This window comes from Streptomyces sp. D2-8, from assembly GCF_023184515.1.
Taxonomy (GTDB): Bacteria; Actinomycetota; Actinomycetes; order Streptomycetales; family Streptomycetaceae; genus Streptomyces.
Genome location: NZ_JAAHBP010000022.1, coordinates 112187 through 168281 on the forward strand (window position 1 = coordinate 112187; position 56095 = coordinate 168281).

55 protein-coding genes (2 of these 55 cut by a window edge) are annotated in these 56095 nt (G+C 72.4%); 27 read left to right on the forward strand and 28 right to left on the reverse strand.

Annotation, left to right across the window (positions count from 1 at the left end):
* The 4 genes from G3I77_RS31925 to G3I77_RS31940 form a co-directional block, all read right to left on the reverse strand.
* On the reverse strand, positions 1-1007 hold the start of the coding sequence (locus G3I77_RS31925; RefSeq protein WP_248509176.1) for an excinuclease ABC subunit UvrA. The gene continues 1396 nt to the left of window position 1, outside the view; the window shows 1007 of its 2403 coding nt (coding positions 1-1007); the start codon lies at positions 1005-1007; its stop codon lies beyond the left edge, outside the window.
* 101 nt (positions 1008-1108) lie between these two features.
* Positions 1109-1525 (reverse strand): VOC family protein, encoded by a 417-nt coding sequence (locus tag G3I77_RS31930; protein WP_248509184.1) that lies wholly within the window; start codon positions 1523-1525, stop codon positions 1109-1111.
* A 10-nt stretch (positions 1526-1535) separates the two neighbouring features.
* The gene (locus G3I77_RS31935; protein ID WP_248509186.1) at positions 1536-1979 is read right to left on the reverse strand and encodes a helix-turn-helix transcriptional regulator; all 444 of its coding nucleotides are present in this window, start codon (positions 1977-1979) and stop codon (positions 1536-1538) included.
* 161 nt (positions 1980-2140) lie between these two features.
* Positions 2141-3091 (reverse strand): ROK family protein, encoded by a 951-nt coding sequence (locus tag G3I77_RS31940; protein ID WP_248509187.1) that lies wholly within the window; start codon positions 3089-3091, stop codon positions 2141-2143.
* Between the two features lie 195 nt (positions 3092-3286).
* Here G3I77_RS31940 and G3I77_RS31945 point away from each other — a divergent pair, with 195 nt between their 5' ends.
* On the forward strand, positions 3287-4351 hold the full coding sequence (locus tag G3I77_RS31945; protein ID WP_248509188.1) for a LacI family DNA-binding transcriptional regulator: 1065 nt from the start codon (positions 3287-3289) through the stop codon (positions 4349-4351).
* 7 nt (positions 4352-4358) lie between these two features.
* Positions 4359-5174, forward strand: coding sequence for a hypothetical protein (locus tag G3I77_RS31950; protein WP_248509189.1), 816 nt, complete (start codon positions 4359-4361; stop codon positions 5172-5174).
* Here G3I77_RS31950 and G3I77_RS31955 read toward each other — a convergent pair.
* Together G3I77_RS31955 and G3I77_RS31960 are read right to left on the reverse strand one after the other, a co-directional pair.
* Positions 5120-7159: a serine/threonine-protein kinase gene (locus G3I77_RS31955; protein ID WP_248509195.1), complete on the reverse strand. Its 2040-nt coding sequence runs from the start codon at positions 7157-7159 to the stop codon at positions 5120-5122. The genes G3I77_RS31950 and G3I77_RS31955 overlap by 55 nt on opposite strands.
* Before the next feature lie 154 nt (positions 7160-7313).
* On the reverse strand, positions 7314-8615 hold the full coding sequence (locus tag G3I77_RS31960) for an aldolase/citrate lyase family protein (protein WP_248509197.1): 1302 nt from the start codon (positions 8613-8615) through the stop codon (positions 7314-7316).
* A 194-nt stretch (positions 8616-8809) separates the two neighbouring features.
* Here G3I77_RS31960 and G3I77_RS31965 point away from each other — a divergent pair, with 194 nt between their 5' ends.
* Positions 8810-9715: an endonuclease/exonuclease/phosphatase family protein gene (locus tag G3I77_RS31965; RefSeq protein ID WP_248509199.1), complete on the forward strand. Its 906-nt coding sequence runs from the start codon at positions 8810-8812 to the stop codon at positions 9713-9715.
* 57 nt (positions 9716-9772) lie between these two features.
* Here G3I77_RS31965 and G3I77_RS31970 read toward each other — a convergent pair whose 3' ends face one another.
* The 4 genes from G3I77_RS31970 to G3I77_RS31985 all read right to left on the reverse strand — a co-directional run bounded on the left by G3I77_RS31970 (position 9773) and on the right by G3I77_RS31985 (position 12787).
* Positions 9773-10735 carry an electron transfer flavoprotein subunit alpha/FixB family protein gene (locus tag G3I77_RS31970; RefSeq protein WP_248509201.1) on the reverse strand — a complete coding sequence of 321 codons (963 nt, stop codon included), beginning with the start codon at positions 10733-10735 and terminating at the stop codon, positions 9773-9775.
* Between the two features lie 55 nt (positions 10736-10790).
* Positions 10791-11579: an electron transfer flavoprotein subunit beta/FixA family protein gene (locus G3I77_RS31975; protein WP_248509203.1), complete on the reverse strand. Its 789-nt coding sequence runs from the start codon at positions 11577-11579 to the stop codon at positions 10791-10793.
* Positions 11580-11798: 219 nt separating this feature from the next.
* Positions 11799-12290 (reverse strand): flavin reductase family protein, encoded by a 492-nt coding sequence (locus G3I77_RS31980; RefSeq protein WP_248509205.1) that lies wholly within the window; start codon positions 12288-12290, stop codon positions 11799-11801.
* Between the two features lie 83 nt (positions 12291-12373).
* Positions 12374-12787, reverse strand: a complete 414-nt coding sequence (locus tag G3I77_RS31985) for a thioredoxin family protein (protein WP_248509331.1) — start codon at positions 12785-12787, stop codon at positions 12374-12376.
* A gap of 77 nt (positions 12788-12864) precedes the next feature.
* On the opposite strand from G3I77_RS31985, the gene G3I77_RS31990 reads away from it, so the two are divergent.
* The gene (locus tag G3I77_RS31990) at positions 12865-13281 is read left to right on the forward strand and encodes a DUF4395 domain-containing protein (RefSeq protein ID WP_248509207.1); all 417 of its coding nucleotides are present in this window, start codon (positions 12865-12867) and stop codon (positions 13279-13281) included.
* A gap of 186 nt (positions 13282-13467) precedes the next feature.
* A complete protein-coding gene (locus G3I77_RS31995) occupies positions 13468-14196 on the forward strand; it encodes a 1-acyl-sn-glycerol-3-phosphate acyltransferase (RefSeq protein ID WP_248509209.1) in 729 nt (242 codons plus the stop codon).
* 18 nt (positions 14197-14214) lie between these two features.
* Here G3I77_RS31995 and G3I77_RS32000 read toward each other — a convergent pair whose 3' ends face one another.
* From G3I77_RS32000 to G3I77_RS32020, 5 genes are all read right to left on the reverse strand, one after another.
* Positions 14215-14916 carry a B3/4 domain-containing protein gene (locus G3I77_RS32000; protein ID WP_248509211.1) on the reverse strand — a complete coding sequence of 234 codons (702 nt, stop codon included), beginning with the start codon at positions 14914-14916 and terminating at the stop codon, positions 14215-14217.
* A 12-nt stretch (positions 14917-14928) separates the two neighbouring features.
* Positions 14929-15501: a transglutaminase domain-containing protein gene (locus tag G3I77_RS32005; RefSeq protein WP_248509212.1), complete on the reverse strand. Its 573-nt coding sequence runs from the start codon at positions 15499-15501 to the stop codon at positions 14929-14931.
* A 209-nt stretch (positions 15502-15710) separates the two neighbouring features.
* On the reverse strand, positions 15711-16781 hold the full coding sequence (locus G3I77_RS32010) for a low specificity L-threonine aldolase (protein ID WP_248509213.1): 1071 nt from the start codon (positions 16779-16781) through the stop codon (positions 15711-15713).
* Positions 16778-17524: an SDR family NAD(P)-dependent oxidoreductase gene (locus G3I77_RS32015; RefSeq protein WP_248509216.1), complete on the reverse strand. Its 747-nt coding sequence runs from the start codon at positions 17522-17524 to the stop codon at positions 16778-16780. Before G3I77_RS32015 ends, G3I77_RS32010 begins: the two co-directional genes overlap by 4 nt.
* Before the next feature lie 41 nt (positions 17525-17565).
* Positions 17566-18963: a DUF6421 family protein gene (locus G3I77_RS32020; protein WP_248509226.1), complete on the reverse strand. Its 1398-nt coding sequence runs from the start codon at positions 18961-18963 to the stop codon at positions 17566-17568.
* A 250-nt stretch (positions 18964-19213) separates the two neighbouring features.
* Here G3I77_RS32020 and G3I77_RS32025 point away from each other — a divergent pair, with 250 nt between their 5' ends.
* The gene (locus G3I77_RS32025; protein WP_248509230.1) at positions 19214-19897 is read left to right on the forward strand and encodes a glycerophosphodiester phosphodiesterase family protein; all 684 of its coding nucleotides are present in this window, start codon (positions 19214-19216) and stop codon (positions 19895-19897) included.
* Here G3I77_RS32025 and G3I77_RS32030 read toward each other — a convergent pair.
* Positions 19894-20430, reverse strand: coding sequence for a GNAT family N-acetyltransferase (locus G3I77_RS32030; RefSeq protein WP_248509231.1), 537 nt, complete (start codon positions 20428-20430; stop codon positions 19894-19896). The genes G3I77_RS32025 and G3I77_RS32030 overlap by 4 nt on opposite strands.
* A gap of 71 nt (positions 20431-20501) precedes the next feature.
* Here G3I77_RS32030 and G3I77_RS32035 point away from each other — a divergent pair, with 71 nt between their 5' ends.
* Complete coding sequence (locus G3I77_RS32035) at positions 20502-20894, forward strand: VOC family protein (protein WP_248509237.1); 393 nt, start codon at positions 20502-20504, stop codon at positions 20892-20894.
* Positions 20895-20896: 2 nt separating this feature from the next.
* On the opposite strand, the gene G3I77_RS32040 is transcribed toward G3I77_RS32035, so the two are convergent.
* Positions 20897-21811 carry an N-acetyltransferase gene (locus G3I77_RS32040; protein ID WP_248509238.1) on the reverse strand — a complete coding sequence of 305 codons (915 nt, stop codon included), beginning with the start codon at positions 21809-21811 and terminating at the stop codon, positions 20897-20899.
* Positions 21812-21995: 184 nt separating this feature from the next.
* On the opposite strand from G3I77_RS32040, the gene G3I77_RS32045 reads away from it, so the two are divergent.
* On the forward strand, positions 21996-22757 hold the full coding sequence (locus tag G3I77_RS32045) for a VOC family protein (RefSeq protein ID WP_248509239.1): 762 nt from the start codon (positions 21996-21998) through the stop codon (positions 22755-22757).
* Positions 22758-23087: 330 nt separating this feature from the next.
* Here the strand turns inward: G3I77_RS32045 and G3I77_RS32055 are convergent, their stop codons facing one another.
* On the reverse strand, positions 23088-23579 hold the full coding sequence (locus G3I77_RS32055; protein WP_248509240.1) for a MarR family transcriptional regulator: 492 nt from the start codon (positions 23577-23579) through the stop codon (positions 23088-23090).
* A 455-nt stretch (positions 23580-24034) separates the two neighbouring features.
* Complete coding sequence (locus G3I77_RS32060) at positions 24035-25699, reverse strand: FUSC family protein (protein WP_248509242.1); 1665 nt, start codon at positions 25697-25699, stop codon at positions 24035-24037.
* Positions 25700-25860: 161 nt separating this feature from the next.
* Between G3I77_RS32060 and G3I77_RS32065 the strand changes: the two genes are divergently transcribed.
* The 5 genes from G3I77_RS32065 to G3I77_RS32085 all read left to right on the forward strand — a co-directional run bounded on the left by G3I77_RS32065 (position 25861) and on the right by G3I77_RS32085 (position 29912).
* Positions 25861-26409 (forward strand): DUF5134 domain-containing protein, encoded by a 549-nt coding sequence (locus G3I77_RS32065; RefSeq protein ID WP_248509244.1) that lies wholly within the window; start codon positions 25861-25863, stop codon positions 26407-26409.
* Between the two features lie 98 nt (positions 26410-26507).
* Positions 26508-27443 carry a M56 family metallopeptidase gene (locus tag G3I77_RS32070; protein ID WP_248509247.1) on the forward strand — a complete coding sequence of 312 codons (936 nt, stop codon included), beginning with the start codon at positions 26508-26510 and terminating at the stop codon, positions 27441-27443.
* A 166-nt stretch (positions 27444-27609) separates the two neighbouring features.
* Positions 27610-28329 carry a phosphatase PAP2 family protein gene (locus G3I77_RS32075; RefSeq protein ID WP_248509253.1) on the forward strand — a complete coding sequence of 240 codons (720 nt, stop codon included), beginning with the start codon at positions 27610-27612 and terminating at the stop codon, positions 28327-28329.
* 9 nt (positions 28330-28338) lie between these two features.
* Positions 28339-29028: an HAD family hydrolase gene (locus tag G3I77_RS32080; protein WP_248509254.1), complete on the forward strand. Its 690-nt coding sequence runs from the start codon at positions 28339-28341 to the stop codon at positions 29026-29028.
* 197 nt (positions 29029-29225) lie between these two features.
* Complete coding sequence (locus tag G3I77_RS32085) at positions 29226-29912, forward strand: TetR/AcrR family transcriptional regulator (protein WP_248509255.1); 687 nt, start codon at positions 29226-29228, stop codon at positions 29910-29912.
* Here G3I77_RS32085 and G3I77_RS32090 read toward each other — a convergent pair.
* On the reverse strand, positions 29900-31402 hold the full coding sequence (locus G3I77_RS32090; protein WP_248509256.1) for a hypothetical protein: 1503 nt from the start codon (positions 31400-31402) through the stop codon (positions 29900-29902). The genes G3I77_RS32085 and G3I77_RS32090 overlap by 13 nt on opposite strands.
* A 190-nt stretch (positions 31403-31592) precedes the next feature.
* On the opposite strand from G3I77_RS32090, the gene G3I77_RS32095 reads away from it, so the two are divergent.
* The gene (locus G3I77_RS32095) at positions 31593-32246 is read left to right on the forward strand and encodes a DUF305 domain-containing protein (RefSeq protein ID WP_248509257.1); all 654 of its coding nucleotides are present in this window, start codon (positions 31593-31595) and stop codon (positions 32244-32246) included.
* Positions 32247-32276: 30 nt separating this feature from the next.
* Here the strand turns inward: G3I77_RS32095 and G3I77_RS32100 are convergent, their stop codons facing one another.
* Complete coding sequence (locus tag G3I77_RS32100; RefSeq protein ID WP_248509261.1) at positions 32277-32735, reverse strand: DUF6214 family protein; 459 nt, start codon at positions 32733-32735, stop codon at positions 32277-32279.
* A 209-nt stretch (positions 32736-32944) separates the two neighbouring features.
* Here G3I77_RS32100 and G3I77_RS32105 point away from each other — a divergent pair, with 209 nt between their 5' ends.
* Positions 32945-34288 (forward strand): FAD-dependent oxidoreductase, encoded by a 1344-nt coding sequence (locus G3I77_RS32105; RefSeq protein WP_248509263.1) that lies wholly within the window; start codon positions 32945-32947, stop codon positions 34286-34288.
* Between the two features lie 77 nt (positions 34289-34365).
* On the opposite strand, the gene G3I77_RS32110 is transcribed toward G3I77_RS32105, so the two are convergent.
* The gene (locus G3I77_RS32110; protein WP_248509265.1) at positions 34366-34716 is read right to left on the reverse strand and encodes a helix-turn-helix transcriptional regulator; all 351 of its coding nucleotides are present in this window, start codon (positions 34714-34716) and stop codon (positions 34366-34368) included.
* 117 nt (positions 34717-34833) lie between these two features.
* Here G3I77_RS32110 and G3I77_RS32115 point away from each other — a divergent pair, with 117 nt between their 5' ends.
* A complete protein-coding gene (locus tag G3I77_RS32115; protein ID WP_248509266.1) occupies positions 34834-35913 on the forward strand; it encodes an NADH:flavin oxidoreductase/NADH oxidase in 1080 nt (359 codons plus the stop codon).
* Positions 35914-35969: 56 nt separating this feature from the next.
* On the opposite strand, the gene G3I77_RS32120 is transcribed toward G3I77_RS32115, so the two are convergent.
* On the reverse strand, positions 35970-37298 hold the full coding sequence (locus tag G3I77_RS32120; RefSeq protein WP_248509267.1) for a PHB depolymerase family esterase: 1329 nt from the start codon (positions 37296-37298) through the stop codon (positions 35970-35972).
* A gap of 53 nt (positions 37299-37351) precedes the next feature.
* Positions 37352-37600, reverse strand: coding sequence for a hypothetical protein (locus G3I77_RS32125; protein WP_248509268.1), 249 nt, complete (start codon positions 37598-37600; stop codon positions 37352-37354).
* 416 nt (positions 37601-38016) lie between these two features.
* On the opposite strand from G3I77_RS32125, the gene G3I77_RS32130 reads away from it, so the two are divergent.
* Entirely contained in the window at positions 38017-38805 is a 789-nt protein-coding gene (locus tag G3I77_RS32130; protein WP_248509269.1) for a pectate lyase, read from the forward strand.
* A gap of 80 nt (positions 38806-38885) precedes the next feature.
* Here the strand turns inward: G3I77_RS32130 and G3I77_RS32135 are convergent, their stop codons facing one another.
* The gene (locus G3I77_RS32135; protein WP_248509270.1) at positions 38886-39644 is read right to left on the reverse strand and encodes a PaaX family transcriptional regulator C-terminal domain-containing protein; all 759 of its coding nucleotides are present in this window, start codon (positions 39642-39644) and stop codon (positions 38886-38888) included.
* A gap of 75 nt (positions 39645-39719) precedes the next feature.
* On the opposite strand from G3I77_RS32135, the gene G3I77_RS32140 reads away from it, so the two are divergent.
* Together G3I77_RS32140 and G3I77_RS32145 are read left to right on the forward strand one after the other, a co-directional pair.
* Positions 39720-41414 (forward strand): acyl-CoA dehydrogenase family protein, encoded by a 1695-nt coding sequence (locus G3I77_RS32140; RefSeq protein WP_248509271.1) that lies wholly within the window; start codon positions 39720-39722, stop codon positions 41412-41414.
* A 173-nt stretch (positions 41415-41587) separates the two neighbouring features.
* Positions 41588-43603, forward strand: coding sequence for a HEAT repeat domain-containing protein (locus tag G3I77_RS32145; RefSeq protein ID WP_248509273.1), 2016 nt, complete (start codon positions 41588-41590; stop codon positions 43601-43603).
* A gap of 4 nt (positions 43604-43607) precedes the next feature.
* On the opposite strand, the gene G3I77_RS32150 is transcribed toward G3I77_RS32145, so the two are convergent.
* Positions 43608-44192, reverse strand: coding sequence for a hypothetical protein (locus G3I77_RS32150; protein ID WP_248509275.1), 585 nt, complete (start codon positions 44190-44192; stop codon positions 43608-43610).
* A gap of 213 nt (positions 44193-44405) precedes the next feature.
* Between G3I77_RS32150 and G3I77_RS32155 the strand changes: the two genes are divergently transcribed.
* The 4 genes from G3I77_RS32155 to G3I77_RS32170 all read left to right on the forward strand — a co-directional run bounded on the left by G3I77_RS32155 (position 44406) and on the right by G3I77_RS32170 (position 48345).
* Complete coding sequence (locus tag G3I77_RS32155) at positions 44406-45563, forward strand: sialidase family protein (RefSeq protein ID WP_248509284.1); 1158 nt, start codon at positions 44406-44408, stop codon at positions 45561-45563.
* 87 nt (positions 45564-45650) lie between these two features.
* Complete coding sequence (locus G3I77_RS32160) at positions 45651-46328, forward strand: uracil-DNA glycosylase (protein WP_248509285.1); 678 nt, start codon at positions 45651-45653, stop codon at positions 46326-46328.
* Entirely contained in the window at positions 46325-47311 is a 987-nt protein-coding gene (locus G3I77_RS32165; protein WP_248509286.1) for a BadF/BadG/BcrA/BcrD ATPase family protein, read from the forward strand. The genes G3I77_RS32160 and G3I77_RS32165 overlap by 4 nt, the downstream gene beginning before the upstream one ends.
* A gap of 110 nt (positions 47312-47421) precedes the next feature.
* Positions 47422-48345 (forward strand): sirohydrochlorin chelatase, encoded by a 924-nt coding sequence (locus G3I77_RS32170; protein WP_248509287.1) that lies wholly within the window; start codon positions 47422-47424, stop codon positions 48343-48345.
* 128 nt (positions 48346-48473) lie between these two features.
* Here G3I77_RS32170 and G3I77_RS32175 read toward each other — a convergent pair whose 3' ends face one another.
* Together G3I77_RS32175 and G3I77_RS32180 are read right to left on the reverse strand one after the other, a co-directional pair.
* A complete protein-coding gene (locus G3I77_RS32175) occupies positions 48474-49499 on the reverse strand; it encodes a lactonase family protein (protein ID WP_248509288.1) in 1026 nt (341 codons plus the stop codon).
* 246 nt (positions 49500-49745) lie between these two features.
* Positions 49746-51236, reverse strand: a complete 1491-nt coding sequence (locus tag G3I77_RS32180; protein WP_248509289.1) for an FUSC family protein — start codon at positions 51234-51236, stop codon at positions 49746-49748.
* Between the two features lie 198 nt (positions 51237-51434).
* Between G3I77_RS32180 and G3I77_RS32185 the strand changes: the two genes are divergently transcribed.
* The 4 genes from G3I77_RS32185 to G3I77_RS32200 form a co-directional block, all read left to right on the forward strand.
* Positions 51435-51911, forward strand: a complete 477-nt coding sequence (locus G3I77_RS32185) for an Lrp/AsnC family transcriptional regulator (RefSeq protein WP_248509290.1) — start codon at positions 51435-51437, stop codon at positions 51909-51911.
* Between the two features lie 19 nt (positions 51912-51930).
* Positions 51931-52626 carry an HAD family phosphatase gene (locus tag G3I77_RS32190; protein ID WP_248509292.1) on the forward strand — a complete coding sequence of 232 codons (696 nt, stop codon included), beginning with the start codon at positions 51931-51933 and terminating at the stop codon, positions 52624-52626.
* 129 nt (positions 52627-52755) lie between these two features.
* Positions 52756-55572, forward strand: coding sequence for a beta-L-arabinofuranosidase domain-containing protein (locus G3I77_RS32195; protein ID WP_248509302.1), 2817 nt, complete (start codon positions 52756-52758; stop codon positions 55570-55572).
* 137 nt (positions 55573-55709) lie between these two features.
* Positions 55710-56095, forward strand: partial view of a DUF4142 domain-containing protein gene (locus G3I77_RS32200; RefSeq protein ID WP_248509304.1) — the 5' portion only. Its footprint extends 379 nt past the window's final position; the window shows 386 of its 765 coding nt (coding positions 1-386); the start codon lies at positions 55710-55712; its stop codon lies off the right edge, out of view.

Consider the following 56095-nt stretch of genomic DNA (forward strand, 5'->3'; position numbering starts at 1 on the left):
TCCGCCAGGTCGCGGATCTCCATCGCGCAGGCGTCGGCGATGTTGACCTTGCCGATCTTCGAGGAGCGGGCGAGCTCGCTGAGCCGGGTGCCGTCGCAGTCCGGGCACCGGGTGAAGGTGACCGCCCGGTCCACGAAGGCCCGGATGTGCGGCTGCATCGACTCGCGGTCCTTGGACAGGAAGGTCTTCTGGATCTTCGGGATCAGCCCCTCGTAGGTGAGGTTGATGCCGTTGATCTTCACCTTGGTCGGCGCGCGGTACAGGAAGTCGTGCCGCTCCTTCTTGGTGTACTCGCGGATCGGCTTCTCCTTGTCGAAGAAGCCCGACTCGGCGATGACCCGCACCACCCAGCCGCCCCCGGTGTAGGTGGGGATGGTGAACGGATCCTCCGAGAGCGACTTGGAGTCGTCGTAGAGCTGGGTCAGGTCGATGTCGGAGACCGTGCCCCGGCCCTCGCAGTGCGTGCACATGCCGCCGGTGCGGCTGAAGGTCACCTTCTCCGTCCTGCTCTTGTCGGCGCCGCGGTCGACCGTCATGCCACCGCTCGCCGAGACCGACGCGGTGTTGAAGGAGAACGCGCCGGGCGGTCCGATGTGCGGCGTGCCGAGCCGGCTGAAGAGGATCCGCAGCATCGCGTTGGCGTCGGTGGCGGTGCCGACCGTGGAGCGGGGGTCGGAACCCATGCGCTGCTGGTCGACGGCGATCGCGGTCGTCAGCCCGTCCAGCACGTCGACCTCGGGCCGGGCCAGGTTCGGCATGAAGCCCTGCAGGAAGGCGCTGTAGGTCTCGTTGATCAGCCGCTGCGACTCCGCCGCGATGGTGTCGAACACCAGCGAGCTCTTGCCCGAGCCGGAGACGCCTGTGAACACCGTGAGCCGACGCTTCGGGATCTCGATGCTGACGTCCCTGAGGTTGTTCTCGCGCGCGCCGTGCACGCGGATCACGTCATGGCTGTCGGCAACGTGCGGCCCGGGCGACTGTCTGTCCGTCGTCGTGGCCTTGCTCATGGTGGCTCCATCTGTCGGGCGGGGCTGCCGCGCTCGGACGATCTCGTTCCCCCGCACCGGTCCCGGGGGGGGGCGGCGCGGGGGATGCGGTGCGGGGGGGGCTACTGCGCCTTCAGCTGCTGGATGCGGACCATGTTGCCCGCGGGGTCGCGGAAGGCGCAGTCGCGAACGCCGTAGGGCTGGTCCACCGGCTCCTGGACCACCTCGGCGTCGCCCGCCTGCACCCGCTCGAAGGTGCCGTCGACGTCGGTGGTGGCCAGGACGATGCCGGCGTAGGTGCCCTTGGCCATCATCTCGGCGATGGTGCGGCGCTCGTCCTCGGTGACCCCGGGGTCGGCGGCCGGCGGGTGCAGCACGATGTTCGTGCCGGGCTGACCGACGGGGCCGACCGTGATCCAGCGCATGCCCTCGTATCCGACGTCGTTTCTGACTTCGAAACCGAGGGTGTCGCGGTAGAACGCCAGGGCGGCGTCCGGGTCGTCGTGCGGAAGGAAACTGGCGTGAATCTGAAGGTCCATGGCCATCACGCTAGTTTCGGCTCGGGGCGGGCGCTTCTCGATTCCTGATCGGTCTGGTCACCTGCTTCGCCACGCACGACGGAATGCCCGCCGTCGCGCGCGCCGCCTCGCGCCGGTAGGCACTGGGCGGCATGCCCACCAGCTCGGTGAAACGGGTGCTGAAGGTGCCCAGCGACGCGCAGCCGACCTCGAAGCACACCTCGGTGACGCTGAGGTCGCCCCGGCGCAGCAGCGCCATCGCGCGCTCGATGCGCCGCGTCATGAGATAGCTGTACGGCGACTCGCCGTACGCCTGCCGGAACTCACGGCTGAGGTGCCCGGCCGACATGTGCACACCCCGGGCGAGCGCCTCGACGTCCAGAGGCTTCGCGTACTCCCGGTCGATCCGGTCCTTGACGCGGCGCAGTCGAGCGAGGTCGCGCAGGTGCTGCGCCGAGGCGGGTCTGCTGCTCACAAGCGCGATCGTGCCACATCGCACGCACGTGCGGTTGATTTCCGGCTATACGGACCGAACCGGTCCGTATAGCCCCGGGTCACCGTCAGCCACCGCACCGGCCCGGGTCCGCCTTACGTCACCGCAGGCTGAACGTTCCTGCCCGATCAGCCGACCCGGTCTCACACCCCGGCCGCCGCGTCCGTCCGCTTCGCCAGGGCTGCCGCCGCCGCGCCCACCAGCCCGGCGTCGGTGCCCATCTGCGCCGGCGCCACGGTCAGGTTCCGGACGAAGGACAGCGTCGCGTAGGTGCTCAGGGCCTTGCGCAGGGGGTCGAACAGGACATCGCCCGCTTTGCCCACTCCCCCGCCGATCACGGCGATGTCGATCTCCACGAGGGTCGCGGTTGCGGCGATCCCGGCGGCCAGGGCCTGGGCAGCGCGTTCGAAGGAGGCGACGGCGACCGGGTCGCCGGACCGGGCGGCGGCGGCCACCGCGGCGGCGGACGTGTCACCGTCGGGGCCGGGCCGCCAGCCGTTCTCCAGGGCGCGCCGGGCGATGTTGGGGCCGCTCGCGATGCGTTCCACGCAGCCGTGCGAGCCGCACGGGCACAGATCGCCGTCGAGGTCCACGCTGATGTGGCCGATGTGACCCGCGTTGCCGGTGGGCCCGGGATGCAGCCGGCCGCCGAGCACCAGACCGCCGCCGACGCCCGTGGAGACGACCATGCACAGCGCGTTGTCGTGGCCGCGGGCGGCGCCCTGCCAGTGTTCGGCCGCCGTGATCGCCACCCCGTCACCGATCAGCTCGACCGGCAGATTCCCGGCGGCGGCCCGGACCCGGGCGACGAGCGGGTAGTCGCGCCAGCCGGGCACGTTCACCGGGCTCACCGTGCCCGCCGAGGCGTCCACGGGCCCGGCGCTGCCGATCGCCACCGCCGTGGCACGCTCCCACAGCGGCGACGCGGTGAGCTCGCCGAGCACCTCCTCCACGGCCCGCATCACGGTGTCGCCGGCCTCCCGGGCGGGCGTCGGCCGCTGGGCGCGGACCAAGATCCGGCCATGGCCGTCCACCAGAGCGCCGGCGATCTTGGTACCGCCGATGTCGAGCGCGGCCACGAGGTCGGTGTGCATCAGAGTCGGATCTCCCCGTCGGGCATGAGAAAAACGCCGAGAATGGCCATCAAGCAGGGCAAGCAGCAGACCGGTCCCGCGGAGGTGCACGGGGCCGGAGATTGCGGTGGACAGTCTCCCCCGAGTCTGACAACGTTGTCCAGGCTCTATGCTCGACGCCACATCCTCATACAAACCCAGGAGCGACGCACCCCCGTGGACGACAGGACAGGACGCCGCACCGTGCCCCAGACCCCCCTCCGATCCGCCACGCGCTACGGCACCCGGCCGACCATGAAGGACGTCGCGGCCCGCGCCGGAGTCGGGCTCAAGACGGTCTCCCGTGTCGTGAACGGCGAGCCGGGGGTCACCCCGGAGACGGAGCGGCGGGTCCAGGAGGCGATCGACGCCCTCGGCTTCCGCCGCAACGACAGCGCGCGGGTGCTGCGCAAGGGCCGCACGGCGAGCATCGGCCTGGTCCTGGAGGACCTCGCGGACCCCTTCTACGGGCCGCTGAGCCGGTCGGTCGAGGAGGTGGCCCGCGCGCACGGCGCCCTGCTCATCAACGGCTCCAGCGCGGAGGATCCCGAGCGCGAGCAGGAGCTGGTGCTGGCCCTGTGCGCGCGGCGGGTGGACGGGCTGGTGGTGATCCCGGCCGGGGACGACCACCGGTATCTGGAGCCGGAGCTCAAGGCGGGTGTCGCCACGGTGTTCGTGGACCGGCCGGCCGGGCACATCGACGCCGACGTGGTCCTGTCGGACAACTTCGGCGGCGCCCGCGACGGCGTCGCCCACCTCATCGCGCACGGGCACCGCCGGATCGGCTTCATCGGCGACATGCCCCGCATCCACACCGCCGCCGAGCGGCTGCGCGGCTACCGCGCCGCGATGGGGGACGCGGGCATACCGGTGGCGGGCTCCTGGATGTCCCTCGGCGTCACCGACCCCGAGCGGGTGCGCAGGGCGGCCGAGGAGATGCTCACCGGCCCGGACCCGGTCACGGCGATCTTCGCCGGCAACAACCGGGTGACGGTCACCGTGATCCGCGTGCTCGCCGAGCAGGCCCGCCGTGTCGCCCTGGTCGGCTTCGACGACATCGAGCTCGCCGACCTGCTCCAGCCGGGCGTCACGGTCGTCGCCCAGGACGCGTCGGACATCGGCCGCACCGCGGCGGACCGCCTCTTCCGGCAGCTGGACGGCACCCTTGTCACCCCCGAGCGCATCGAGCTGCCGACCCGGCTGATCACCCGCGGCTCGGGCGAGATCCCCCCGGCGGACTGAGCGGCCGATGGACGACGCCACCGATCGCACGCTGCGGGCACTCGGCACGGCCGAGGCGCCGCGCGAGCATCCCCTGCTGTATCCGGGCGCGTGGCCCGCCGATTCCGGGCTTCTCGACGGGGACTGCTTCCTGCCGCTGGAGCAACTGGTCCACGAGGACCGCACGCCGGTCATCGCCATCGGCTCCAACGGCTGCCCCGGCCAGCTGCGGCACAAGATGACGGAGTTCGGGATCACGTCGCCGCTGCCGATGGTGAAGGCACGGGTGACCGGTGTCGACGCCGGCGTCTCCGCACATGTGAGCCGCATGGGGTACGTGTCGGCCTCGCCGGTCGGCGCCCCGGACACCGTGCGGGAGTTGTTCGTCCTGTGGCTCGACGCCCAGCAGCTCGCGGTGATCGACGCGAGCGAGGGCGTGCCGGTGCCGGGCGGCAACTTCGACCGGGCCTGGCTGCCGTCGCCCGACGTCCGGATCGAGTTCGCGGACGGCACGCGCCTGCCCGGGGCGTACGCCTACGTCAACCGGCACGGCGTCCTCCACGACGGCACGGGCACTCCGCGCACGCACCCGGGTGAGCGGGAACTGCTGACCGAGCTCCTCGTCGGGCTGCCGCGTCTGCGGGAGCTGTTCGGTGTCGTGCCCGAGGAGTTCTGCGCGCGGGCCCGCGGGGACCGGCGGCTGTGCGAGCGGGGCACGCGGCTGTTCATCGAGGAGAAGCTGGTGACGGCCTCCGGTCTGGAGCGGTATGTGGCTGCCTCGGCGCGGGATCAGCAGAGCGGGAGCCCGGGGACCGGCGCGTCGTTGTCGCCGCCCTTGATGTAGACGTCGCTGACGTAGACGTTCGTGTTGCCGCTGTCGTCGTCGGTCTTCGCCCACCAGACGTTGGTCCACTCCCCGGACGTCTCGCGGCGGCCCAGGTTCTGCTGGCAGTAGAAGTAGTTGGTGCCCGCGTTGAGGATGCCGGCCTTGGTGCCGGAGGCGGTGTAGGAGTCGGCGGTCTTCCAGACCTGGCAGTTGTACTTGCCGCCGCCGATGGGGTGGCAGACCGGGGCCGGGGTGGTCGGGCCGCCGCCTGTCGTGGCGCCGCCGTCCGGCGTCCCTCCGCCGTTGTCGCCGGTGGTGCCGCCGCCGGTGGCCTTGGCGGGGGGCGCGGTGGTCGCCCGGCCGGTGGGCTCGGGGTCCTTCGTGTCGCCGGGACTCTCGGACGGGGCCTTGCCCGTGTCGACGCCCTGCTGCGTGGGTCTCCGGGCGCTCGAGCCGTCGTCCGCGCCGCTGGGCTCGGAGGACCCGGCATCCGCACGGGCGGCGCCGGTCCCTGTGCCGGTCTCTCTGCCGCCGGAATCGCCGAGGAGGGCGACCGTGGTGCCGGCGGCGGCGAGGACGACGGTGACGGCCGCGACGGCGAGCAGGACGCGCGTCCTGCGGCGGGACGCCGCGCGGTCGGCGTTCAGCGGGCCGGTGGGGGCGGAGACGCCGGGAGCGGTGCTGCCGGGGCCGACCGGGCCGAAGCCCTGGGGGCTGGTGCCCGGGTTCTGCGGGCCGGGGCCCGAGGGCATGGGGTGACCGGAGCCCGAGGCCTGCGCGCCGGGGCCCGTCGGCGCGGGGTGCCCGGAGCCCGTTCCCTGCGCACCGGAGCCGGTTCCCTGCGCGCCGGGGCCCGTCGGCGGGGCGTGACCGGATCCTGTGCCCTGCGGGCCGAAGCCTCCCGGCGCCGGCCCGCCGGCACCGGCGTGCCCTGGACCGTCATGGCCCTCGGTCCCCGCCGCCCCCGCGGCTCCGAGCGCGGCTGCCGTGCCGAGGCCCGGGGTCTTCGCGCTTCCGTGGGGTCCTGCGGCGCCCGGCTGCGGGGGTCCGAACCCCGGCGGCACCGACGGGACGCTGCGCTCCGTCTCCGCGCGCGGGGGCGTGGCCGCGGGGCCCCGCAAGGGAGAGGTCGGTGTGTCCGTGCCGCCCGCGTCCGCGACCGCCTGGAGCAGTGCGCGGGCCTGGTCGGCTTCCGGGCGGGACTCGGGGCGTTTGTCCATCAGCCGCTGGAGGACGGGCGCGAGGGAGCTGGCGCGACGGGCCTCCGGCAGCGGCTCGGTGACGATCGCGGTGAGCGTGGAGAACGTGGAGGTGCGGCGGAAGGGCGAGGAGCCCTCGACGGCCGCGTACAGCGTGGCGCCCAGGGCCCAGATGTCGGAGGCGGGGCCCGGGTCGGCGCCCTGGGCGCGTTCGGGGGCCAGGTAGTCGAGGGAGCCGACGAGTTCGCCGCTGCGCGTGAGGCGCGTGGCCGAACCGTCCCCCGGATCGTCCATCGTGGCGATGCCGAAGTCGGTGAGGACGACCCGGCCCGAGCGGTCGAGGAGGATGTTGCCCGGCTTGACGTCCCGGTGCAGGACGCCGGCGCGGTGGGCTGCGGCCAGCGCGTCCATGACCTTCGCGCCGATCCCGGTCGCCTCACCCGGGTCCAGCGGGCCGCGCTCGCGCAGGACGTCGTCCAGGGACGGCCCGTCGACCAGCTCCATCACGATGAGCGGGCGGCCGTCGACCTTGGCGATGTCGTGCACGGCGATGACGCCGGGGTGTCGCACCCGGGCCGCCGCACGCGCCTCGCGCTGCATCCGCAGTCGTAGATCGGCCAGTTCGGGACCGGCCGCGTCCGTGTAGGTACGCAGTTCCTTGACCGCGACCTCACGGCCGAGGACCTCGTCGACGGCCTTCCAGACGACGCCCATGCCGCCGCGCCCCAGCGCCGCCGTGACGCGATAGCGGCCTGCCAGCAGCCGTCCGGCCCCGTCCGTCTGCCCGTACTCCCCCGTCGACACCGCTGCCCCGTTCCTGTGGCCCCACCGGCCGCACCGACGACCGACACCGTCGGTGCGTGGCGTACAGACTACGGGGCGGCGGTGACGGCGACAGCCGTCGGCGACGGCTGTGACAGGGCCGGTACGTGTCGGCCGAACCGCCGTACGGAGGCCGTCAGGCGGAGGCCGTCAGATCCCCGCGCCGGGGCACCGCGAAGCTCTCCAGGTCCGCCCGGGTCAGACCGGCCAGGCGGGCGACCTCCCCGATGTCGAGGGCGCCGCAGTCCAGGCCGCGCAGCAGGTAGCCGCTGAGGGCCTTGGCGGTGGCCGGCTCGTCCATGACGTCGCCGCCGGTGCGGTTGGCGTAGCGGGACAGACGGGCGGCGGCCTGCTCGAAGCCCTCGCGGTAGAAGGCGAAGACGGCCGCGTAGCGGGTGGGGATGTGGCCGGGGTGCATGTCCCAGCCCTGGTAGTAGGCGCGGGCCAGGGCGCGGCGGGTGAGGCCGTAGTGCAGGCGCCAGGCGTCGTGGACCTTCGCGGTGGGACCGACTGGCAGGACGTTCGTCGAGCCGTCCGAGACCCGTACGCCGGTACCGGCCGCCGCGACCTGCATGACGGCCTTGGCGTGGTCCGCGGCGGGGTGGTCACTGGCCTGGTGGGCGGCGGAGACGCCGAGGCAGGCGCTGTAGTCGAAGGTGCCGTAGTGCAGGCCGGTGGCGCGGCCCTCGGCGGCCTGGATCATGCGGGCGACGGTGGCGGTGCCGTCGGCGGCGAGGATGGACTGGCTGGTCTCGATCTGGATCTCGAAGCCGATCCGGCCGGGTTCGAGGCCGTGTGCCTTCTCGAAGGCGTCCAGCAGCCGCGCCATGGCCGTGACCTGCTCGGCGTACGTGACCTTCGGCAGGGTGAGCACCAGCCCGTCGGGCAGGCCGCCGGCCTCCATCAGGCCGGTGAGGAAGATGTCGAGGGTGCGGATGCCCCGGGCGCGTACGGGCGCTTCCATGCACTTCGTGCGGATGCCCATGTAGGGGGCGGCGGTGCCGTCCTCGTAGGCCTCGGCGACGATCCGGGCGGCGCGGGCGGCGGCCTCGTCCTCCTCGGCGTCGGGGCGGTTGCCGTAGCCGTCCTCGAAGTCGACGCGCAGGTCCTCGACGGGCTCGCGTTCCAGCTTGGCGCGCACGCGCGCGTGGACGGGCTCGGCGAGCTCGTCGGCGAGGCCGAGGACGGCGGCGAAGGACGCCGCGTCCGGGGCGTGCTCGTCGAGGGCGGCGAGCGCCCGGTCGCCCCAGGCGCGGATGGTGTCGGCGGCGAAGACGTCGCCGGGCACGTAGACGGTGTGGACGGGCTGGCGGGTGCCGGGGTCGCCGGGGTAGCGGCGCTCCAGCTCCGCGTCGACCGGCGCGAGGGAGGCGCTGATCTCCTCGCTGACGGCGCCCGCGAGGCTCGTCGCCACCTTCTCCTGCTGGCCCTGACCCATCCCGAGACCCTCCTATTTTCCGCTGTGCGGAATCAACAATCCGTAGAGCGAAGTTATCGGCCCACCTTCGGCCTGGTCAACACCGTCGTGAAGTGGGGTTCCCCATCCTTCACCCTTGGTCACCGCCGACCCGCCCTCATCTTCCGTATTCAGAAGGCAAGCTTCATCCTGACGTGCAAGGGGAGGGAGACCACGTGCCGAACGAGGTCGGAGTGACGCGCCGCCACGGGCTCAAGGCAGCGGCGGCCGCCGCCGTCGCAGGACCGCTGCTCACCACCGCGGGCCCCACACAGCCCGCGTCCGCCGGCGAGCACCCGGGCGCCCTGGACGTCATGACGTTCAACGTCCGCTTCGGGACCGTCGTCGACAGGACACCGCGCTGGGAGGTGCGCCGACCGGTGATGCGAGAACTGCTGCGCCGCGAGCGACCGCACGTCATCGGCACCCAGGAAGGGCTCTACCGGCAAGTGCGCGCGATCGAGAAGGATCTCGGCGAGCACTACGACTGGATCGGCACCGGACGCGGGGGCGGCAGCAAGGACGAGTTCATGGCGGTCTTCTACGACACGCGCAGACTCGAGCCGATCGAGTTCGACCACTTCTGGCTGTCCGGCACCCCCTACACGATCGCCTCGAACACCTGGGACGCGGACTGGCTGCGCATGGTGACCTGGGTCCGTTTCGCCGATCTCGCCGACGGAGGACGGGAGTTCTACGTCCTCAACACCCACCTGGACAGCGTCAGCCAGTACGCCCGGGAACGCTCGGCGGGGCTCATCGGCGAGACGATCGCCGCGTGGGACCGGTCGTCACCGGTCATCGTCACCGGCGACTTCAACGCGGCCGCCCACGACAACCGGGTGCACGACCTCATGCTGGACATCGGACTGGTGGACGCCTGGGACGCGGCGGCTTCGCGGGGTCCGGCGTACGGGACGCACCACGGCTACCGGGCGCCCAGGCCCGGCGGGCGGCGCATCGACTGGATCCTCACCACGCCCGGGGTGACCACGCACTGGGCCGGGATGAACACCTTCAGCGCGGACGGGACGTATCCGAGCGACCATCTGCCGGTGCAGGCCTCGATGACCCTGGGATGAGAAGAGGCCCCCGTGACCGTTCGCGCGGTCACGGGGGCCTTCCACAGCCGGGGTCGATCAGCCCTTGCGGGTCTTGATCTCCTCGGTCAGGGCCGGGACGACGTCGAAGAGGTCGCCGACGACGCCGTAGTCGACGAGGTCGAAGATCGGGGCCTCGGCGTCCTTGTTGACCGCCACGATCGTCTTCGAGGTCTGCATACCGGCGCGGTGCTGGATCGCGCCGGAGATGCCGTTGGCGATGTACAGCTGCGGCGAGACGGACTTGCCGGTCTGGCCGACCTGGTTGGTGTGCGGGTACCAGCCGGCGTCGACCGCGGCACGCGAGGCACCGACAGCGGCACCGAGGGAGTCGGCGAGCGCCTCGATGATCGCGAAGTTCTCCGAGCCGTTGACGCCACGGCCACCGGAGACCACGATCGCGGCCTCGGTCAGCTCCGGGCGGCCCGTCGACTCACGCGGCGTGCGGCCGGTGACCTTGGTGCCGGTGGCCTGCGCGGAGAAGGTCACGGACAGGGCCTCGACCGCGCCGGCGGCCGGGGCGGCCTCGACGGCGGCGCTGTTGGGCTTGACCGTGATGACCGGGGTGCCCTTGGAGACACGGGACTTGGTGGTGAAGGACGCGGCGAACACCGACTGCGTGGCCACCGGGCCCTCGTCGCCGGCCTCCAGGTCGACGGCGTCGGTGATGATGCCGGAACCCAGACGCAGCGCCAGACGGGCGGCGATCTCCTTGCCCTCGGCGGAGGACGGCACCAGCACGGCGGCCGGGGACACGGCCTCGTGGGCGGCCTGGAGGGCGTCCACCTTCGGTACGACCAGGTAGTCGGCGTACTCCGCGGCCTCATGAGTGAGGACCTTGACCGCGCCGTGCTCGGCGAGCGTGGCGGCGGTGTCACCGGCGCCGGTGCCCAGCGCGACGGCGACCGGCTCGCCGATGCGGCGGGCCAGGGTCAGCAGCTCCAGGGTGGGCTTGCGGACGGCGCCGTCCACGTGGTCGACGTAGACGAGAACTTCAGCCATGGGACTTCTTCTCTCCTGCTTGCGAAAGATGAGGGGCGGTCAGCGAATGCCGGGCTCAGATGAACTTCTGGCCCGCGAGGAACTCAGCGAGCTGCTTGCCGCCCTCGCCCTCGTCCTTGACAATCGTGCCCGCGGTGCGGGCCGGGCGCTCGGCCGCGCCGTCGACCGCGGTCCAGGCGCCCTCCAGGCCGACCTCCTCGGCCTCGATGTCGAGGTCGGACAGGTCCCAGGACTCCACCGGCTTCTTCTTCGCCGCCATGATGCCCTTGAAGGACGGGTAACGCGCCTCGCCCGACTGGTCGGTCACCGACACGACCGCCGGCAGGGACGCCTCGAGGCTCTCCGAAGCGGCGTCGCCGTCGCGGCGGCCCTTGACCGTGCCGTCCTCGACGGAGACCTCGGAGAGCAGGGTGACCTGCGGGACGCCCAGGCGCTCGGCGAGCAGCGCGGGCACGACGCCCATGGTGCCGTCGGTGGAGGCCATGCCGGAGATGACCAGGTCGTAACCGGCCTTCTCGACGGCCTTGGCCAGGACCAGGGAGGTGCCGATGGCGTCGGTGCCGTGGATGTCGTCGTCCTCGACGTGGATCGCCTTGTCCGCGCCCATGGACAGCGCCTTGCGCAGGGCGTCCTTGGCGTCCTCGGGGCCCACCGTGAGGACGGTGATCTCCACGTCGTCGTCGGAGTTCTCGGAGATCTGCAGCGCCTGCTCGACCGCGTACTCGTCGAGCTCGGAGAGCAGACCGTCCACGTCGTCCCGGTCGACGGTCAGGTCATCGGCGAAGTGCCGGTCGCCAGTGGCGTCGGGCACGTACTTCACAGTGACAACGATCCTCAAGCTCACGCCGGCTCTCCTACTGCATCGTCATTTCCATGCTGCCTACTTGCAGGCAGCATAGGCGCCTCTAGCGTCCGATCCCGGTCGGGGCGACCCACGCCCCGAGCGAAATATTACTCGTCAGTACACCCAGTTCGTTCCCGCTAAGCAAGCGCTTTGAACTGTGACCTTCGCAACGCAGCGTAACCGGAACTCGACGGTCACGCAGCCCGGGGGACGCCCGGCTCAGTCGCGCAGACGCTGGAAACGTCCCTGGTGGTAGAGGAGCGGACGGCCGGTGCCCGTGGGGTCGCCGTGCACGACCTCCGCGATCACGATCCGGTGGTCCCCGGCGGGCACGCGCGTGACGACCCGGCCCACCAGCCAGGCGAGCACGCCGTCGAGGAGGGGCACGCCCTCGGGCCCCTCCCGCCAGCCGGTGGGCGGGCCGAAGCGGTCGGCACCACTGCGGGCGAAGGTGGCGGCCAGCTCCTGCTGGTGCTCGCCGAGGACGTGGACACCGACGTGCTCCGCCGCCGCGATGGCGGGCCAACTGGAGGCGCCGGTGCCGACGCCGAAGGACAGCAGGGGCGGCTCGGCGGAGACGGATGTCAGGGAGGTGGCGGTGAATCCCACCGGCCCCTCCTCGCCACGAGCGGTGATGACGGCGACCCCTGCCGCGTGCTGCCGGAAGACCGAGCGCAGGAGATCGGGCGTGGCGAGGAGGTCCGCAGGCATGGGGTCAGGCTGACGATAAATGGTACGCGCAGTCAAGTTCGTTCCGTGATGTGGGAGATGACTCACTGGCGGCACCACGCCCGTCACACCGCCTCCCCCAGCGCGGCGATCACGTCGGCCTTGCGCGGCTGCCCGGTGGCCCGCCGGACCACGTGGCCGTCGGCGTCCAGGACCAGCACGGTCGGGGTCTTGAGGATGTCCAGCCGCCGCACGAGGTCCAAGTGCGCCTCGGCGTCGATCTCGACATGGGTCACGCCCGGCACCACGGCGGCGACCTCGCCGAGGACCCGCCGGGTCGCCCGGCAGGGCGCGCAGAACGCGCTGGAGAACTGCACGAGCGTGGCCCGCTCGCCGAGTTCCGCGCCCAGCTCCGCCGCATCGAGCCGCTTGCCGTCGTCCCGCCCGCGCACCCGCACACTCCCGCTCCGCCGCCGTTGCAGCACTCCGTAGGCGCTCGCCGCCGCGAGCACCACCGCACACACCACCAGTCCGGTCATCACCTGCTGCAAGCGTTCACGAGACCGCAAAGATTCCCGCCCCCGCAATGCGGCCGCGCTGCGGAATGCTGTGTTCCATGGACATCGATGTGAGAGGGCCGCGTTTCGGTGCGGCCGTCACGGCCGCCGTCCTGGCGGTCGTTCTGGTCACGGGGAGCGCCTGGCTGCTGGCCTGGCAGACGCTGGCGTTCCTGCTCGGCGCGGCGGGCGGGGTGCGCCGCTCCCCCTACGGCCTGCTGTTCGCCAAGGCCGTGCGGCCGCGGCTCGGGCCGCCGACGGAGTTCGAGGCGCCCGAACCGCCCCGCTTCGCCCAACTGGTGGGGCTGTTTTTCGCCGGACTCGGGCTTGCCGGCTACACCCTCGGTCCGGGCTGGCTGGGACTCGCGGCGACCGGCGCCGCACTCGCCGCCGCCTTCCTGAATGCGGCATTCGGGTACTGCCTGGGATGCGAGTTGTACCTGCTCGTGCGGCGGGTGACGGTCCGCGCGGGGTAATGGGGACGCAAAAGCACGAGGTGGGAACCTGCGGGCGACGTGACGAGAATCTCGCCGCCGACGGGCACGAGGACTGGCTACCCGGCCGTTCTTCGGGCACGATCTGCGCAAGCCGTAAACCTACGGCTGCGTAACTTTCCACTGGGAATCCCTTCCCAGGCAGAGCAGGAAGGGTCCGACCCGCCCATGGCAGAGCTCGTCTACCGTCCCGTCGTCGGTTTCGCCCGCACGCTGTTCAAGGTGTGGGACCTCAAGATCGACTGCCAGGGTTCGGAGAACATCCCGCGCTCGGGCGGCGCCGTGCTGGTGAGCAACCACATCAGCTACCTGGACTTCGTCTTCGACGGTCTGGCGGCCCTGCCGCAGAAACGTCTCGTGCGGTTCATGGCGAAGGAGTCCGTCTTCCGCCACAAGATCTCCGGCCCGCTGATGCGCGGGATGAAGCACATCCCCGTGGACCGCAAGCAGGGCGAGGCGGCCTACGCGCACGCCCTGGACTCGCTGCGGTCTGGCGAGATCGTCGGGGTCTTCCCGGAGGCGACCATCTCGCAGTCGTTCACGCTGAAGAGCTTCAAGTCGGGTGCCGCGCGCCTGGCCCAGGAGGCCGGCGTCCCCCTGATCCCGATGGCGGTGTGGGGCACGCAGCGGCTGTGGACCAAGGGCCAGCCGCGCAACTTCAAGCGCAGCCACATCCCCATCACGATCCGGGTGGGCGAGGCGATCGAGGCCTCCCGCGACAAGTACGCGGGCGCCATCACGCGCCAGCTGCGCGAGCGGGTCCAGGAGCTCCTCGAGGCCGCCCAGCGCGCCTACCCCGTCCGCCCGAAGGGCCCGGACGACACCTGGTGGATGCCGGCCCACCTCGGCGGCACGGCCCCGACGCCGGAGCAGGTGCGGGCGGCCGAGGCACTCTGAGGCACGCCCGGCCGGGGCTCAGGCGCAGGACTCCGGAGCGCGGACGGAAATGTCCGCTCCCGGGCTGAACTTCGCCAGCAGTTCGGCGAGTTCCGCCGCGGCCGCCGTCACCTCGGCGACCGGCATCGGCGCGAGGCTCTCCAGCAGGAAGATGCCCGACGTCGTCTGCTCGGTGAGCCGGGTGCGCGGGCCCTGGCGCCAGTTCCAGCGGCGGCAGGTCACGCCCGCGTCGTCGCGCCACACCACTTCGCCCGCGTCGGGGTGCTCGACGGTCTCCTCACCGCCGGCGACGGTCACGAAGTCCTCCTCGCCCGTGGCGCGGATCAGGCGCATGCCGCCCTCGATCCGGTCGGCGTCCTCGCCGCCGACGGGGATCAGATGGGCGACGGAGATGGCGTTGTAGAGGTCGACGAGCAGGTTGATGCGGGGCAGCCCGGCCTCCGACAGTGCCCGCTTGGCCAGCGCCTCCGCGGAGTTGCGGGTACGGGACGGCTTCGAGCCGAACGCCGTGTAGGTCTCGCGCCATGCGGCCATGTGCGGGTCCTCGTGCGGAGCGCGGCCGTCCAGTCGTACGGCGAGCCGACGCGCCGCGTCGTCCAGCAGTGCCGAGCCGGCGTCGTTGCTCGGCCCGTTGACCAGGCCGTGCGCCTCGATCGCGACGTGCGTGAAACCGGGCGCGAGCGCGCGTACGTCGTCGGACACGGTCAGCGTGAGCGTCATGGTCGCCTTGCCTCAGAGTGCGGTGGGGAGCGTCTGCCACAGGTGCGGCCGGTCGCGAGCTGCCGTGAGGGCGTCCAGTACGACCGGATGCGGTGCAGCATACAGGACTGGATAGTCCATTTCATTGGACGCAGGATCGGGCGTGAAGGCGAGCCGTTCACCGTTGAGGGAGAACTGCGCGTCGACTCCGGTCGTGTTGCCCCGGGGATCCTGCCGGTGCCACGCGCCGTTGAACCGCACGGCCACCAGCCCGTGCACCACCTCGAACCTCTGGTAGCACAACGCGGTGGGGATGTCCTCGGCCCGGAGCAGCGCGGCCAGCGCGTGGGCCTTGGCGTAGCAGATGCCGGTGCGCTGCTCCAGGACATCGGAGGCGCGCCAGGTGACGCGGAGATCACCGGAGTCCTGCGAGTGCGGAATGGTGTCGCGTACGAACTCGAAGGCCGCCCGCGCATACTCATACGAGTCCGCCACCCCGTCGGCGAGCCTCGCCGCCGTCTCGCGCACGAGCGGGTGATGATGGTCGACCGCCTCGTCAGCGGCCAAATAGGCGGAGAGGTCGGGGGTTTCCTGGATCAGCTGCATGCGCGCAGAGCTTAGGGAGAGATCCACTTCCGAGTCAATCAATTTCCCCTCGGCCGCATACCTATGCAGTCGAGGTTCCGGGCGGCCGACAGGGCACCACCGTCGGCGCCCTGCCGGAGGACAGGTGCTGGATGGTGGAGGACGGGACGTCCCCCACCACCCGCTACTGCCGTACGCCGGTCCACCTGCACGGAGCGCACAGGTGACCCCTAGCGGGCCATCTCCTCCTTCAGCGCCGCCACGAACGCGTCCACGTCCTCCTCGGTCGTGTCGAAGGCGCACATCCAGCGGACGTCCCCCGCGGCCTCGTCCCAGAAGTAGAAGCGGAACCGCTTCTGGAGGCGCTCGCTCACGTCGTGGGGCAGGCGGGCGAAGATCGCGTTGGCCTGCACCGGGTAGAGGATCTCCACACCGTGCACCGCCCGCACGCCCTCGGCGAGGCGCTGGGCCATCTCGTTGGCGTGACCGGCGTTGCGCAGCCACAGGTCCCGGGCGAGCAGGGCCTCCAGCTGCACCGACACGAAGCGCATCTTGGAGGCGAGCTGCATGGACAGCTTGCGCAGGTGCTTCATGTGACTGACGGCGTCCTGGTTGAGGACCACGACGGCCTCGCCGAACAGGGCACCGTTCTTCGTGCCGCCCAGGGAGAGGATGTCGACGCCGGCCGCGTTGGTGAGCGTGCGCATCGGGACGTTCAGGGTGGCGGCCGCGTTGGCCAGCCGGGAGCCGTCCAGGTGCACCTTCATGCCGTGCGCGTGGGCGTGCTCACACAGGGCGCGTATCTCGTCCGGCGTGTAGACCGTGCCCAGTTCGGTGGCCTGGGCGATCGAGACGACCTGCGGCATGGCGCGGTGCTCGTCGTCCCAGCCGTACGCCTGCCGGTCGATCAGCTCGGGCGTGAGCTTGCCGTCGGGCGCCGGAACGGTCAGCAGCTTCAGGCCGCCGACCCGCTCCGGGGCGCCGCACTCGTCGACGTTGATGTGCGCGCTCTCGGCGCAGATCACCGCGCCCCAGCGGTCGGTGACCGCCTGGAGCGCGACGACGTTGGCGCCGGTGCCGTTGAAGACCGGGAACGCCTCGGCCGTGGGCCCGAAGTGGCTGCGGACCACCTGCTGGAGGTTCTCGGTGTACGCGTCCTCGCCGTACGCGACCTCGTGCCCGCCGTTGGCCAGGGCCAGGGCGGCGAGAACCTCCGGGTGGGCCCCGGCGTAGTTGTCGCTGGCGAAACCGCGGACGTCCGGGTCGTGATGACGACGGGCGTCGGTCTTCGGCGGGTTCACGGCTTCTCGGTGAGCCACAGACGTTTTCCGTTCACTTCGGCGGCAGGCTTCTCCCAGACCTCGGTGATGGCCTCGGCCAGGTCCTTGACGTCGGTGAAGCCCGCGAACTTCGCGTTGGGTCGATCGGCGCGCATCGCATCGTGGACCAGCGCCTTCACCACCAGGATCGCAGCAGCCGACGTCGGCCCCCCGGCGCCCCCGGCCTTGCGGAAGTAGTCCGCCATGGCCAGCGTCCACGCCTCGGCCGCCGCCTTGCCGGCCGCGTAGGCGGCGTTGCCCGCGGTGGGCTTGCTGGCGCCCGCGGCGCTGATCAGCACGTACCGGCCCCGGTCGCTGCGCTGCAGCGCCTCGTGGAAGGCGAGGGAGGTGTGCTGCACCGTGCGGACCAGCAGCATCTCCAGGAAGTCCCAGTCGTCGAGGCTGGTCCGCGTGAAGGTCTCGCTGCCGCGCCAGCCGCCGACGAGGTGGACCAGGCCGTCGACGCGGCCGAAGTCCTTCTCGATGCGGGTGGCCCAGTCGCGGGTGGCCCCCAGATCCAGCAGATCGACCGTGTCGCCGGTGACGGTGGCGCCGCCGGTCGCGTAGCTCGCCGCGTCCACCGCCTCCGCCAGCCGCTCCGGATCGTTGTCCGACCCGATGACGGTCGCACCCGCCTCGGCCAGCCTGAGCAGCGCGGCCCGGCCGGCGGGCCCGCCCGCTCCGGCCACCGCGATCACCGCACCGCTGAGCGCCCCGTTCCCCATGATCCTCGCCTCCTGAGCAGTGTTCCCGGTATGCCGATCGCTCACGCGGCGATCCGCTCGGCGCTGTCCGCCGTGATGCCCTTTGCGGAGGCGATCACGTTCTTCAGCTTCTTGGACAGTGCCTCATAGAACATGCTCAGCGGAAACTCGTCCGGAAGCACGTCATCGACGAGTTTCCGCGGCGGCTGCGTCGTGTCCAGGGCGTCGGGACCCTTGGCCCACTTGGAGCCCGGGTGCGGGGAGAGGTAGGTGGAGACCAGCTCGTACCCGGCGAACCAGTGGACGAGCTTCGGACGGTCGATGCCGTCGCGGTAGAGGTCCTCGATCTCGGCGCACAGCTGGTTGGTGACCTGCGGGGCGCGCTCCCAGTCGATGGTGAGCTTGTTGTCGGTCCAGCGGACGACATCGTGCTTGTGCAGGTAGGCGAAGAGGAGCTGACCGCCGAGGCCGTCGTAGTTGCGGACCCGCTCACCGCTGACCGGGAAGCGGAACATGCGGTCGAAGAGGACCGCGACCTGCACGTCACGGGCCTGCGGGACGCCGTCGGCCGTGAGCTTCACGGCCTCCTTGAAGGCGGTGAGATCGCAGCGCAGCTCCTCCAGGCCGTACATCCAGAACGGCTGGCGCTGCTTGATCATGAACGGGTCGAAGGGCAGGTCGCCGTGGCTGTGAGTGCGGTCGTGGACCATGTCCCACAGGACGAACGCCTCCTCGCAGCGCTTCTGGTCGTGGACCATCGCGGCGACGTCCTCGGGCAGCTCCAGGCCCAGGATGTCGACGGCGGCGTCGGTCACACGGCGGAAGCGGGCGGCCTCGCGGTCGCAGAAGATGCCACCCCAGGTGAACCGCTCGGGGGCCTCGCGCACGGCGATGGTCTCGGGGAACAGGACGGCCGAGTGGGTGTCGTAGCCGGCCGTGAAGTCCTCGAACTTGATGCCGCAGAAGAGCGGGTTGTCGTAGCGGGTGCGCTCCAGCTCGGCCAGCCAGTCCGGCCAGACCATGCGCAGCACGACCGCCTCGAGGTTGCGGTCCGGGTTGCCGTTCTGCGTGTACATCGGGAAGACGACGAGGTGCTGGAGGCCGTCCGCGCGGTTCGCCGCGGGCTGGAAGGCCAGCAGCGAGTCGAGGAAGTCGGGCACCTGGAAGCCGCTGTCGGCCCACCGGGTCAGGTCCTTGACCAGGGCCTCGTGATAGGCGCCGTCGTGCGGGAGCAGCGGGGAGAGCTCCAGGACGGCGTCGGCGACCTTGCGGACCGCGAGCTCGGCGTCGGCCCGGTCGGGCGCGCCCTCGGCGTCGAAGTCGATCGACCCGTCCTTGGACTGCCATGGCCGGATCCGCTCCACGGCATCCTTGAGCACGGGCCATGCCGGGTGCTCCACCACCCTGGCCACGGGAGGAAGACCTTCCTCCGAACCCACCTGCACAAGAATTTCCGTCATGTCCCACCTTCCACGGGAGAATCTCACGTATGCAGACCGTATACACGCGAGGTTCCTCCCAGCAAGGGTGAACCCTGGAAATTATCCTGCCCGACCGTGTGCTTCACCGCACTTTTTCCTGTCGGCCATGCTTCTGCCCGGATGTGCGCCGACCATGCCCTCACTCTCTGCACAGGGCGGGTCCAGGCGATACGGTCAGATGGGCCCGTCAGGCCCCCTGTGCCGCCTGTCGACGGAAGAGAGTCGCGTCTTGAACTTCCTCACCATCGGTCACCGCGGAGTCATGGGTGTGGAACCCGAGAACACCCTCCGGTCCTTCGTCGCCGCCCAGGAGGCGGGCCTCGACGCCATCGAACTCGATCTGCATCTGAGCAAGGACGGCGCGCTCGTCGTCATGCACGACACGGATGTGGACCGCACGACCGACGGCACCGGGCCGATCGCCGAGAAGACCCTCGCCGAGCTGCGGGCCCTGGACGCCGGCCGGGGCGAGCGGGTCCCGGTCTTCGAGGAGGTGCTGGAGACCGTTCACACGCCGCTCCAGGCGGAGATCAAGGATGTGCAGGCGGCGCGGGCCCTGGCCGAGGTGATGAACCAGCGCGGGCTGGCCGGCCGAGTGGAGGTGTCCTCGTTCCACGACGAGGCGGTCGCCGAGATCGCCCGTCTGGTGCCGGGTGTGCGCACCGCGCTGATCGCCAGCCGCTACGGCACCGACATCGTGGACCGCGCGGTGAAGGTGGGTGCCGCGACCGTCTGCCTGAACATCCGCCGGCTCACCCTGGAGATCGTGGAGCGGGCCCGCAAGGCCGACCTGAAGATCATCGGCTGGGTGGTGAACACGCAGGACCAGCTGCGCCTCGTCCGGGCCTTCGGGCTGGACGGCGCGACCACCGACCACCCGGACATCAAGCGCACGGGCCGTTTCACGGCCTAGGCGAGTTCCTTGACCAGCAGCTCGAACCTCAGGTCGTCGCGCTGCGGGAGGCCGAAGCGCTCGTCGCCGTACGGGAACGGGGTCATCCGTCCCGTGCGGCGGTAGCCGCGGCGCTCGTACCAGGCGATGAGATCGTCGCGTACGGAGATCACGGTCATCTGCATCTCCGTCACGCCCCAGGTCTCGCGGGCCTGCCGCTCCGCCTCCGCGATGATCACCTTGCCGAGACCCGCGCCCTGGAGCCGGGGGCTGACGGCGAACATCCCGAAGTAGGCGTGGTCGCCCTGGTGCTCCAGCTGGCAGCAGGCCACGATCCCGCCGTCCCGCTCCACGGTCATGAGCCGGCTGTCGGGAGACTTGATGACCTCCAGCACGCCCTCCGGGTCTGTCCGCTGCCCTTCGAGGATGTCCGCCTCGGTGGTCCACCCGGCCCGGCTGTCGTCGCCCCGGTACGCCGACTCGATCAGCGCGACCAGCTCGTCCACGTCGGCGTCGGTGGCGTCGCGGAAGGTCAGTGCGGTGGCGGTCTCCATGGGCGTGCGTCTCCGTTTCCTGGCGCGGCTCGGGCAGGGACGAGCGTAACGCCGCCACTAAGCTCCGCTGCATGGTGCATGTACTCAGCAGCCGGATCCTGCTCCGCCCCACCGATCCCGAGCGGTCCCGTGCCTTCTACGGCGAGCAGTTGGGCCTCGCCGTCTACCGCGAGTTCGGCACGGGCCCCGAGCGCGGCACGGTCTACTTCCTGGGCGGCGGCTTCCTCGAGGTCGCGGGCCGGTCCGAGACTCCCCCGTCGCCCGACGTGCGGCTGTGGCTCCAGGTCGACGACGTGGCCGCGGCGGAGGAGGAACTGCGGTCGAAGGGCGTGGAGATCGTGCGGCCTCCGGTGAAGGAGCCCTGGGGTCTGGTCGAGATGTGGATCGCGGATCCGGACGGGACGCCGATCGTGCTGGTCGAGGTCCCGGCGGACCACCCGATGCGCTACCGGCCCGGCATCTGAGGTCACCCGGGGCGGTGCTCCCAGCCCCGGTCGGTGCGGGTGAGTTCGCGAAAGCCCGCGCCCGTCAGGAGGTCGAGCCCGGTGACGTCGGCGGCCGTTTCATAGGCGACGAGCCGGTCGACGCCGCACAGGCGGAGCCAGTCGGCGGCCTGGGCCAGGAGCCAGTGCTCCAGGCCGGTGCCGTGCTGCGCGGGGTCGACGTGCAGATTGCCGATGTCGGCCAGGCCCGCCGCGCGGGCGTGCCGTTCCGGGCGGGCCAGGGCCGTGTCGATCTCGACGAAGCCGAGGGCGCGCGCCTCGGCGTAGGCCGTGAAGCGGGTGCCGCACTCCCCCAGCGTGCGGGCGACCGTGACACCCGGCCGGGGCTCGAGCGGCGGCAGGTCGGCGACCCGGGCGATCAGGATGACCTCGGTGTCCCCGGTGTGCCGGAACCCCGCGCGTTCATAGAGGGCCCGGATGTGCGGCCAGGTGCGGGGCAGGCCGTGGACGAGCGGGGCGGGCAGGGCCCCGTCGGCGTACCGGACACGGGCGTTCCAGCGGGCGAACCGCGCGAGGCACGCCCGCATCAGCAGGTCCGCGGCAAGGTCGGCGTCCGGCCAGAGGGAGGCCGCCGGGCGGTGGACGAACCAGTTGATCTCGGCGGCGTCCCGGTAGTCCTCGCCGACCTCGGCGCCGGCGCGGTAGCGCAGCAGATGGGCCGCGGCGACGACGTACCCGCGCTGCTCGGCGACGAGCGTCGTCCGCTCGGCCACCCACGGGTCCGTGATGAACTCGCCGGGCTGCCGCTCCAGGTCACCGAGGACGGTGTTCACGGAGACGGAGACACCGGGGACGACGGCCGCCACGTGCATGTTGACCAGGTCGGTCAGCTGGTCGCGGTCGGTCCGGCGGAACGGGCGCACCTCGGGCGCGGGCATGGGGTACCTCCGGGCGGGGTGAAGGAGCTGGAGGCCGCCACGCGGTGCGGTACGGGGTGAGGGTACGTCGGGGCCGCGGCGGCACACCAGTGGGTTTCCCCGGATGGCAGGGAGGCCGGGGAGCGGCTTAGCGTGCTGGAGGGGCCCCGGGGGGCCTGCCCCCGCCGCTCGTGGAAGGAACGCCATGAAGCTCGACGCACCGGTGACCGGCGGCCCCTGCTGGACCGAACTGGGGACCAGCGACCTGGACGCGGCCCGGCGGTTCTACACGCGGCTGTTCGGCTGGCGGTCCGAGACCGACGCGCGTCAGGAGGCCGGCGGCTACACCGTCGCGCACCTCGGGGACGCGGCCGTGGCCGCGCTCGCCCCGCTGTACCAGCCGTCGCAGCCGGTCGCGTGGAACGTGTCGTTCGCGGTGACCGACGCGGACGCCACGGCCCGTGCGGTGACCGAGGCGGGCGGGACGCTGCTGTTCGGCCCGGTGGACGTGTTCGACGTGGGCCGTTTCGCGGTGGCCGCCGATCCGGGTGGTGCCGTGTTCCAGCTGTGGCAGGCGGGGACCTTCCCGGGTGCCGGGCTGTTCAACGCGCCCGGTTCGCTGGGCTGGGTGGAGCTGATGACACGGGATCCGGAGAGGGCCGTGTCCTTCTACACGCGGGTGTTCGGCTGGACGGTCGCCCCGTCGGACCGCTACACCCAGTGGGGCGTCGGCGGCGCGGACTTCGGCGGCATGGTGGCGATGGACGACAAGTTCCCGCCCGAGGTGCCCGCGCACTGGCTGCCGTACTTCGCCGTGGCCGACGTGGACGACACGACCGCCGTCGTGCAGCAGCACGGCACGGTCCTGATGGTGCCCACCTCCGTGCCCGACGGGCCGCGCATCGCGGTGCTGCGGGACCCGCAGGGGGCGATGTTCGGCGTGTACCGGGCGGGTTACGAGGGCTGAGACGGCGGTGTGCCACGGCCGGGGGAGGCTGTGGCTGGACGACCTCGTGCGCACCGGCAAGGTGCTGGACGTCGGTGCCTCGGACTGGCCCGCCTGGAGACCGCCCTGGCGGGCGCCCTCGCGGAGCCGCGGGCCGGACCGCGTTCGCCGGGTCGCAGCCGCGCTACGGCCTGCTGGAACGGACCCCGAGCGCGAACTGCTGTCGTAGGCCCGGGCGTTCGGCCTGGCCGTGCTGGCGTGGGCGCCGCTCGCGGGCAAGTACCGCCGGGGTGAGGCGGGGCGGCTGGACACCGCCGGCGGGGACACCGACCGCCCCGACCGGTGCCCGGTTCAGGCCCGCAGCACGCCGAGGCGCCCTTCCAGCTGACCGAGCAACTCCCCGAGCAGAGCCGCCAGTTCGCCCTGCTCGGGGCCATCCAGGCCGGACAGCACGGCGGTCTCGTACGCGAGCTGGACGGGCAGGATGCCGTCGACGAGGTCGCGCCCGGCGTCGGTGAGGCGGAGGTGGACGACGCGGCGGTCACGGGTGTCCCCGCGCCGTTCGACCAGACCGCGCTCGGTCAGCTGCTTCAGGCGTTTGGTGACGGCGGCCCCAGAGGAGAAGGTCTCCCGGGCCAGCTCTCCGGGCGTCAGCTCGTGCCCGGTACGACGCAGCGCACCCAGCAGATCGAACTCGGGCCGGCTGAGCCCGGCCCGGCGCAAGGGAGCGTCCTCGGCCTGCTGCAGCAGAGCGGCACAGCGGTTGATCCGCCCGATGATCTCCATCGGCCCGGTGTCGAGCCCGGGACGCACGGCCTGCCACTGCCGGACAACGGCGGCCACGGTGTCACCCCGCCGACCGCCGACCGGCTCGGCTCCGACGGGGGGACCGCCGACCGGGTCCGCTCCGGCCGCCGAGCCGCGAGCCGAATCCCCTCCGGCCGCTGCCCCCTCATGGGCCTCCCGTCCCTCGGCAAGATCGCCTCCGGCCGCGCGGTCGCCGTCGGCGAGACCGTTCCCCGACGCGCGGGCCCCGTCAGCCGAATCCCCTCCGGCCGTCCGGGCACCACCGGCGAGACCCCCTCGAGGGGCGTGCGACTCCGCCGCCGCATCCCCACCGGCCGCCCGGGCCGCGCCCGCCCCCCGCAGATCGGCCGCATCCCCTGCGGCCGCCCGAGCACCACCGGCCGCTGCCCCCTCACCGACCGCCCGTCCCTGCGCCACCGGTTCCGCCTCGTCCCCCGGCTGCGGGGACTGCCCCGCGTCGTTCCCCGTGGGCGATGGTCCTTCCGTCGGCGTCATGGCCGTGCGTCCTCCGTTTCTGTGGCCGGGTCCCGGTCCGGGAGCAGGCCCTGGCGTCGGGCCGTCGCGGCGAGCGTACGGTGTCCGGACTGTTCGGCGAGCACGACCCGCTCCCGGGGCAGGGCCCGCTGCCACCATTCACCGGCGGCGGCATCGGCGGTGGCGCGCAGGTCGGCCAGGGCGACCGCGAGGCCGCGGCGGGCGGATTCCAGGGCCGCGGTGCCGGGGTCCGGCTCGGCCAGGAGGCGGGCGGCGAGCTCGCGGGCCCGGTCGGCGGCGGTCAGGGCCCGTTCCACGCGGTCGCCCGCGCGCCGGTTGGTGACGGCCACGGCGGCGACGAACCCGACCAGCGCACCGACGACGGTGTCCACGACCCGCTCCGTCATCAGCGTCCCGGGCTGCTGGTATCCGGCGAACTCCGTGATGAGCAGGGCCATGGGCGTCACACAGACACTGCCGAGCCAGTAGTTCCGGCTGATCAGCACCTCCGCACCGAAGCTGAACGCGAGGCAGCACAGCAGGAGCGCCACCGCGCCCAGGTGGGCGAGCGGCACGACGGCCAGGAAGACGAGCACGCCGACGACATTGCCCACGACCCGCTGGACGGCCCGGCTCCAGGTCAGCGCGATGTTCACCTGGTAGAGCGAGGCGGCGGTGACCAGCGCCCAGTAGGGGCGGCCGATCCCGAGGGCGAGGGAGGCGTAACCGGCGAGCGCGCAGCCGCTCGCGGTACGCACCGCGAGCGGGGTCAGCGGGCCCAGCCGCGCCCAGAGGGGCCGGGCCGCGGCCACGCCGAGCAGTTCGTCGGCGGCCGCGTCCGGCAGTCCGGCCGCCGGGACGGGACCGGTGCCGCGCAGCGAGCCGGCCCATGCGCGCAGCCGTCCCGGGTCCGCCTCCGTCGGCGCCGCGAGGGCGACCTCGGCGCGGACGACGAGCCGTTCGAGGGCTCGCCGGGTCCGGGAAGGGGCGCTGGTGGACAGCAGCGACTGCCAGGCGGCCTGCACGGCGGCATATCCCGCGGCGCGGGCCGGGGCATGGCCCTCCCCCGAGCCGCCGGTGCCGGCGTACACGGCGGCGGCCTTCAGGGCGGCGGCGGTGGCGCGGCGCTCCGGTCCGTGCGGCCGGACGAGCGCGGGCGCCATGCAGACCAGCCAGGCCCAGCCCCCCGTCGCGGCGGCCAGGGCCAGATGGCCGGGCACCTGGCCGGGGGTCTGCGGCGCGAACAGGGAGGCGGAGCTGACGAAGGTGAGTACGACGTTGCCCGGCGGACCGACTCGGGTGGCGTCGCACAGCACCTTCTGCGCGGCGGCCAGCAGGGCTCCGACGGTGACCAGGACGAAGGCGCTGCCGGTGAGCGAGGCCGCGACCAGGGCCACGGCGAGCCCGCCGAGCATGCCCAGCACCACCCACACCAGGACCCCGGCGCGGGCGGCGTAGGGACGGTTGTGGGCGTACAGCGCGCACAGGGACCCGGCCATCGCGTACATCACGAGGTCGAGCCGGCCGAGCGCCAGCAGGGTGAAAGCGGGCGGAGCGATCGACGCGACCACGCTCAGCGCGGGCTTGAACCAGATCTCCGAGGGCCTGCCGAGGCGCAGCACCCCCGCCAGCGGGAGACGCCGGGCGGGTGGGGTGGCGGAGGTGGGGGGCGCACTGCTCATACCCGCAAGATTAGCAGGTGTTTTACCTGTGAAAGACCGCCGGAAATACCTCTCCCCGTCCGGCGTGCTCCGTCGAATGCTCCCCGTGTACACCCTTGCGCTTGCGTGCGCGCCGCATGGCCCGGGCATCGAATGACCGACTGCCGAACGGGGAGGTACGCGTGCACGGACCGGCTTCGTCCGGCTGGCTGCTGGTGGCGCTCTGCGCGGTGACCGGCGCCTACTGCCTGGCGCGGATGCGCAGCGGCACCGAGGAGCAGCGCAGCGCCGCGGGCGGCGAGGCGCTGATGGGTTTCGGGATGGCCGCGATGGCGGTGCCGGCGGCGGTGTTCACACCACCCTCGTGGGCGTGGCCGGCCTACGCGGCGGTGTTCGGGGCGGCGGGCGTGCACGCACTGTGGGCGGCGCGGGCCGGCGCGCACCATCTCCACCACTTGGTGGGGGCCGCGGCGATGGTCTACATGTCCGTCGTCATGGCCGGCTCCCCCGCACATGCGCACGGTCGGGGCGGATCGGGGGTCCCGCTCCTGACCGGGGCGCTGTTGCTCTACTTCGCCGGGTACGTGCTGCTGACCGGCGTCCGCCTGGTGCCGGTCGCCGCCGTGGCCGGGGCCGGCGGACCCGTCGGGTGGGGCGACCGGCCGGAACTGGCGCGGGCCTGCCGGTTGTCCATGGGGATCGCGATGGTGGCCATGCTGCTGGCGCTGTGAGCGGGACCGGCCCGGCAGCCGCCACGGATCCGTTGCCTGCGTCACTTTGACGGCACAAGTCGTACCCCTGAGCAGGGCTGCGCTCATAGGCTGCCCTCATGATGCTCACCGCCGCGCTGATGCTGCTCGGCGCTCTGACCGCCGTGGTCGCCCCCCGGCTGCTCGCCCGGGCGGACTGGCCGGACCGTGAGCCGGTGGTGGCGCTGTGGGTGTGGCAGTGCGTGGTGGCGGCCGTCCTCGTGTGCTGTGGGCTGTCGATGACGCTCAGCGCGGCCGCGGCCTGGCACGCGGTCGGCGGCCACCTGTTCGCCACGGCCCCGCGCGCGGTCGCCGAGGCCTACGCCCTCGGTACGGCGGGCCCCTGGGCGGCGACCACCGCGGTCGCGCTGGCCGGCGGCGGGCTGTGGAGCGCGGCGATGCTGCTCCGCGAGATCGGCCGGGCCGGCGCCCGGCGCCGCCGTCGGCGCGCCGATCTGCTGGTCCGGGCTCCGCTGCTGCCGGGCGAGGTGACCGTCTCCGGCCGGCTCGTCGTCCTGGAGAGCGAGCAGCCCGACGCCTGGTGGCAGCCCGGCACTCCCCCGCAACTGGTCGTCACCACGGCCGCGTTGCGCCGACTGAAGGGCCGGCAGCTGGACGCCGTGCTCGCCCACGAGCAGGGCCATGCCCGGGCCCGGCACGACTGGCTGCTGAACTGCTCCTCGGCCCTGGCCGGCGGCTTTCCGCAGGTGCCGGTGTTCGCCGCGTTCCGCGACGAGATGCACCGCCTGGTCGAACTCGCCGCCGACGACACGGCATCGCGGCGCTTCGGTCGTCTGACCACGGCCCTGGCCCTGGTCGAACTGAACGAGCACCGCGGCGTGTTCGGGCCCTGCCCCACACCGCATGCCCATGTCCCGGCCCGGGTGCACCGGTTGCTCACACCCCCGGACCGGCTGACCGCGGCCCGGCGTCTGCGGCTGACGGCGGCGGCCGCGCTGGTGCCCGTGGTGCCGGTGCTGGTGGCGTTCGTACCGGGGCTGCGGGCACTGGGCTGACCGGGGCGGCGCCGAGGCCGCCGGGGTTCCTGCCCCGATCGGCGTCGGATGAGGCCTGTGACCGGGCCGGGTTCGGCGGCTCCCGCATGGCCGAAGCGCGCGTCTGAGCGGCCGAAGATCGTCGCCGTACTGGATCCGGACCCCCCGGTTCGGCGAGGATCGCATCATGCACACCTCGTCCATCGACTCACCGCCTCGTCCGGAGAACCGCAGCGCCGCCCGCTTCGCCGGCACCCTGACCCTGTGCTCGGCGTTGCTGCTGATCCTCGTCGCGGTCAGATGGAGCCCGTTGATCAGCGTGGACGGGGACATCGCAGGCACCACCCACCGCTGGGCGGTCGACGAACCGGTCCTCACCCAGGCGTGCCGCATCCTGACGGACTGGGTGTGGGATCCGTGGACGATGCGTGTGCTGTGTGCGGCCGTCGTCGTGTGGCTGGTGGTACGGATGGCGGCGCGCTGGACGGCCTTGTGGCTGGCGCTGGCCGTCGCACTGGGCACCCTGCTGCAACAGGGCATCAAGGCCGCGGTGGACCGCCCCCGCCCCGTCTGGCCCGACCCCGTCGACTCGGCCCACTACTCGGCGTTCCCGTCGGGCCACGCCATGACCGCCACGGTGGTCTGCGGCCTACTGCTGTGGCTCCTGCACCGGCACGGCGTCGACCGGGCCGTGTGGCGTACGGCCCTGGCCGTGGCCGCCGTCTCCGTGGTCGGGGTCGGGCTGACGCGGATCTGGCTCGGCGTCCACTGGCCGTCGGACGTGGTGGGCGGCTGGCTGCTGGGCACGACGGTGGTGGCCCTGGCCGTGTGGGCGCACCGGCGCTGGCAGCCCTCGGCCGGGAGCCGCCTCACCGATCTTCCTTCGCGGCGCGACGCGGCCTCGTAGGATCGCGGCATGACCGCCGTGCTCTTCGACTTCTCCGGAACCCTCTTCCGTGTCGAGTCCACCGACTCCTGGCTGCGCGGCGCTCTGGCCGGGGCCGATGTCCGGCTCGCGGAGGCCGAGTTGACCGCCGCGGCGCTGGCGCTGGAGGCGGTCGGGGCGCTGCCCGGCGGCGGTGATCCCGCGCGGGTTCCGGAGGAGCTGGCGGACGCCTGGCTGATCCGGGACCAGAGTGCCGCCCTGCACCGGGCCGCCTACACCGGCCTCTCCCGCCAGGTCCCGCTGCCCGACCCGATGCTGTACGACGCGTTGTACGACCGCCACATGGCCCCGGCCGCGTGGGCTCCGTACCCGGATGCCGTCGAGGTGCTGCGGACACTGCGGGAGCGGGGCATTCCCGTCGGGGTGGTCAGCAACATCGGCTGGGATCTGCGGCCGGTCTTCCGCGCGCACGGCCTGGATCCCTACATCGACACGTACGTCCTGTCGTTCGAACACGGCATCCAGAAGCCCGACCCGCGGCTGTTCGCCACCGCCTGCGAGGCGCTCGGCGCCGATCCGCGCAAGACCCTCATGGTGGGCGACGACCGCCGGGCGGACGGCGGCGCCACCGCTCTGGGATGCGGGGTGCACTTCGTGGACCACCTGCCGGCGGCCGACCGGCCGGACGGGCTGCGGCCGGTCCTGGATCTGGTGAGCTGAGGAGTCGCGCCGTCCTCGGAGAGGGGCCCGGTTACAGAAAGTAGCCCGAGGCCACCACCGGATCGGGCTGCACGCCCGCCTCGGACGATCCCCCGCGTCGCCCGAGGCAGACGGCATCACCGGCCCAGACCCGAGAGGTCTTGGCCGGATGCTCCGAGTATAGTTGGCTGGCAGCCAGTCAACACAGGAGTTACAGCATGTCTCCGCGTAGCGCCTCGGTCAATGAAGAGCTGCGGCGGCGTTCCCGGGAGCGGCTCCTGCAGGCGGCGGTCGAGCTCGTGGGCGAGCGCGGTTTCGACGCCACCACGCTCGGCGACATCGCGGACCGGGCGGGTTCCGCCCGCGGCCTGGTGTCGTACTACTTCCCCGGCAAGCGCCAGCTGGTGCAGTCCGCCGTGCACCGGCTGATGCACCGCACGCTGGAGGAGGCGCTGGAGCGCGAGCCGCGCACCGAGGACGGCCGGGAGCGGATGGCCCGGGCCATCGACGCGATCCTGGGCCTGGCCGGCGACCGGCCCGTGCTGATGCGCCAGCACATGGCGGGGATCCTGCAGGCCGAGGGCTTCATGCAGTGCCCGGAGCAGCGGCGGCTGGCCGAGCTGCTCCGGGACACCATGGCCCGGCACGGCTCGGCGGACGTCGACAGCGACTACCCGATGATGCGTGCCCTGCTGATGGGCGCCGTGTACGCGGCCCTGGTGCCGGGGGCACCGATGCCGGTGCCGGTGCTGCGGGCCGAGCTGTTCAAGCGCTACCGGCTCGACTGGGAGCTGGGCCTCCCGCCGGAGACCGGAGCCTCCGGCGGGAGGGGCGACAAGGATCTGTCACGGTTCTTCGCGACCGGGGCCGCACCGGAGTGCGGGTCGCGCGGTCAGTCGAAGTAGTCCGGCTGCGTCTGCACGTTGAGCTCACGCATGTGGACCCGGCGGGCCGGGGCCGTGCGCCGGTCGTCGATCTTCAGGACGTCGAAGCCCCGGGCGTACTCGTTCGAGTAGATGTAGCCGTTGTAGTAGTACGCCGACCACGAGCCGCCCGACTTGATCGTGTCGGTGGTCAGCGGGCCGCGGTCGAAGTAGGCGATCTCCTTGGGTCTGGCCGAGTCGGTGAAGTCCCAGACGGAGACGCCGCCCTGGTACCAGGCCTGGACCATGATGTCCTTGCCCTTGACCGGGATCAGCGAGCCGTTGTGGGCGACGCAGTTCTCGGTGTCCGCCTGGTGGCGGGGGATCTTGAAGTAGCTGCGGAAGACGAGCTTGCGCTTGTCGCCCTTGCCGACGATGTCGTAGATGCCGTCGGCACCGCGGTCCGGGCCGATCTCCGCGTTGCAGGTGGCCGCGCCGCCGCCGCCCAACTCGTCGGTGTAGACGACCTTGTTGGCCTTCTGGTTGAAGGTCGCCGAGTGCCAGAACGCGAAGTTCACGTTGTCCTGCACCCGGTCGATGACCTTCGGGCGTTCCGGGTCCTTGATGGAGAACAGGATGCCGTCCCCCATGCAGGCGCCCGCGGCCAGGTCCTTCGACGGCAGCACGGTGATGTCGTGGCAGCCGGTGGTCTTGGAGACGCCCGGGTTGGTGGGTCCGCCCGGGTTGCCGCCGCCGTCCGGCCCCTCACCCGGGAACAGCACGGGGAAGCCCACGACCTTCGCCTTCTCGGGGGCGTTGCGCGGCACCTTGATGACGGAGATGCCGTCGTGCGGCGGTCGGCAGTCGGGGTAGGCGGCGTTCGGCGAGTACGAGGAGACGTACACGTAGACGTTGCGGCGCTCGGGCACCAGCGTGTGGGTGTGCGAGCCGCACGCGGTCTCGACGGCCGCGACGTACCTCGGGTTGCGCTTGTCGCTGATGTCGAAGACCTTCATGCCCTCCCAGGAGGACTTCTCGGTCGCCGGCTGGGTGGTGCTGGAGCAACTGCTGTCGCTGCGCGAGGAGTCGGTGGACAGGAACAGCAGGTTGCCGGAGACGGAGATGTCGTTCTGCGAGCCGGGGCACAGCACCTGGGCGACTGTCTTCGGCACCCTGGGGTTGCTGATGTCGAAGATGCGGAAGCCGTCGTAGTTGCCCGCGAACGCGTACCTGCCCTGGAAGGCGAGGTCCGAGTTCGTGCCCTGCAGCACGTCCTTGGGGACGTGGGCCAGGTGCTGGATGTTGTCGGAGTGGACGATCTCGTCCTGGCCGGGTATCTCGCCGTTCTCGATGGCCTCACGGACCTCGGCCCGGTCGCTCTGGGAGACCTTCTTCGGCGCGGGCGGCGCGTCCCCCGGGTCGGGGGTGGCCCCTGCCGGTGCCGCTGTGAGGAGCGCGGCCAGCAGCCCACCGGCGGCAGCGGCAACTCCGAGGCGTCTGCGGCGTGTTCTGCGGTCGTTCAACAGGATCACTGTTTTCCTCCCTGGTTCCGTTCACTGCGGAACGGTTCACGCACCACGCAGTATCGTCTTCGCCATGCACATACCAATAGAGGGCAACAGAATCGCAATGAAGTTTTCCGATCAATGACCCGCGGAAGCGTGCCAGTACGTCGTCCGCAACACGAGGTGCGTCCCAACCCGCCTGCCACAGGAGGTCGTTGTGCTCTTCCGCCGTGCGTCCCGGGCGTCCGCCGTCACGACAGGGCTGGTCGCCCTGGCCGTGCTCGCGGCCGGGGGCTGTGACTCCGGTCCGGACCGCGAGCCGGCCGCCGCGGACGGGCCCGCCGTGATCGCGCCGGGTGAGCCCGGCGAGGCGAACCGCACCCTGTCCGCCGAGGAAGCCGCCGACCAGCGCCCGGAGAACGACTCGCCCAACTCGGCCGACGTCTCCTACGTCCGCATGATGATCGAGCACCACGCACAGGCCCTGGTGATGACCGAACTCGTCCCCAAGCGTGCCGAGTCGAAGGACGTGCGGGGGATCGCCGAGCGCATCGCGGCCGGCCAGAAGCCCGAGATCGAGGCGATGAAGGGCTGGCTGAAGTCGTACGGCACGTCACTGAAGGCCGAGCGGCACGAGCACGCCACGATGCCCGGCATGGCGACGAAGACCCAGCTGAAGAAGCTGCGCGCGGCCGACGGCGCGGCGTTCGACCACCTCTTCCTGACCCTGATGACGACCCATCACCAGGGCGCGATCACCATGGCCACGGACGTGAAGGGGCAGGGCAACAACATCCGCGTCGAGGAGATGGCCGACGAGGTGATCGCACAGCAGACGAGCGAGATCACACGGATGCGGAACATGCTCTGAACGCGACCGGGGGCGGGGCCTCGCACGTGTTCAGCGCCGGGCGCGGCGCGGCGACAGCAGGCCCGCGTCCCGGGCCTGGCCGATCAGCCTGAGCGACGTACGACGGCTGTGCCCGGTCGCGCACATCACGGCGAGGACCGGGTCGGCTCCGTCCCGCTGGGCCGCGCGGTACTCATGTGCCACCAGCCGCCGCCCCTCCGCCCCGCGCGGCCAGGCCGGCCGGGCCCGGCGCCCCTGCCCCCCGCAGCCGTCCGGCCCGGGCCCGGCATCGCACGCCTCGGCCACCGACTCCTCGATCCAGTCGGCGAGCACGGCCAGGTCGTCGAGGGACAGCGCGGGCTGAGCGCGCACCTCCTCGACGCAGACGCATCCGCCGCCCACGACGGCCAGCGCGTCGACCCGGGCGCCGTCCGCGAAAGCCAGCCGGAACTCGAACCAGCGCGTGGCGCCCCCGCTCTCCCGCACTTCCCACGCGGGGCGCACGGACACCGCACCGTCCGCCGGAGAGCGATCAGAAAGATTCAGAAAGGATGCTTCCAGCACACACTGAACGTAACCGCATGATCACATTCCCTATAGATCGGACACGCGCCACGGGCGGCGCACAGCACCCTGTCAGCGGAGCCCGACCGGTGCGATGCTGGAGGCGTCAGCGCTCTCCTGAGATCCGTCGGATCCCCCGGGTAAGGAGTTCCGCCGTGCTGCGAGTCGCCGTCGTAGGCTCCGGGCCGAGCGGGTGCTACACCGCCCAGAGCCTCGTCCAGCTGGACTCCGACGTGCGCGTCGACGTCCTGGACCGGCTGCCGTCCCCGTACGGCCTCGTCCGCTACGGCGTGGCTCCCGACCACGAGAAGATCAAGTCGCTGCAGAACAACCTGCGCGCGATCCTGGAGCACGATCGGGTCCGGTTCCTCGGCGGCGTGCAGATCGGCCCCGGTGCCGTGACCGTCGCGCGGCTGCGAGAGCTCTACCACGCGGTGGTGTACTGCGTGGGCGCCGCCACCGACCGGCACCTGGGCATTCCCGGGGAGGAGCTGCCGGGGAGCTGGTCGGCGACGCAGTTCGTGTCCTGGTACAGCGCCCACCCGGACGCCGTGGACGCCGGATTCCTGCGGGACGCCCGGTCGGCCGTGGTCATCGGCGTGGGGAACGTCGCCGTGGACGTCACGCGGATGCTGGCCCGGGGCCTGGCCGAGCTCACCACGACCGACATTCCGCAGGCGGCCCTGACCACCCTGGCGGACAGCAGCGTGACCGAGATCCACATGGTGGGCCGGCGCGGCCCGTCTCAGGCCCGGTTCACCGCCAAGGAGCTGCGCGAGCTGGGGACTCTGCCGGAGACCGACGTCGTCGTGGACCCGGCGGAGCTGGCGCTGGACCCGGGGTACGGGGACCCGTCCGCACTGCCCGCGCCACAGCGCCGCAACGTGGAGGTACTGCGCGGCTGGGCCGAGACACCCCCGAAAGGCGCCCCGCGCCGTATCCACCTCCGCTTCTTCCTCCGCCCGTCCGAACTGCTCGCCGAGCAGGGCCACGTGGGAGCGGCGCGGTTCGAGCGGACGGCCCCGGACGGCCTGGGCGGCGTGACGGGCACGGGCCGCCACGAGGTCATCGAGGGACAGCTGGTCCTGCGCTCGGTGGGCTACCGCGGAGTCCCCCTGGAGGGCCTTCCGTTCGATCCGGCCACCGGCACGGTCCCGAACCTGTCCGGCCGCGTCATGCGCGAGGGCGTCGTCACCCCGGGCGAGTACGTGGCGGGCTGGATCAAGCGCGGCCCCACGGGCGTCATCGGCACGAACCGCCCCTGCGCGAAGGAGACGGCGACGTCACTCCTGGAGGACGCGGCGGCGCTCGCCGCGCGGGTCGTCCCCGAGGACCCGCTCCCGGCCCTGCGCGCCGAGGGGACCGACCCGATCGAATGGCCGGGCTGGCAGTCGATCGAGCGGGCGGAAGCGGAACTGGGAGCATCACTGGGCCGCGGAGTGGTCAAACTCCCCGACTGGGAGTCTCTGCTGAAGGCCGCGGCGGGCAGGGCACGTTAGGGGCGCGGGGCGGTAGTACCGTACGTCTCCGCCGCATGGGCGCGACACGCCACGCCCCTCCCGGACCGGCGGACGATTCAGCCACCGAGACGGGCGGCCTGCCCGGCAGCCGCATCGAGCAGCGCGCCCATGAGCCCCGGGAACAACTCGTCGAGCTCGTCCCGCCGCAGCCCGTTCATCTTGGCGGTCCCCCGGTACACCTGCCGGATCACCCCGCTCTCCCGCAGCACCCGGAAGTGATGCGTGGTGGTCGACTTGGTGACGGGCAGCTCGAAGTGCGAACAGGACAACTCGCCGCTCGCACCGGCGAGCTCCCGCACGATGCGCAACCGCATCGGGTCCGAGAGCGCATGCAGCACCCCCTCCAGCCGGATCTCGTCACGCACGGGATGCGGCAGGTCACGACTGCTGACGGCGGGGGACGTCACGGCGGCTCCACTTCCTCGGGGACTCCATAGTACGAGAACCCTCGTAGTTTGACATCCACCGTACTACGATGCCTATCGTACGAGTCGACATCGGCCCCGTGACGAATGGAGTCCGCCGTGACCGCGCTCTTCGAGCCCTACACCCTGCGCGAGCTGACGATCCCCAACCGCGTGTGGATGCCCCCGATGTGCCAGTACTCGGCGGCGCCGGAGGGCCCGGAGACCGGGGTCCCCACCGACTGGCACTTCGCGCACTACGCCGCCCGCGCCACCGGCGGCACGGGCCTGATCATCGTCGAGGCCACCGCGGTGTCCCCGCAGGGCCGCATCTCCCCCTACGACCTCGGCATCTGGAACGACACGCAGGTCGAGGCGTTCCGCCGCATCACCCGCTTCCTCTCCGCGCAGGGCACGGTGCCGGCGATCCAGCTGGCGCACGCCGGCCGCAAGGCATCGACGGACCGCCCCTGGAAGGGCGGCGCCCCGGTCGGTCCGGACGCGCACGGCTGGGACTCGGTCGCCCCGAGCCCGCTCGCCTTCGACGACAGGCACCCGGCCCCGGCCGAGCTGACCGTCGACCAGATCAAGGACGTCGTCGGGCAGTTCGCGGCCGCGGCCCGCCGCGCGCTCGCCGCCGGCTTCGAGGTCGCCGAGATCCACGGCGCCCACGGCTATCTGATCAACGAGTTCCTCTCCCCGCACTCCAACCACCGCACCGACGCCTACGGCGGCTCGTACGAGAACCGCACCCGCTTCGCCCTCGAAGTCGTCGACGCCGTACGGGAGGTCTGGCCGGACGACAAGCCGCTGTTCTTCCGCATCTCGGCGACCGAATGGCTCGAGGACGGCGGCTGGAGCGCGGACGACACGGTCCGCTTCGCCGTCGACCTGCGGGCCCACGGCATCGACCTGCTGGACGTCTCCACCGGCGGCAACGCCTCAGGCGTCCGCATCCCCACCGGCCCCGGCTACCAGGTGCCCTTCGCCGCCCGGGTGAAGAACGAGACGGACCTGCCGGTCGCCGCGGTCGGGCTCATCACCGACGTCGAGCAGGCCGAGAAGATCCTGGCCAACGGCGAGGCGGACGCGGTCCTGCTGGGCCGTGAGCTCCTGCGCGACCCCTCATGGGCACGGCACGCCGCGCGGGAACTCGGCGGCGAGGTGCGGGTGCCGGACCAGTACCACCGGTCGGTCTGATCCGGCACCCGCGGAGGTGCCTCACGCCGGTCCGGTCCGGCACCCGAAGAGGTACGTCAACCGGCCGCGCACGCCGTTCCGTTGAGCGTGAAGGCGGCCGGAGCGGCGCTGTTGCCGCCATGGCCGGCCTGGTAACCGATGCTCACGCTCGCTCCCGGCGCGATGGTGCCGTTGTACGAGACGTTGGTGGCGGTGACCGACCCGGACGACGGCGTGTACGTGGCACCCCAGCCGCCCGTGACCGTCTGCCCCGCGGGCAGCGTGAAGCCGAGTTTCCAGCCGTTGACGGTTGTCGTACCGGTGTTGGCGAGGGTCACGGAGGCGGTCAGACCGGTGCTCCAGGCGTTCAGCGAGGTCGTCACCTTGCAGGCGCCGGGCTGGGGCTGGGGAGCCGGGCCGGCGCCGTCCAGACCGAAGAAGGTGAGGACGCGGGACGCCATGCCCTGGGCATACAGGTCGTGGCCGACGCCCTGGAGACTGACGGCCTCCACGGGGGCCCGGTCGCCCGCACCTCCGTAACGGGTGCGGGTCCAGCCGGACTGGGGCGTGTCGGTGGTGGTGGGCGACTGACTCACGCCCTGCACGTTCGTCCACTGCTTGATCTGCTCCCCGAAGTTGGGGTAGCGCAGGACGTCGTCCTGGGTGCCGTGCCAGATCTGCATCCGGGGCCGGGGGCCGGTGTAGCCGGGGTACGCGCCCCGGGCCAGGTCGCCCCACTCCTTCGGGGTGCGGGTGATCGTGCCGCCCGAGCAGGCGCTGTTCCACTCGGAGCCGTCGGCGGTGGCGAAGCAGCCGAACGGGACGCCCGAGAAGGCGGCGCCCGCCGCGAACACGTCCGGGTAGTCCCCGAGCAGGACGTTCGTCATCATCGCGCCGGAGGAGATGCCGGTGGCGAACACCCGGCCGGTGTCGGCGTCGTAGGTGCGGGTGACCCAGTCGATCATCGACTTGATGCCGACGGGGTCGCTGCCGCCGCCCCGGCGCAGTGCCTGGGGCGAGGAGACGTCGAAGCACTTGCTGCTGCGGGTGACGGACGGGTAGAGCACGATGAACCCGTACCGGTCGGCGAGCGTGTCGTACTCGGTGCCGTTGTACATGTCCGGGCCCGAGCCGGTGCACCAGTGCACGGCCACCACGACCGCCGGCTTGGGGGTCACGCTCTCCGGTACGTACAGGTACATCCGCAGGTTGCTGGGGTTCGTGCCGAAGTTCGTGACCTCGGTGAGAGCCGCGGCGGGTACGGCACTCTCGCGAGCGGGCCCGCCCGCGGCGGCCGCGGGGGCGGTGAGTGCGGTGGCCGCGAGTAACGGCAGCAGCGCGGCGACGAGCGCGAGGAGCAGCGACCGCAGGGGTCTCCTCGAGGTGGGGTGGGGGGTGGCAGACACGTCCGGGTTCCTTCCGTTGTGAGGTGTGGCTCGCAGGACGTCGTACGGGCGGTTCAGCGGGTGGAGTCGTTCTGGGTCAGCAGGGCGAGCCGCCGGGGCAGCCGGTGGTACTCGCCGCTCTCCGCCGGGTCCATCCCCTGGTAAAGGAACTGCAGCGGGCCGCTCGACGTCCAGGTGGAGGAACCCGGCAGGGAGCCCCCGCGGTCGGGCCGCGAGGGCCCCGCGGCCGCCGGTCCCGGCGCCGGGGCAGGAGCGCCGATGGTCACCAGCATGAACCCGAGCCCACCGACGAACGTACGCATGCACGGAGCCCTCATCGACTCGCCCTCTCGTGAAGGGAAGCGTCCGTTCGGCATGGTGACATGGTCATGGCTCTCATGGAAGCGCTCCCACACGGCTGTCGCCGCGACCAGGAGCGGCCGAATGCGTTCTGCGCGAGGCGTTGACTAGAAAGCGCTTGCCGCCTACGTTCCGTTCAGCAGTGTGACCCGGAGGCGCCCTCGCGAAGGCGCCCATCGGGGTCTGCCGCCCCGGGGACGTGCACCCCCGGAGTGCGGCAGGGCTTCCGGGCCGGGCGCACGCGGCGCGCCGGCAAGCAACATGACGAACGACATTCACGTCCATGACCCACTGGCTCCATGAAGGCACCCCGACGGGACACACGGGCACCGGAAAGGCCCTGACCCCCACCCGCCCCCACGACAGAAGGAATCGGGACATGACTTCTGCGACACGTCCGCGCGCCCGCAGGCGTGCACTGACCGGCGCACTGGCCACACTCGGCCTGTCGGTTGGCATGATCATGACGACCCATGCGCCCACCGCGAGCGCCGCGACCTGGCCGACCCCCAACGGCAGCCAGGGGACCTCCTCCACGATCTCCGTGTCCGGCACCAAGGACTACGGGATGAAGCGGTACTACGGCACCGGGGGCCTGGCCGGTGACGGCCAGGAGGAGGGCCAGGACCCGATCTTCAAGCTCGCGAACGGCGCGGTGCTGAAGAACGTCATTCTCGGCGCCCCCGCGGCAGACGGCATCCACTGCGAGGGCAGCTGCACGCTGCAGAACGTCTGGTGGGAGGACGTCGGCGAGGACGCCGCCACCTTCCGCGGCGGCAACGGCGCCACCTACCAGGTGATCGGGGGCGGCGCGAAGAAGGCGGCGGACAAGGTCTTCCAGCACAACGGCGGCGGCACGCTGACCATCTCCAACTTCGCGGTGCAGGAGTTCAAGACGCTGTACCGCTCCTGCGGTGACTGCTCCACGCAGTACACGCGCAAGGTCAACCTCAACACCGTCGACGTGACCGGCACCGGCTCCACCGCGCGGCTCGTCGGCATCAACGTCAACCGCAACGACGTGGCGACGCTGCGGAACATCACGATCCGCAACGACTCAGGCCGCAAGGTCGTCCCCTGCCAGAAGTACAACAACAACACCGCCGTCGGATCGGGCCCCGACAGCAAGAACTGCCTCTACTCCACCTCGGACATCACCTACAGGTAGCAGTCCCACGCAGCCAGTCCCCCCACGGTGAAGGCGGCCGTGCACAGCGTCCCGGAGGGCGCTGCGCACGGCCGTCCGCGTCAGGTGCCGCGCACGCGCGCGCGTACCTCTCCGATCAGCTCCCGCTGGTAGCCGGTGTAGGCGGCGCGCAGTTCGGTGCCGGGCCAGCCGGCGGGCAGGAGTCCGGGCGGCAGGACGGGGTCGGCGAGCAGGTGCCGTACGACGGCGGCGAAGGCGGTCAGGCGGTCGGCCGGGCGGGGCGCGCCGGCGATGTGGGTGAGCAGGGCCCGGGCCGTGGCGGACCAGCCGTTCATCGGCCACAGCATTTCGGCCAATTCGCCCGAGGGGCGGTCGGGGCGGACCGTGTAGCGCTGGACCACCTGGTCCAGGTCGTCGGGGAGGGCGCGGGTCAGGTTGGCGGGCCGGAGCCAGACGCCCTCGCGGAGTTCGGCGAGCCGGAGTGCGGTCAGCCGGGTGCGCAGGTCGGCGCGTTCGGCGGGGCCGCGCCCCGTCGCGGTGATCACGACCATCTCCCAGTCCCCGTCCCACGCGCGCGTGCGCGGGTGCACGGCGTCGTCCTGGCGGCGCTGGCGTTCCAGCAGCCGGTCGCTGAGGCGGTAGCCGCCGTCCGTGCGCCGCAGGTCTCCGGCGGCCACCATCCGGCTGAGCGCCGCCCGCAGGGTGGAGCCGCCGACGTCGAAGCCCTCCACGAGCCGCACCAGTTCCCTGACCGGCAGTTCGGGGGGATGCGTCCCGAGGAGCAGGCTCAGCACGATCGACCGCGCGGACAGCGGACGCAGATCGAGCGCGCCGGACCGCGCCGGGACGTTCATCGGCATGGTCACGTACTGTACGCGGCGGATTTCGATGTTGCAGGATTGCTGCGATCGCAGCCAAAGTGCAACACTCGCGGCATGGTCTCCACACTGGACGAACAGCGGGCGTACGGCGGACCCGCCACGCACGACGTCACCAACCAGACCCCGCCCCTCACCCCGTACGACGCCTCCGACGACACGGCCCTGCTGGAGGGGCTGCGGCGGGAGGGTGCCGGATGGGCCGAGGAGGACCTGCGGCGGCTCGGCCGGCAGGCCGGCAGCGCCCAGGCCCAGGAGTGGGCCGACCTGGCCAACCGGCACGAGCCGGAGCTGCGCACCCACGACCGGTACGGCAACCGCATCGACGAGGTCGACTTCCACCCCAGCTGGCACCACCTGATGCGCACGGCGATCGCGGAGGGACTGGCCGCGGCGCCCTGGGCGGACGACCGGCCCGGCGCCCATGTCGTCAGGACCGCGGGCGGACTGGTGTGGGGGCACACCGAGGCGGGGCACGGCTGCCCCACGTCGATGACCTACGCGGCCGTACCGGCGCTGCGCAGGCAGCCGGAGCTGGCGAAGCTCTACGAGCCGCTGCTGACGAGCCGGGAGTACGACCCCGTCCTGCGGGAGCCCACGGAGAAGCGCGGGCTGCTGGCGGGTATGGGGATGACCGAGAAGCAGGGCGGCTCCGACGTCCGGACGAACACCACGACGGCCACACCCACGGCCGAGCCCGGGATGTACACGCTGCGCGGGCACAAGTGGTTCACCTCGGCGCCGATGTGCGACGTGTTCCTGGTGCTGGCGCAGGCTCCGGGCGGGCTGTCGTGCTTCCTGGTGCCGCGCGTGCTGCCCGACGGCACGCGCAACACCTTCCGTATCCAGCGGCTGAAGGACAAGCTGGGCAACCGGTCCAACGCCTCCTCCGAGCCCGAGTTCGACGGAACGGTGGCCTGGCTGGTCGGCCCCGAGGGTCAGGGCGTGAAGACCATCATCGAGATGGTCAACTGCACGCGGCTGGACTGCGTGATGATGTCGGCCGCGCTGATGCGCACGTCCCTCGTCGAGGCGGGGCACCACGCGCGCCACCGCGGTGCGTTCGGCGCACGGCTCGTGGACCAGCCGCTGATGCGCAATGTTCTCGCCGATCTGGCGCTGGAGTCGGAGGCCGCCACGACGCTCACCCTTCGGCTGGCCGGGGCGGCCGACCGGGCGATCCGCGGAGACGATGCGGGCGGGGCCGAGACGGCGTTCCGCCGGATCGCCACCGCCGTCGGCAAGTACTGGGTGACCAAGCGGGGCCCCGCCTTCACCGCGGAGGCCCTGGAATGCCTCGGCGGCAATGGCTACGTCGAGGACTCGGGCATGCCCCGGCACTACCGCGAGGCTCCCCTGCTGTCGATCTGGGAGGGCTCGGGGAACGTCAACGCCCTCGACGTGCTGCGGGCGCTGAGCCGCGAACCGGGCACCGCCGAGGCCCTGTTCGGGGAGCTCGCGCTCGCCCGGGGAGCGGATGCCCGGCTGGACGCGGCCGTGACGCGGCTCAAGACGGGGCTGTCCGAGGCGTCGCAGACGACGGCACGCCGTCTCGTGGAGCAGATGGCGCTGACCCTTCAGGCCTCTCTCCTCGTCCGGCACGCCCCGCCGGCCGTCGCCGACGCGTTCTGCGCGACGCGGCTCGGGGGTGACTGGGGGCACGCGTTCGGGACACTGCCGCGGACGGCGGACCTGGACACGATCGTGGAGCGGGCGCTGCCCGGCGGGGGGCGGGGCGCCGGGGCGGGCTGACCGGTCGAGGCGGGCCGACCGGCCCGGGCAGACCGACCGGCCTGGGCGGGGCCGACTCGAACTCAAGCCATCGTGCGCACAGTTCGCGCACAGTCATCTCCCGATTCCGCTTCGTTGTCACTGCTGTGGTGCAGACTCCCCGTCAGTTGGCATTTCGCCTGGGGGAGGACAACGTGTTCAGGGGGATCGACGAGGTCGACTGGGCCTCGCTGCGCCATGCGTTCGGCAGCGCGGAGGACGTGCCCGGATTACTGCGGGGACTGGCCTCCGCCGACCCGGCCGAGCGGCAGACCGCGCTCGACGGGATGTACGGCGCCGTGCACCACCAGGGCGAAGTGTACGACTCGACGCTCGCCTGTGTTCCGTTTCTCCTCGCGCTCGCCGGCCGCGAGGAGGTGCGGGACCGGGCGGGGGTGGTGGAACTCCTCGTCAGCATCGGCGACATCGCCGGTGCCCCCGACGATCCCGCGACGAGAGCCCGTGACGCCCTGCGCGCGCGTGCCGAGGACTTCGTCCGGCTCGCCGGGGACGCGGACCCCGCGGTGCGCCGGGCGGCTTCCGGGGCGCTGGTGCGGTTCCTCGGCCGGCCGGCACAGGTGCTCGCCCTGGTGCGGGAGCGGATCACCGTGGAGCGGGACGACCGGGTCCTGCTCGCCCTGGCGGAGAGCCTCGGCCTGTTCGCACAGCGGTACCGCCTCACCGACGACGCCCACGCCGCCGAGGCGGTGCGCCTGCTGACCGAGCTGAGCGGGCCCCCTTACGACCCCGGGCTCCGGCTCGCCGCACTCGGCCAGCTCGCGGGGTGCGCCCCGGATCTGCTCCCCGCCGATCTCGTACCGACCGTCGTCCGGCTGCTCAGGGACAGATCCGGGCAGCGGACCCGGCCGGGACACCCGTACGACTGTCCCGGCCCGGACACGCTCGCCGGCCGGCTGCGGCGGTTGCGCCCTTCGGACGAGGAGGGCTCCCGGCTGCTGCGGACGCTGCACTCCGCACTGGGCAGCCGGGTGGCCGACCGGGTCGCCCTGCTGTGCGGGCAGTTGACCAGCCCGGACCCCCTCGACCGGTGCAACGGCGTGTGGATGGCGGCCGGGCTGTTCCGCGAGTGGCGCACCGGCCACGCCGAGCCGGTCACCCTCATCGGCAACCAACTGGGCGCGGAGGAGGGCCGGTTGCACGACGCGGCGGTTGCCGTCCTGGTGGAGCTCTTCGAACTGGCCGCGCCCGCAGCGGACCATCTGCACACGCTGGTGACGTACCGTCCCGAGCTTCGTATACGGCACGGGGAGCGGGGTGCGGCGACCCTCGGCGGGCCGCTCAGGGCGCTGGCCGGGACCGGGGACGCGCGGGCCACGCCGGTGCTGGCCGAGGTGCTGGCGGGCCCCGTCGTCCCGAACGACCTGGGGCTGGTGATACCCCACCTGGGCCGCGCGGCCGTTCCGCTCGTCCCCGCGCTGCGGCGACGGCTCGCCCGTGTGCCGCTCGACGCGTCCGACACCCACGAGCGGGCCGTTCCCCTGCTGTCGGCAGTCGCCGCACTGGGCGACGCCGAGTCCATACCCGCGGTCCTGCGTCTGCTGCGCGGCATGCCGGACGGGCTGCGGCGGCGCGACGCCGTCACGGAAGCGGCGGCCCGTGCGCTCGGCGCGTTCGGCAACTCCGCGCGCGAAGCGATACCCGATCTGCGCGGGCTGCTGGATACCGGCTGCGCGGTCGCGGCGGCGGACGCGCTGTGGTCGGTCGCGGGCGATGCGGATGCCGTGGTGCCCGTGCTGCTGCGGGAGTTGACGGGCGCCGGGAGCGGTCGCCGGCAGCGTGCGGCGGCCGTGCTGGGCCGGATGGGGCCGGCGGCTCGTCCGGCCCTGCCCGGGCTGCGCGAGGCGGCCGGCTCCGGTGACGCGCCGGCGCGGGCCGCGGCCGCCTGCGCGGTGTGGCGGACAGCCGGGGATCCGGAACAGTTCCTTCCTGTCCTCCGCTCCGCCTGGGTGGAACACCCTCACACGCGCAGAACGATCGCGGAGTGCGTCTCGGCACTGGGACCGGCGGGAGCACCCCTGTACGACGTACTTCGAGCGGAGCTCGCCTCTCCCCGGCGGCATCGCACCGACTCCGCCGGCCACGGGATACACGAGGACCTGGTGTTGCTGCGGGTGTGCCGGGAGGCGCTGACCGGGCAGGGGCACCCGTAGGGCCTCACCCCGTCGTCCGCCCCCACATCGGGCCGAAGCGGGACCACTCCGTGTCCCACTGGTCGATGCGGCGACGCTCCAGGCGGCCGCGCAGGGCGCGGCCGGCGACCAGGGGCACGGTCGCGGCGCAGAGGCCGGCCACGCCGCCGATCAGGGAGGCCCGTACGAGGGCCTGGGACTCGGTGACGGGTCGGGTGACCTGGCGGCCCTCGGGGTCCGTCCAGACGGTGACCGGGGTCCCGGCGGCGCTGCCCGCCGGGACCCGCAGCTGGCCGGAGTGCTCGGTACCGTCCGCCGCGGTCCACCGGGCCGTCGCCCACACCTGCTCGGCGCGGGACACATGGGCGTTCTCGGAGGCCGTCCCGGGAGCGCGCTCGGCGAGCCGTGCCACCAGGGGGCGCCATTCGACGCGTTCCCGGGCCAGCCCGTCCTCCACGGAACGGCTCACCGTCGTGCCGGCCAGCACCGCGGCGAACACGGTGAGCATCCACACGCCCAGGACGACCCAGGCCTCCACCCTGTCGGCCCGGCGCTTGAGCGGATTGCGCCGCCAGCGCCACAGCCACACCTTCGGACCACGTAACGCCATCGAAGGCCTCCTCCTCACGAGCCCACGACCATCTCGCCGCTCTCCCCATACGGACGGCGGCGCCTGGATGCTCACTGCACGTACCCGACGTGACGGTCCCCACGGGCCCCCGGCCCTCGCGAGCGTCCTCCGGGAGCGGCCCGCGGGATCCTGCGCCCGCATGGCCGACACCCCGCTGACCTGTGACGGAGCAGGTTCCGGAGGTGACTGTCAGTGGCCGGGTGCAGACTGGCCGGTGTTCGGGACGAAGGCGTCAAGGACGACGCCGCGGAGGTGATCGGCATGACCGAGGTACTGCTCGCCGTGGGCACGCGCAAAGGCCTGTTCATCGGGCGCCGGCGAGGTGGTGGCGCCTGGGAGTTCGACGAGAGCCCCTACTTCAACGCGCAGGCCGTGTACTCGGTCGCCATCGACACCCGGGCCGGGACCCCGCGGGTGCTGGCCGGTGGCGACAGCGCGCACTGGGGCCCGTCCGTGTTCCACTCCGACGATCTCGGCCGGACGTGGACCGAACCGGCCCGTCCGGCCGTCAAGTTCCCCCAGGACACCGGGGCGTCCCTGGAGCGGGTGTGGCAGCTGCACCCGGCCGCCGCCGAGCCGGACGTGGTGTACGCGGGCACCGAACCGGCCGCGCTGTACCGCTCGGAGGACCGCGGGGAGACGTTCGAGCTGGTCCGGCCCCTGTGGGAGCACCCCACGCGGTCGAAGTGGGTGCCGGGCGGCGGTGGTGAGGGCCTGCACACCGTGCTCACCGACGCGCGCGACCCCAAGGCGGTGACGGTCGCCGTCTCGACCGCCGGTGTGTTCCGCACGCTGGACGGCGGGGCGAGCTGGGCGCCCTCCAACTCGGGTGTCTCGGCGGTGTTCCTGCCCGACCCGAACCCGGAGTTCGGCCAGTGCGTGCACAAGGTCACGCGGGACGCGGCCACCCCGGACCGGCTGTATCTGCAGAACCACTGGGGGGTCTACCGCAGCGACGACGCGGGCGCGCACTGGACGGACATCGGTGAGGGCCTGCCGTCCACGTTCGGCTTCGCGGCGGCGGCGCATCCGCACCGAGGCGACACGGCGTACGTGTTCCCGATCAACGCCGACGCCGACCGGGTCCCGGCCGACCACCGGTGCCGGGTCTACCGGACGGCGGACGCCGGCAAGAGCTGGGAGCCGCTCTCGGCGGGCCTGCCCCAGGAGGACCACTACGGCACGGTGCTGCGCGACGCGATGTGCACCGACGACGCCGACCCGGCGGGCGTCTACTTCGGCAACCGCAACGGCGAGGTGTTCGCGTCGGCGGACGACGGCGACAGCTGGCAGCAGCTCGCCTCGCACCTGCCGGACGTGCTGTGCGTGCGGGCCGCGCTCGTCGGCTGAGGCCCGGATGAGGCGGGGGGCGAGGTTACGCACAGGCGTTGGCCACCGGTTGATCGCCGCTGCCCGTACGGCAGTAGGGTGACGCCCGTGGCACCACGACCCTTGCATGAAATCGTCGAAGCGGGCTGGGCGAAGGCCCTGGAACCGGTGGCCGAACGCGTCGCCGCGATGGGGGACTTCCTCCGCGCGGAGATCGCCGCGGGACGCACCTACCTCCCGGCCGGGCCGAACGTTCTGCGGGCCTTCCAGCAGCCCTTCGACGACGTACGCGTCCTGATCGTGGGTCAGGACCCGTACCCCACTCCGGGGCACGCGGTGGGGCTGTCGTTCTCGGTCGCGCCAGAGGTGCGGCCGCTGCCCGGCAGCCTCATCAACATCTACCGCGAGCTGAACGCCGACCTGGGGCTCCCCCAGCCGTCCAACGGTGATCTCACGCCCTGGACGCAGCAGGGCGTGCTGCTGCTCAACAGGGCCCTGACCACCGCCCCGCGCAAGCCCGCCGCCCACCGCGGCAAGGGCTGGGAGGAGGTCACGGAGCAGGCCATCCGGGCCCTGGCGGGGCGCGGCAAGCCGCTGGTGTCCATCCTGTGGGGCCGTGACGCCCGCAATCTGCGTCCGCTCCTCGGGGACCTGCCCTCCGTCGAATCCGCCCACCCCTCCCCCATGTCGGCCGACCGGGGCTTCTTCGGGTCCCGCCCGTTCAGCCGGGCCAACGACCTGCTGATCCGCCAGGGCGGCCAACCGGTGGACTGGCGTCTGCCGTGACCGGGGCGTCGGACGGCTCGGGGTTTCTCGCCGTGGACTCCGGCGGCTCCGGGCTCCGGGCCGTGGTGGGGACCGCCGGGCGCGGACCGTTGGCCCGGCGGGAGTCCGCTGAGCCGGTCCGTACGGGCGACCGGGGCATCGACCCCGAGCACTTCATGGCGCAACTCGTGCCGTTGGTGCGTGCGTTGACCGCCGAGGCGGGGACGGTGCGGTTGACCACCGTCGTCGTCGGCGCGACCGGGCTGGCCTCGCTGGGTGACGGGCTGCGCGCCGAACTGCCGGGTGCCCTGGCCCGGGAGTGGGGCGTGCGCAGGGTCGCACTGGCCGCCGATGCCGTGACCGCGTACGTGGGTGCGCTCGGGCCACGCCCCGGCGCCGTGATCGCCGGCGGTACGGGACTGATCGCGGTCGGCACCGACCTGAGCGGCTGGCGGCGGGCGGACGGCTGGGGGCATCTGCTCGGCGACTGCGGAGGCGGTGCCTGGATCGGGCGGGCCGGTCTCGAGGCCGCCCTGCGCGCCCACGACGGGCGCGCGGACGGCTCGGCCCGGCTGCTGGCCTGCGCCGAGGAGGTGTTCGGGCCCGTCGCGGGGCTGCCCGGCGCCCTGTATCCCCGCCCCGACCGGCCCGCCGTGCTCGCCTCCTTCGCACCCCGCGTGGCCGCCTGCGCGGACGAGGATCTGGTCGCGGCGGGCATCCTGCGTGCTGCCGCCCGGCACATGGCCGACTCCGCGGCGGCCGTGTGCCCCTCCGGCGGTGAGCCGCGCGTCGCCGTCACCGGCGGCCTGTTCAAGCTGGGCGACCCGCTGCTCGGCCCCCTGGACGAGGAACTGACGCAGCGGCTCCCGCACGCGCGGCGGGTGCCGGCCGAGGGTGACCCGCTGCACGGCGCGGTGCGTATCGCGGCAGAGCTGAGCACCGGTTCGCTCACGCTGCCGGGTGACGGGGCGATGCTGTCCGTGACCACCCGCTCGGGTGATTGATCCGACCACATCCCATCCGTACGTAACTCATCAGACAAAACAGGACGGATACCGCTCACCTGCACCCTCCCCGAACAGGGGAACCCAAGAAGCCAGTAACATGCGGCGCCATGAGTTCCCCCACTGGGCCCGCGGATGGCCTGCCCGTACGAATGCCGCGCCCCCGCCAGCCCGGACGGCACCGTCGTCCCGAGCCGCTGGTTGCTCCCGAGGGCGCGCCCGCGCTCGTCCTCGCCGTGCCGGGGACGCCCAGTAGCGCCACGCGCAGCCTCGCCGAGGAGGTCGTGAGCATCGCCCGCTCCGAGCTGCCCGGTCTCGACGCCCGCATCGGGTACCTCGACGGGGACAACGCGGAGTTCCCCTCGCTGCAGGCCGTGCTCGTGCGCGCCGCCGAGGAGCGCACGGCCCGTTTCGAGCAGGCCCGCGCCGCCGGCATGGACGTCAAGATGCCCGACGGCCCCGTCGCCGTCGTCGTGCCGCTGCTCGCCGGCCCGGACAGCGCGCTGCTGCGCCAGGTCCGTCAGGCCCTCATGGAGAGCCGTGTCGCCGCCGAGCTGACCGACGTCCTCGGCCCGCACCCGCTGCTCGCCGAGGCGCTGCACGTGCGGCTGTCGGAGTCCGGTCTGGCCCGTGCCGACCGTGCCCGGCTGTTCACCGTGGCGACCGCCGCGGACGGCATCATCCTCGCTTCCGTGGGCGGTGCCGAGGCCGTGCAGGCGGCCGGGATCACCGGCATGCTGCTCGCCGCGCGCCTCGCCGTGCCGGTGATGGCGGCGGCTCTGGACCAGGAGGGCTCCATCGCGTCCGTCGCCGAGCAGCTGCGCTCCTCGGGCTCGCAGCAGCTGGCGCTGGCGCCGTATCTGATCGGTCCGGAGATCGAGCAGGGTCTGGTCGAGGAGGCCGCGAAGGAGGCGGGCTGCTCCGCCGCGGAGTCGCTCGGCCCGTACCCGGCGATCGGCAAGCTCGCCCTGGCCAAGTACACGACGGCGCTGGGCATCGTGCCGCAGCAGGCGCAGAGCACGTCTGTGCGCTGACGCGAGGCGCTGCACTTCACGCCGAGAAGGCCCGCTCCGGTTCGGAGCGGGCCTTCGTCGTCGGGGGTGGGATTCCCTGGCCGGGTGGGCGTGCGGGTGCGTTGCCGGGAGGAGCCCGCACGCCCGCGTCAGGCGATGGCCACGCATGATGCCGCCGTCACCCTGATCGAGCCGCCTCGTCGCGGGATGCCCGTGAGCGGGTCGACCGCGAACCACGTCACGTCGCCGGAGCGCTCGTTGGCGACGTACAGGAAGCCGTCGGAGGCGGTGAGGGCGCGCGGCCAGTGGCCGCCGCAGTGCACCGTGGTGACGAGCCGCAGTTCCTCGCCCTCGACGGCAAGCACGGACAGGACGTCCTCGCCGCGGGTGGCGGTCCAGACGAAGCGGCCGTCGGGCGAGGTGACGATGCCCGACGGGTAGGCGTCGCGGGCCGGAGCGCCGGGCAGGACCGGGGTTTCGGAGAGCGGGGTCAGGACGCCTTCCGCCGCGTCCCAGCGGCACAGGGTGACGGAGGGGCTCAGTTCGTTGACGACGTACGCGTACGCACCGTCCGGGTGGAAGGCCAGGTGGCGCGGCCCCGAGCCGGGCCGCAGGGCGGTCTCCCGGTGCAGGGCGAGGGCGCCGTCCGTCAGCGCGCACACCCGCACCGAGTCCGTGCCGAGGTCCACGCTGACGGCCCAGCGGCCGCTCGGGTCGGGCTGCACCTGGTGGGCGTGCGGCCCCTGCTGGCGGGGCGTGTGCGGCCCCGCCCCGCTGTGTCGGAGCACGCCGGAGGCGGACCGTGCGAGGGTGCCGTCGGGGCGGACCGGGATCGCGGTGACGCTGCCGGAGCCGTAGTTGGCGCTCAGGACGTGCCCGGCGAACAGGCTGAGGTGGGTCGGGCCGTTGCCGTCGACCGGCACGGGCCGCCCGGCCGGCTCGGGCTTGTCACCGCCCACCCGGTACGCGGCCACCGCGCCCTCGGCCGTCTCACTGACGGCGTACAGCGTCTCCCCGTCGTACGCGAGCGCCAGGTACGAGGGGTCCGGGACGGCGTTCACGCTGCTCAGCACGGTCAGCGCGCCGCTGCCGGCGTCGATGTCCGCCATCACGATCCCGGGCCCGCCGGCCGCCGTGAACGACCCGATGTACGCCCGCCGCCTGCCGTCCGCCACCGCTGTCCCCTCTCGCCCGCGCCGCCCGGAAGGACCGCGCAGCCGATCATGCGCGGTCTAGACCAAACGGTCAAGGGCGGATCGCCCGATCAGGCCGGGGCACGACGGAGTGCGCAGCAGCAGGGCCGACTCGGCCCAGGCCTGCCCAAGGCGACGCGGGAACGCCCCGTAGTGCCCCAGCGACGTGCACGGCAGCGGGCAAGCCGGCTCCGCCGAAGCACGCTCCAGGCCGCGCAGGAGCTCCTGTCAGGCCCCCACCAACGGTGAGCCCGGTGGGGTGCGCAAGGGGCGGGCCAGTTCGGACAGGGCTCGTTCCAGGCCGTGCAGGTGGGCCAGTGCCGGTTCCGCGTGGGGCAGTCCGTCCGCGTGGACCGCGATGTCCCTGCCCTCGGTGAGGGCCTCCACCGCGGCCTCCACCCGTCGGCAGGCCGTGGACAGACGGGCGTCGTGGGAGGCCTCCGGGTCGGCCGCTACGGCGACCAGGCCGCGGACCTCCCGGGCGCAGTCGTCGAGGAGGGCGAGCACATGCCGGGCCCGCCGCTTGCGGCCGAGCATCGGGTTCAGCGGGTGCACGAGCGGGGCGACCGAGAGTCGTACCCGGGTGAGGAGCTGCTCCAGCTCCGCCACCCGCGGGGCCGGGTCGGCGTCCGCCGCCCCCGCGAGGCGCCGGGCGGTCTCGACGGCGCAGGCGTGCACGCAGCGCAGGGCCCGCCGGATCCAGGCGTCGGTGATGCTGTGGGTGGTGACGGGCAGGACGAGGATCACGGCCAGGGCGGCGCCGAGCGCCCCGACGCCGGTCTCGGCGAGCCGCAGGGCGAGCAGGTCCGGGCCGAGTACGCCGAGGAGGCCGTAGAGGAGTCCGGCGAGGAGGGTGACCCAGAGCATCATCCAGGTGTAGGACACGGCGGCCGTGTAGAAGATGCCGAAGACACAGGCGGCGGCGAGTGCGGCCGTGACGGTCGGGTCGCCGTGCACGGGCATGGCCACGAGCAGGCCGAGGGCGATGCCGATGACCGTGCCGAGCAGCCGCCGGAAGCCGCGGACCAGGGTCTCGCCGCGCGAGGTGGTGTTGACGAAGATCCACCAGGTGGCGCCGACGGCCCAGTACCAGCGCTGCCCGGACACCAGCTGACCCACGACGAGGGCGAAGCCGGCCCCGGCGGTGGCCTGGATCGCCTGGCGGGTGGTCACCCGGGCCAGACCGGTGCCGCCCGGCGGGGCGGGCACGGCGGGCGGCGGCAGGCGGCGCTCGTAGCACCACAGGCCGAAGCGCACCGCGGCGGCGGCGAGGACGGACAGCAGGACCGCGACGTACAGCTGAGGCAGCTGGTCGGTGGTGGCGTGCAGGAACTGCGCCACGAAGAAGGTCATGAACGCGAACACGCCGAGGCTGTGCCCGCGCGGGCCCCAGCGGCGCGCGTACACGCCCGCGCCGACGACGGCGAGGAAGGTGAGGTCCCGGGCCACCGGGTGGTCGTGCAGCTCGGCCGCGGCGGTGAGCACGGGCAGGCCGACGGCGGGCAGCAGCGCGGTCGTGACCGCCTGGCCGCGGACCGTGGCGTCGGTGACGGTGAACAGGGCGAGCAGGGCGGCGAGACCGCCGGTGACGGCACCCGTGAGGGAGTGCCCGGCGAGGCCGCACAGGGCGACCGCGAGCGCGATGCCGAGCACGGCCCGCGCGCCGAACCGCAACCGCGTCCGCCCCGGATCCGGAGCCATGAACACCCTCTTCAGCACCGTTTACCGCCCCCTTCGAAGTACCGGCCATGAGCACGCATGGAAAAGGCGCCGCGGGGTCCGCAGCGCCATCGACGCACCCATATCAGCATCCCGGAGGCCACTGGCTCAACCGGCTCCTTCTAGACTGGTCCATTGGTATAGCTTGAGCGGCCGCTGAACGGCCGCGGCAGAGCCAACGGACGAGGAGGACGCGCCATGCCCGTGGACGAGCTCGACACCCGCATCCTGCGGCTGCTGCTGGAGCAGCCGCGCACGAGTGTGCGCGAGTACGCCCGAACCCTCGGCATCGCGCGGGGCACGCTCCAGGCCCGGCTCGACCGGCTGGAGCGCGACGGGGTGATCACCGGCACGGCACCGGCCCTCTCCCCCGCCGCGCTCGGGCATCCGGTGCTCGCGTTCGTGCACATCGAGGTCACCCAGGGCCATCTCGACGAGGTGGGTGACGCGCTGGCGGCGGTTCCGGAGATCGTGGAGGCGTTCTCGATCACGGGTGGCGGGGATCTGCTGGCCCGGGTGGTGGCGCGGGACAACGCGCACCTGGAGGACACCGTCCAGAAGCTGATCAGCATGCCCGGGGTGGTGCGTACCCGTACCGAGGTCGCCCTGCGCGAGCGCGTCTCCCACCGGATGCTGCCGCTGGTGGAGTCGATCGGGCGGTTGACCCGCGGATGATCTTTGAGAACATGGCGGCATGAGCAGGCTCCACGGAATAGCGGTCATCTTCGATCTCGACGGAACGCTCGTGGACAGTGAGCCGAACTACTACGAGGCAGGCCGTCGGACGCTCGCCGAAAACGGCGTCCCGGACTTCACCTGGGCGGACCACGAGCGGTATGTCGGCATCAGCACCCAGGAGACGGTCGCGGACTGGAAGGACCGCTACGGCCTGCCCGCCTCGGTGGACGAACTGGTCGCCGCCAAGAACCGCCGCTATCTGGAGCTGGCCCGCAGCGCCACCCGCGCCTACCCGGAGATGCGCGCCTTCGTCGAACTGCTGGCGGCCGAGGGCGTGCCCATGGCCGTGGCCTCGGGCTCGTCCCCGGAGGCCATCGGCGCGGTGCTGACCGGAACCGGACTGGACGCGCATCTGCACACCGTGGTCTCCGCCGAAGAGGTCGCGCACGGCAAGCCGGCTCCGGACGTCTTCCTGGAGGCGGCCCGCAGGCTCGGCGCGGCCCCGTCCGACTGCGTCGTACTGGAGGACGCCGCCCCGGGTGCCGCCGCCGCACACGCGGCCGGCATGCGGTGCATCGCGATCCCGTACGTCCCGTCGCAGGCGGACGCACCGGAGTTCACCACCGCAGGCCTGCTTCTGCGGGGCGGCCAGGAGCAGTTCACGGCGCGGACCGCATACGACTGGCTCGTGAACCCGGCCGGCCTTTCCTGAACTCACCTCTCCCCACCCGTTGACGCTCCCCCGTCCCCTCCCTAGGGTCTGGTCGATCATCCGCACAGCGTTCGAAATACCGGCCAGACTCGGTCATCCTGAGTCCCGTGGACCCGTGGAGGAGCACACATGGCACGGCCCCTCTCCAGACGATCCCTTCTGCAGGCCGCGACCGCCGTCGCGGCCGTACCCGCGCTGTCCCACGCGGCGACGGGGCGGGCCGCTGCGGCTCCTGCCACAGCGGCCGCAGACACCCCGTCCGCCTGGACCGTACGGCCCTTCGGTCTGGAGGACGTGAGCCTCGGGCAGGGCGTCTTCGCCGACAAGCGGAAGCTGATGCTGGATCACGCCCGCGGCTACGACGTGAACCGGCTGCTCCAGGTGTTCCGCGCCAACGCCGGTCTGTCCACGGGCGGCGCGGTCGCCCCCGGAGGCTGGGAGGGGCTGGACGGCGAGGCCAACGGCAATCTGCGGGGCCACTACACCGGCCACTTCCTGACCATGCTGGCGCAGGCGTACCGCGGGACGAAGGAGCAGGTGTTCGCCGACCGGATCGGCACCATGGTCGGGGCGCTGACCGAGGTGCGCGCGGCACTGCGGCGGGATCCGGCGGTGCTGAGCGTCACCGGGAGGTTCGGGGCCGCGGCGGACCAGGTCCGGGGCTCCTACCAGTACGTGGACCTGCCGGCCGCCGTACTCGGCGGGGCCTCCGCGATCACCCTCTCCGTCTGGGTCCGGCCCACCCACGACGCCGGCTGGACGCGGATCTTCGACTTCGGCGACGGCACCGACCGCTATGTGTACCTGGCCGCCCGCAACCAGGCCGGGGTGCCGCGCTTCGCCATCACCACGTCAGGAGCCGGCGGCGAGCAGGGCCTGAACGGCACGGCCGCGCTGCCGCTGAACCAGTGGAGCCACCTGGCGGTCACGATCGCGGGCGGCACCGGCACCCTCTACGTCAACGGCACCGCCGTGGCCCGCAACACCGCGATGAGCCTCACCCCGGCGGCCCTCGGCACCCTGAAGAACAACTGGCTGGGCCGCTCGAACTACTCCGCCGACCCGGTCTTCGCGGGCGCCTTCGAGGAGTTCAACGTCTTCTCGCGGGCGCTGACCGCCGCCGAGATCACCGAGGTGCAGAACCGCCGGGCCGCCGACGCCTCGACGGGCCGGGGCGACCTGGCGTCGTACGCCTTCGACGAGACGGCCGGCGGGACGTTCGCGGACGCCTCCGGCCGCGGCCTGACCGCCACGTTGCGCCGCACCTGGGGCGGGCCCAGCCACCCCGGGTTCCTCGCGGCGTACCCGGAGACGCAGTTCATCGACCTGGAGTCGAGGACCAGCTCCGACTACACCAAGGTGTGGGCGCCGTACTACACCGCGCACAAGATCCTCAGGGGGCTGCTCGACGCGTACACCGCCACGGACGACGACCGGGCGCTCGACCTCGCGTCCGGCATGTGCGACTGGATGCACTCCCGGCTGTCCACGCTGCCGGAGGCCACGCTCCAGCGGATGTGGGGGATCTTCTCCAGCGGCGAGTTCGGCGGCATCGTCGAGGCGATCTGCGATCTGCACACCCTCACCGGCAAGGCCGAACACCTCGCCCTGGCCAAGCTGTTCGACCTGGACCGGCTGATCGACGCGTGCGCCGCGAACACCGACATCCTCGACGGGCTGCACGCCAACCAGCACATCCCGATCTTCACCGGCTATGTGCGGCTCTACGACGCGACCGGCGAGGAGCGCTACCTCGCCTCGGCCAAGAACTTCTGGAACATGGTCGTTCCGCACCGCATGTACGGCATCGGCGGCACCAGCACCCAGGAGTTCTGGAAGGCGCGGGACGTGATCGCGGGCACGATCAGCGCCACCACCGCCGAGACCTGCTGCGCCTACAACATGCTCAAGCTGAGCCGGACGCTGTTCTTCCACGAGCAGGACCCGAAGTACATGGACTACTACGAGCGGGCCCTGTACAACCAGGTGCTCGGCTCGAAGCAGGACAGGCCCGACGCGGAGAAGCCGCTCGTCACGTACTTCATCGGGCTGACGCCCGGTCACGTCCGGGACTACACACCCAAGCAGGGCACGACCTGCTGCGAGGGCACCGGCATGGAGAGCGCCACGAAGTACCAGGACTCGGTGTACTTCGCGAAGGCGGACGGCAGCGCGCTCTACGTCAACCTGTACAGCCCGTCCACGCTCACCTGGGCGGAGCAGGGCGTCACGGTCACACAGACCACCCGCTTCCCCGAGGAGCAGGGCAGCACGCTGACCTTCGGAGGCGGTCGCGCCTCCTTCACGCTGCGGCTGCGGGTGCCGTCCTGGGCGACCGCCGGGTTCCGGGTGACCGTCAACGGGCGTACGGTGTCCGGGACTCCGAAGCCGGGGAGCTACTTCGACGTGGCCCGGTCCTGGCGGGCCGGTGACACCGTCCGTATCGCCATGCCGTTCCGGACACGGGTGGAGAAGGCCCTCGACGACCCGTCCCTGCAGACCCTGTTCCACGGGCCGGTCAACCTGGTCGCCCGGAACGCGGCCACGGAGTACCTGAAGGTCGGGCTGTACCGCGATGCCGGTCTGTCCGGCGATCTGTCGCCCTCCCTCACACCGGTACCGGGCAAGCCACTGCACTTCACGCTGGGCGGGAGCGAGTGGGCGCCGTTCGCCGAGGGGACGGAGGATCCGACGCACGCCTACTTCCGGCGCGCGGAACCGAGGGTCGTGTTCGGCGGCCGGGACTCCGGTGTCACCAACCCGGCGAAGGCCGACGGAACCACGCTCCTGGACGAGATCTGGGCCGGGGCGCCGTTCCGGAACAAGGGGGCGCTGGTGGCGCGGGTGCGGACCACGGTGGACGCGTGGGTGTCGGCCGGGCTGCTGAGCAGGGCGGACGCGGACCGGGTGGTGGCGACGGCGGAAGCGGCTTCGTACCAGCCCTGAACGCCTGCCCGGCCGGGGCGTGTGCGGCGTTCGAGCGGGCGCCGCACACGGCCGAACTTTTTTGCGGCAGGGGTGATTGTTTCGCCCCTGGCATCCGTATCTCCCGGTGTTGGGCCGTTCATATCCCAGGAGGCACGATGCGCATCTCGCGCAGCACGGCAGGAACCGCGTTCGTGGGCGGTGCGTTGATCCTTACGCTGACCGCGCTCGCCTATCCCAGCATGCTGGGCGTGGAGAACGCGGCTTCCGGCCAGGACCGCATCATCGCCAACACCCAGTGGGGTCCGCTGACCGAGGCGGACCGCGACTTCGTGGTGCGTGTGCGCGCGGCCGGCCTGTGGGAGTACCCGATGGCGCAAATGATCAAGGAGCGGAGCACGTCGCCGGAGATGCAGGAAGTCTCCAAGCATCTGCTCGTGGGTCACGGCCGGCTCGACGCGGGCTGCCGCAAGATCTCCACGGACCTGGGCATCACCCTGCCGAACGAGGCGTCGCCGCAGCAGCAGCAGTTCGTGGCGACGGC

Excerpts from the sequence above, each read along its gene's own strand:
- G3I77_RS31930 (WP_248509184.1), bottom strand. The coding sequence starts at position 1,525 with ATGGACCTTCAGATTCACGCCAGTTTCCTTCCGCACGACGACCCGGAC.
- G3I77_RS31940 (WP_248509187.1), bottom strand. The coding sequence starts at position 3,091 with ATGCACACCGACCTCGTGGCCGCGCTCGACATCGGCGGTACCAAGATC.
- G3I77_RS31950 (WP_248509189.1), top strand. The coding sequence starts at position 4,359 with ATGGACGACGCCACCGATCGCACGCTGCGGGCACTCGGCACGGCCGAG.
- G3I77_RS31960 (WP_248509197.1), bottom strand. The coding sequence starts at position 8,615 with ATGGGTCAGGGCCAGCAGGAGAAGGTGGCGACGAGCCTCGCGGGCGCC.
- G3I77_RS31970 (WP_248509201.1), bottom strand. The coding sequence starts at position 10,735 with ATGGCTGAAGTTCTCGTCTACGTCGACCACGTGGACGGCGCCGTCCGC.
- G3I77_RS31980 (WP_248509205.1), bottom strand. The coding sequence starts at position 12,290 with ATGCCTGCGGACCTCCTCGCCACGCCCGATCTCCTGCGCTCGGTCTTC.
- G3I77_RS31985 (WP_248509331.1), bottom strand. The coding sequence starts at position 12,787 with ATGACCGGACTGGTGGTGTGTGCGGTGGTGCTCGCGGCGGCGAGCGCC.
- G3I77_RS31990 (WP_248509207.1), top strand. The coding sequence starts at position 12,865 with ATGGACATCGATGTGAGAGGGCCGCGTTTCGGTGCGGCCGTCACGGCC.
- G3I77_RS31995 (WP_248509209.1), top strand. The coding sequence starts at position 13,468 with ATGGCAGAGCTCGTCTACCGTCCCGTCGTCGGTTTCGCCCGCACGCTG.
- G3I77_RS32000 (WP_248509211.1), bottom strand. The coding sequence starts at position 14,916 with ATGACGCTCACGCTGACCGTGTCCGACGACGTACGCGCGCTCGCGCCC.
- G3I77_RS32005 (WP_248509212.1), bottom strand. The coding sequence starts at position 15,501 with ATGCAGCTGATCCAGGAAACCCCCGACCTCTCCGCCTATTTGGCCGCT.
- G3I77_RS32015 (WP_248509216.1), bottom strand. The coding sequence starts at position 17,524 with ATGGGGAACGGGGCGCTCAGCGGTGCGGTGATCGCGGTGGCCGGAGCG.
- G3I77_RS32020 (WP_248509226.1), bottom strand. The coding sequence starts at position 18,963 with ATGACGGAAATTCTTGTGCAGGTGGGTTCGGAGGAAGGTCTTCCTCCC.
- G3I77_RS32030 (WP_248509231.1), bottom strand. The coding sequence starts at position 20,430 with ATGGAGACCGCCACCGCACTGACCTTCCGCGACGCCACCGACGCCGAC.
- G3I77_RS32035 (WP_248509237.1), top strand. The coding sequence starts at position 20,502 with ATGGTGCATGTACTCAGCAGCCGGATCCTGCTCCGCCCCACCGATCCC.
- G3I77_RS32040 (WP_248509238.1), bottom strand. The coding sequence starts at position 21,811 with ATGCCCGCGCCCGAGGTGCGCCCGTTCCGCCGGACCGACCGCGACCAG.
- G3I77_RS32045 (WP_248509239.1), top strand. The coding sequence starts at position 21,996 with ATGAAGCTCGACGCACCGGTGACCGGCGGCCCCTGCTGGACCGAACTG.
- G3I77_RS32060 (WP_248509242.1), bottom strand. The coding sequence starts at position 25,699 with ATGAGCAGTGCGCCCCCCACCTCCGCCACCCCACCCGCCCGGCGTCTC.
- G3I77_RS32070 (WP_248509247.1), top strand. The coding sequence starts at position 26,508 with ATGATGCTCACCGCCGCGCTGATGCTGCTCGGCGCTCTGACCGCCGTG.
- G3I77_RS32075 (WP_248509253.1), top strand. The coding sequence starts at position 27,610 with ATGCACACCTCGTCCATCGACTCACCGCCTCGTCCGGAGAACCGCAGC.
- G3I77_RS32080 (WP_248509254.1), top strand. The coding sequence starts at position 28,339 with ATGACCGCCGTGCTCTTCGACTTCTCCGGAACCCTCTTCCGTGTCGAG.
- G3I77_RS32085 (WP_248509255.1), top strand. The coding sequence starts at position 29,226 with ATGTCTCCGCGTAGCGCCTCGGTCAATGAAGAGCTGCGGCGGCGTTCC.
- G3I77_RS32125 (WP_248509268.1), bottom strand. The coding sequence starts at position 37,600 with ATGCGTACGTTCGTCGGTGGGCTCGGGTTCATGCTGGTGACCATCGGC.
- G3I77_RS32130 (WP_248509269.1), top strand. The coding sequence starts at position 38,017 with ATGACTTCTGCGACACGTCCGCGCGCCCGCAGGCGTGCACTGACCGGC.
- G3I77_RS32135 (WP_248509270.1), bottom strand. The coding sequence starts at position 39,644 with ATGCCGATGAACGTCCCGGCGCGGTCCGGCGCGCTCGATCTGCGTCCG.
- G3I77_RS32140 (WP_248509271.1), top strand. The coding sequence starts at position 39,720 with ATGGTCTCCACACTGGACGAACAGCGGGCGTACGGCGGACCCGCCACG.
- G3I77_RS32150 (WP_248509275.1), bottom strand. The coding sequence starts at position 44,192 with ATGGCGTTACGTGGTCCGAAGGTGTGGCTGTGGCGCTGGCGGCGCAAT.
- G3I77_RS32170 (WP_248509287.1), top strand. The coding sequence starts at position 47,422 with ATGAGTTCCCCCACTGGGCCCGCGGATGGCCTGCCCGTACGAATGCCG.
- G3I77_RS32185 (WP_248509290.1), top strand. The coding sequence starts at position 51,435 with ATGCCCGTGGACGAGCTCGACACCCGCATCCTGCGGCTGCTGCTGGAG.
- G3I77_RS32190 (WP_248509292.1), top strand. The coding sequence starts at position 51,931 with ATGAGCAGGCTCCACGGAATAGCGGTCATCTTCGATCTCGACGGAACG.
- G3I77_RS32195 (WP_248509302.1), top strand. The coding sequence starts at position 52,756 with ATGGCACGGCCCCTCTCCAGACGATCCCTTCTGCAGGCCGCGACCGCC.